We start from the raw sequence: 54,835 nt of genomic DNA, 5'->3' as shown, positions 1-54,835 counted from the left end.
ACAGTGTCCCAGCCTTGGCTGGGACAGGGCCCGCTTTTCGTTCGCAGCACCCTGCGGGGAAGTCACGTGGACGGAACTTGCCGGCCGCCGTCGTCCTGTGAACTCAGGAAACCGGCGGGATCCCGGATGAGGGGTTCGAAGGCCAGCTCCGCCGCGCCGACCAGGATGGAGTCCTCGCCGAGGGGGGCGAGCTCAATCGTCACGCTTTCCCGGGGACCACGGGTGCCGGGAGAGCGCAGGGCGTCGCTGAGTGCGTCCGGTGCAGCCCGCACGAGGATCCGCAGGAACCCGCCCAGGACGATCAGGGAGGGATTTAGCAGGTTAACGATGCTCTTCAGCCCGACGGCCAGCAGCCGGACCTGCCGGTCGATGACCGCCTGCAGTTCCTCGGACGCTGGATCGGCCAGGAGTTTCTCCATGACGGCGTCTTCGAGGCTCTCCGTCTGGCCGGCGGGAAGTCCGACTGCAGCGATCAGTTCCTCGCGGGTGACTTCGGCTTCAAGGCAGCCGGTCGATCCACAGGCGCATTCGGCGCCACCCGTGCGCACGTGCGTATGTCCAAGCTGCCCGGCAAATCCGGTAGCACCGCGAATGAGGCGGCCTCCGCTGATGACCCCTCCGCCGATGCCGCTCGCCCCGCCGTAGAGGTAGACAAGATCCGCAACGTCGCGGCCCGCGCCGAAGGTGGCCTGGGCGCGCGCGCCCGCAACGGCGTCGTTCGCGGCGATCACCGGTAGCTTTAGGGCGTCGCTAAGGAGCGTGGTGAGCGGCTGGTCGCGCCAGCCAAGATGCGGCGCCTCGATGACCGTTCCGTCCAGGGGATCGACCAGCCCAGGGATGGCAAGTCCCACTCCCACGATGCGGTCCCGCGACGGAAGGGACGTCCGCATCCCCGTGTAGATGGCCGTCACGATGTTCACTACTTCCGGCACCGACGGCGGCCGGACTGTGCTGAAGCGGACAGGGTTCACAATTTGGCCGCCAAGGGAGACCAGCGCCACGCTGACAGCATCGATATCCGGGTTGACAGCCAGTGCCAGCGCACCGGGGCTCGGCTCAATCATGATGCTGGGCCGGCCATGCTGCTGTGCCTGGTCGAGATCGCTCTCCACCACAAGGCCCAACTGGGCGAGTTCACCGACGAGGGCGGCGATCGTTGATCTGTTCAGCCCGGTAGCCCGGGTGAGTTGCGCACGGGAGACGCCCGCCATCGAGTGCACCAGGCCCAGCACTGTTGAAAGGTTGTGCTGGCGGGTGGTGTCCCGGTTGTTCCCAAGGTTGGTACCGGCGAGCGTGCGCGCCGCCGACTTGCCTTCCACCCCGGTTCAGGTCCTTCCTGGCAGATCGCCTCGGTGCCGGCTTCGTTTTCTCATGATAGCGGCAGAAGGGGCAGGATCTGTGAAGCGGGGACGGCCGAGGTACTGCTAGCGCGCTTCCATGTCGCAGATGGCGGAGAACAGCATGTGTTTGAGGCTTCTGCGCAGGGCGTCCGGCACGCTGTCGGACGCCAGGTGCGTTACGGCGAGGTGGGCATTCTCGGAGGCAAGATTAATCGCGTAGTCTTTTGCGCCGCAGGACACCAGCACGGACTGCACATAGTGGGCGTCCGCGGCCGTCATGTCCGGGGAACCGATGAGCGGGGCGATCCTGCCCCACTCCGGGCGGGCAGCTGCGTAGGAGAGCAGGGCAGTCCGTTTGCCTTCCCTGAGGTCGCCCCAGCTGGTTTTCCCGGTAAGGCTTTCCTTGCCGAAGGCGCCTCGCACGTCATCGGCGAGCTGATAGGCGATTCCGGCATACCGGCCAAAGGACGTCAGCGCGGTCACCACCGGTTCCGGGGCCGCTGCCAGCACGGCGCCCGCCTGCAGCGGAGCCTCGAATGAGTAGACCGAAGTCTTCTGGTGGGCTGTCTTGGTGATGTCTTCGATTGAAGGCATCACCGCCGTCCGGCTGAACTCAATGTCCAGGACTTCCCCGCCCACCGAGGAGAAGATCGCATCATCGAGGATATCGTTCAAGCGCCTCAGGAGGGCCACCGGCACTTCCATGGATCTCAGCAGCCGGTAAGCGCCGGATAAAGCGAGATCGCCGGCGAGGACCCCAGCCGACACTCCGGCGTGTTCTGCCGCCACCGGAGGCGCGCCGGTGCGCAGGGCCCGGTTGCGGTAGTGACCGGACACATTGGGGATGCCGCGGCGGACAAAATCCCGGTCAACGACGTCGTCGTGAATGAGAAGCGCGCTGTGCAGGAGCTCGTACGAGGCGGCAAGCCCGGCCGCGCTGCAGAAGTCGGTGCCGCCAAGTTGCCGGTACGCCAGCATGACCAACCGCGGGCGGGAGCGTTTGCCGCCCGCGGTTGCCCTTTCAAGTGCTTCCCAGAGGCCGAGATAGGTCGCGTTCACAGAGACAGCGCGCAGCTTCGCTTCATCGAAGAACCTCTGGAGCGCATCCTCTACCAGTTCGAGGTCCGTGTTGCCGTTGAGCGCGTGGTCCACGTCTAGGGTCACGGCACCGCCCTCCGCTTCGTTGTCCTGGCACCCCGGGGCTGCCCGGGGCGGTCTACCTTCCGGCCTCCGGCTTACCTAGCTTTTTCCCCGCCGCGGACCCCGGCCTGCGAAGCGCTGCTGCAGAAGGACTGCGACGACGATGATGAGGCCCTTGGCGAGTGCCTGGACGGAGGTGTCCAGGTTGTTCTGCGTGAACACGTTGGTCAGGGTGCTGAAGATCAGAACGCCCAGGACGGTTCCCATGATCGTTCCGCGTCCGCCGATCAGCAGGGTACCGCCGACAACGACGGCGGCAATCGCGTCGAGTTCATACAGCAGGCCGTGCGTGGAGGTGCCTGCGGTGGTTCGGCCAAGCATCATGACGCCGGCGATGCCTGCTGCCAGGCCGGCAAGGACGTACAGGTAGACGAGGTGGCGCTTCACCTTGATGCCGGCGAGCCGGGATGCTTCCAGGTTTCCGCCGATGGCGATGGTGCGGCGGCCAAAGGTGGTCCGGTTCAGGAGGAACCATCCCGCGATGGCGACGATGATGAAGATCCAGATCAGGAAGGGGATGCCCAGCAGTTCGGAGCGCATGACCCGCAGGAAGTCGCGGTTGGTCACAATCTGGGTGCTGCGTCCGGAGATGAGTTCGGCGAGGCCGCGTGCGCCCACCAGCATGGCGAGCGTGGCCATAAAGGCGACGACGTTGCCGTATGCGATCACCAGGCCGTTGATCAGGCCGGCGGCAAGGCCAACACCGAGCGCCACGACGACGATCAGGAGCCATGATGATTGGTTGGCGGCCAGCTGGACGCTGGTTAGGGTGGCGACGACCGAGGTCAGGCCCATGACCGATCCGACGGAGAGGTCGATGCCGCCCGCCGTGATGACAAAGGTCATGCCAATGCTGATCACGCCGATGATCGAAGCGAGCCGGAGGATGGTGAGCATGTTCTCGACGTTGAGGAACCGGTCCCCACTGGTGACTGCACCCACCACGACGAGCAGCGCGAGCGCGATGACCAGCCCCAGGCTGCGGCCCGCAGGACCCCTCAGGAAGCTCTGGAGGGGATTGGCGCTGGGGGTTTTGTGGCTGGCCGGCTCGGTAATTACCGGCTCTGCCACCTTGGTAGTCTGCTCGCTCACGCGGCACTTCCCTTCATGACGAGGTCGAGCACTCCGTGCTCGTCTATATCGCTTGCTTTCGTTTGGGTGAGGACCTTGCCGTCGTCGATGACGAGTACGTTGTCGGCGAGGCCCAGAACTTCTTCAATTTCGCTGGAAACGACGATGATCGCCGTCCCGGCGGCCGCCAGTTTGCGGATAAGGGCATAAATCTCGGAGCGCGCCCCGACGTCGACACCGCGCGTGGGCTCGTCCAGCAGGAGGACAGAGGTGCCGTGGACCAGCCAGCGGGCGAGGAGGATCTTTTGTTGATTTCCGCCGGAAAGGGTCCTTGCCGGACGGTCCGGATCAGCCGGCCGCAACTCCAGTGCGGCGATCTGCTCCCGGGTGGTCTCCCGTTCAGCCGCTTCGTTCAAGTGGCCGGCCCGGGCAAAGCGCCCGAAGGTCGAGAGGGTGACGTTCTTGAAGATCGGCTCATCCAGGATCAGGCCCTGGCTCTTGCGTTCCTCGGGCGAGAGCCCGATTCCGGCGTTCACGGCGGAGGTGACTGATCCCGGCCGGAGGCCCTTGCCGTTAACCGAGACCCTCCCCGAAGAGGCCTTGCGTGCACCGTAAATGGTTTCGAGGATCTCGGAGCGCTTCGATCCCACCAGTCCGGCGAAACCGAGGATCTCCCCCGCCCGAACGGTAAAACTGACCTTCTCGAAGTGCCCCAGGAGCTCGAGGTTGTCCACCTCGAGCACCACAGGAGCATCGGCCGCCACGGGCTTCCGCTCCGGGAACACGTTCTCGACCTCCCGGCCCGTCATCAGCCGGATCAGCTCCGACTTTGCCGTGTCCGTGACACTGAGACCGTTTGCCGTGCTGCGCCCGTCCTTGATCACTGAGATGCGATCACCGATCTGCCGGATTTCCTCGAGCCGGTGTGAGATATAGACGACGGCGATCCCCTGGGCGGTGAGTTCGCGAACCACGCGGAACAGATTGGACACTTCACCGGAGTCGAGGATGGCGCTGGGCTCATCCATGATGATGAGCTTGGTGTCCCGCGACAGCGCCCGCGCCATGCTCACGATCTGCTTGTTGGCGGCGGAGAGCGTTCCCACTTCCGTCGACGGCGAAAGGTCGCCGTGTCCGAGGCGCTTCAGAAGGCCGCGCGCAATCGCATTCGCTTTATTCACATGCAGAACGCCGCCTGTGGCACGTTCGTGCCCTAGGAAGATGTTCTCGGCAACGGAAAGCCCATCGACGACGTCGAGCTCCTGGTACATGGTGGCAATGCCCAGATCCAGTGCGGCTGTGGGCCCCGGAAGTGTGACCTGCTTGCCCTCCCAGAGAATTTCACCGGTATCCGGTTGGTGGACCCCCGCCAGTGTCTTGATAAGGGTGGATTTGCCGGCTCCGTTCTGTCCCATCACGCAGTGGACTTCTCCGGGAAGCACCTGCAGATCGACGCCTTTGAGCGCCTGGACTCCGGCGAAACGCTTCGTGAGTCCCCGAACTTCGAGCAACGGCCGTGGCTGATCTTCTTCGAACATGCCACGAACCTAACACATTATGTCGGCGCTCGGTATAAGTTCGGCGATTTTCTACATTCTTCTGTTATTGTGATAGCAGTCACGCAGAGTAGCGGGCATGAAATGGCATGCTGCGCCAGGCGAAGACGCACCTAACTCATTGAGGAGATACACATGCTTGCAGTTCGTACGGGCCGGAAAATGCTCGTCACTACCGCTGCCTTTCTTGCTGTTGGCGGCCTTGTTACCGGGTGCACAGGAGGCGCAGACGCCGCCAACACCCAGCCCACCAACGCATCGGTTGAAGGCAACCAGGCCCAGGGTGACAAGGTAGTCATCGGCTTCTCCGGTCCCGCGGCAGACCACGGCTGGCTCGGCGCCATCAACTCGGCAGCAATTGCCGAGGCGAAGAAGTACCAGGACATCGACCTGCGCGTGGCAGAGGGAACAAACGACGCAAACCTTCAGATCAGCCAGGTGGAGCAGTTCATCAACGACCGCGTTGACGCCATCGTCCTGCTGCCCACAGACGGCGCTGCCTTGACCCCGGTCGCCACGCAGGCCATGGAGGCCGGCATCCCCGTCATCAACGTTGACCGTGAATTCTCCAGCTCCTTTGCCGCACGCGCCACCATCCTGGGCGACAACTACGGAATGGGCGTCAGCGCAGGCACCTACATCTGCGAGGAGCTCAAGGACAAGAAGGATGCAGTCGTCGCCGAGATCGCAGGCATCGATTCACTGCCCCTGACGAAGGACCGCAGCAAGGGCTTCGCCGACGCACTGGAATCCTGCGGCCTGAATGTCGACAACCGAGTCGCCGCCGACTTCACCGTCCAGGGCGGGGAAGCGGCAACGTCGCAGCTGCTGTCAGCCGCGCCCAAGATCGACGCCATCTGGAACCACGACGATGATCAGGGCGTCGGCGTCCTGGCCGCCATCGACAACGCAAACCGCAAAGAGTTCTTCATGGTGGGCGGTGCCGGCTCGGCAAACGCCATGCGTGAGATCCAGGCCGGCGACAGCGTCCTCCGCGCTACCGTCATCTACCCCTCCACCCAGGCCGCGGACGGCATCCGCCTGGCCCGCCTGATCTCCCAGAACAAGGCCATGAGCGATCTGGTGGAAGTGGAAGTACCGAAGCGCGTCGTTCTGAACGCGCCGGTTGTCACCGGTGAAAACGTCGAGCAGTACCTGCCGACTGCCTTCGAGTCGTAGGACCGTGGGAGGCCGGGTGCCCTGCCGCCGGCAAGGCACCCGGCTTCCAACCAAAACCTTCCAGCACCGCCCCTTCGGATCGCGTCAGCGAAAGGATCAAAGGTGCCCGTCCCGCCCGGCGAGTCCGCTTCCACGGAGCCCGCGAAACCCTCGAGCCAGCATCGGTGGATGCGTCGGCCGGAGCGCCGGATGCCGACGCCCTGGCCAGTCGAGGCTGCAAACCCTCAGCCTGACCTCCGAAACCCGGAAGCCTCCGGGGACAGCGCGGCTGAACTTCGAGGGTTCTATAGCGCTCTGTCGAATTTTTAGATCAACTGGTTCATGTAGCTCACGGCAGCACCTACTTGAACTTTGAAAGCTCCGTTCTGGCATCTCCTGTCCTCCTGAGGACGGATCCCAGCAGGCAACCTCTCTAGCAAGTGCCCCCTACAGCAAGCAGGAATAATTCATGACCACTACCCCACACATGTCCGGTCCGCCGGGTACCCCGGCAGCCCGTCCGCTCGGCGTGGCCGCCATCGGCTATGCCTTCATGGGGAAGGCGCATTCGAATGCGTGGCGGAATGTGGCCAGCTTCTTCGACGTCCCGGCCTTCGAACAAAAAGTCCTGGTCGGCCGGGACGCCAAAGCCGTGGCCGACGCCGCCGCGAAGTACGGCTGGGCCGAGTCCGCCACCGACTGGCGGACCGTGATCACCAGGGACGATATCGACATCATCGATATCTGCGCCCCCGGCTGGATGCACGCCGAGATCGCCATCGCCGCGCTGGAAGCCGGCAAGCATGTGCTGCTGGAAAAGCCGCTGGCCAATACCCTGGCCGAGGCCGAACTCATGACCGCCGCTGCTGCGAAGGCCCGTGCCCGGGGTGTGCAGTCCATGGTGGGGTTCAACTATCGGCGGGTTCCGGCGCTGGCGCTGGCGCGCGAGCTGATTAAGGAGGGACGGCTTGGCACCGTGCGGCAGGTACGCGCCGCCTACATGCAGGACTGGCTCGCCGACCCGGATTCACCAATGACCTGGCGGCTGAACAAGGAAACCGCGGGCTCCGGGGCCCTTGGTGACATCGCCTCCCACGCCATCGACCAGGTTCTGTTCCTTCTCGCGGATTCCGCCACCGAGGTCTCCGGCCGGCTGCACACCTTTACACCGGTACGGCCGGGCAAGAACGGTCCGGAGGAAGTGACGGTCGACGACGCCGCCTGGGCCACGTTGTCCCTCGCCTCCGGGGCCGTCGCCTCCGTCGAAGTTTCCCGGGTGGCCACCGGCCAGAAGAACTCCCTGAAGCTGGAGATTTACGGTGACAAGGGCTCCATACTCTTCGATCTGGAGAACCTGAACGAGCTTAAGTTCCTGGACGCCACCGTCCCCGTGCGGGAGCAGGGCTTCCGCCGGATCCTGGTCAACGAACCCGCGCACCCGTACATGGACGCGTGGTGGCCGCAGGGCCACATCATCGGTTGGGAACACACCTTTACCCACGAAATCCGTGACTTCCTGGCCGCGGTCGGCAGCGGCGGCTCGCCATCGCCGTCGTTCGAGGAGGGCCTCACCGTGCAGCGCGTGCTGGCCGCCATCGAAGAGTCCGCCAGCGCCAAGTCCTCCGTCATCCAACTCACCAGCACCGGACCAGCAGACACGGCCGGCACCACCGAAGGAGCCTGACATGCCCCGCCCGTACACCCTGTTCACCGGCCAGTGGGCTGACCTGCCCTTCGAGGAAGTCGCCAGGCTCGCTTCCGGGTGGGGCTATGACGGCCTGGAAATCGCCGTCTCCGGCGACCACCTGGACGCCTGGCGCTGGGACGAACCCGGCTACGTCGAGTCCAAGCTCGCCATCCTGGAGAAATACAACCTGAAGGTCTGGGCCATCTCCAACCACCTCAAGGGCCAGGCCGTGTGCGATGACCCGATCGACTTCCGCCACGAAGCCATCGTCGGGTCCAAGGTCTGGGGCAACGGCGACCCCGAAGGCGTCCGCCAGCGCGCCGCCGAGGAAATGAAACACACCGCCCGGCTCGCCAAGGCACTTGGCGTTGACACCGTCGTCGGGTTCACCGGCTCCTCCATCTGGCAGTACGTGGCCATGTTCCCGCCCGTCCCGGAAAAGGTCATCGACGCCGGCTACCAGGACTTCGCCGACCGCTGGAACCCCATCCTGGACGTCTTCGACGAATGCGGCGTCCGCTTCGCCCACGAAGTCCACCCTTCCGAGATCGCCTACGACTACTGGACCACCGTCCGGACCCTCGAAGCGATCGGCCACCGCGAAGCGTTCGGCCTGAACTGGGACCCCTCCCACATGATGTGGCAGGGCATCGACCCCGTCTCCTTCATCTGGGACTTCAAGGACCGGATCTACCACGTGGACTGCAAGGACACGAAGGTCCGCCAGACCGGCCGGAACACCGTCATGGGCTCCCACCTGCCCTGGGGCGATCCCCGCCGCGGCTGGGACTTCGTCTCCGCCGGACGCGGCGACGTGCCCTGGGAATCCTCCTTCCGCGCCCTCACCGCGATCGGCTACACCGGCCCCATCAGCATCGAGTGGGAAGACGCCGGCATGGACCGCCTCCACGGCGCCCCCGAAGCCCTCGCCGCACTCAAGAAGTTCGACTTCCCCGCCTCCCAGACCAGCTTCGACGCCGCCTTCAGCACCAAGGACTGAAGCCCGGAAAGGGGCCCGCCCAGGACTGTTGCCAGGCTCCCCTGGGTGCGCTTGGATGGAGGCGAACCTTGGTCAAAGCGCACACACCTGTTGCTCACCGGCTGCAGACCGGACCCGGAGCTTTGCCACAACCATGTCAGGGGAAAAACATGTCCTACTCGCTCCAGCTGTACACCCTTCGCAACGCGATCCAGGGGGACCTGCCGGGCACCATCCGGAGGGTAGCGGAGATCGGCTTCACCCAGGTGGAGCCCTACAACTTTGTGGCAACCGCAAAGGAGCTCAGCGCGGCGCTGAAGGATAACGGGCTGGCAGCCCCCTCCGGCCACGCCCCGCTGCTCAGCCAGGACCAGGACGAAATCTTCGCTGCGGCGAAGGAACTGGGCATCAGCACCGTCATCGAGCCGTACATCACGGCTGAGCACTGGCAGGACGCGCAGAGCATCCAGACCACCGCCGCCAAACTCAACGCCGCCGCCCGGAAGGGTGCCGAATACGGCATCCGCGTGGGTTACCACAACCACGCCTGGGAGCTTGAGTCCCTCATCGAGGGCCGGACCGCGCTGGAGTACTTCGAAGGACTGCTGGACCCCGAACTGGTCCTTGAAGTGGACACCTTCTGGGTTGCCGTCGGCGGCCAGGACCCGGTGGACATCCTCACCAAACTCGGTGACCGGGTGAAATTCATCCACATCAAGGACGGCCCCCTGACCACCGACACCAAGGCGCAGCAGCCGGCCGGCCAGGGCAAGATCCCGGTTTGGGACGTCATTAGGGCCGCCAAGTCGCTGGAGGTCGGCGTGGTGGAGTTCGATGACTACTCCGGGGATATCTTCGAGGGCATCACCCAGTCACTGAACTTCCTGACCTCCGGTTCCGCCAAGGCCACTGAACGGGCCCAGGCATGAGCGCCCCCGCATCCACGCCGTCTTCCCGCCGGGGTCCGGTCGGCGTCGGCGTCATCGGCGCCGGCAACATCAGCAAGCAGTACCTGGACAACCTGACCGCCTTCCCTGACCTCAAAGTCCACGTCATCGCCGATCTCTTCGAAGACGCCGCCGCGGCGCGTGCCAAGGAGTACGGCATCCCCGAGTGGGGCGGCGTGGACGCCGCCCTGAACCATCCCGACGTCGAAATCATCGTCAACCTGACCGTGCCGGCGGCGCACGTGGAGGTGGCCACGGCCGCCGTCAACGCCGGCAAGCATGTCTGGACCGAGAAGCCGTTCTCCCTGGACCGCGAATCGGGCCTCGGGCTGCTCAAGACGGCCGACGCCGCGGGCATCCGCCTCGGCACCGCGCCTGACACCTTCCTCGGCGCCGGGCTGCAGACGGCCCGCCGGCTCATCGAACGCGGTGACATCGGCACGCCGCTCACCGCCATGACCACGTTCCAGACGCCCGGTCCGGAATCCTGGCACCCGAACCCGGCGTTCCTGTTCCAATACGGTGCCGGTCCCCTGTTCGACATGGGCCCGTACTACCTCACCACGCTCATCCAAACGTTCGGCTCGGTCCGCAAAGTGGCCGCCATCGGTTCCAAGGCCAAGGAAGTCCGCGTCATCGGATCCGGCCCCAAGGCGGGCGAGGAATTCACCGTGGACGTCCCCACCCACGTCTCCGCCATGGCCCAGTTCGAGGGCGGCCAGTCCTCGCACAGCGTCTTCTCGTTCGAGTCTCCCCGCCAGCGGATGGGGTTCGTGGAGATCACCGGTACCGAGGCCACCATCTCGCTCCCGGACCCCAACTATTTCGACGGCGACATCAGGCTCTGGCGCGCCGGCGACGAGGACTGGACCGTCATCCCCGCCGCCGGCCCGGCCAACGGCCGCGGCATGGGCGTGCTGGACATGGCCCGCTCCCTCCGCGCCGGTGTTCCGCACCGCGCCACCGGCAACCTTGCCTACCACGTCCTTGACACGATGGTTTCGATCGCCGAGTCCATCGAGTCGGGAACTTTCGTCGACGTCGCAAGCTCTGCCCCCGCCTCCGCAGCCCTCCCCGAGGACTGGAACCCCACCGCAGCCACTCTCTAGAACACTCACAGGAGTTTTTGTACTGATATCGCGAGTTAAAGGGCCTTTTGCGGCCATTACCTGTACAAAAACTCCGTCCAGGGACCGACCCACCCGCTTCCCCGGAGACGCTCCTACCGGTCAGGTCCGCGGAGAATCTGCCCGTACAGGGCCAGGTGGTCTGCCACCATGCGGGCCGAGCTGAAGCGCTGCTCCGCCGATGCGCGGCAGGCCTCCCGGCTGAGGCCGGCCGCTTCGGCGACGAACCCCGCCAGCTGGTCGACGCCGCCCAGGTAACCCGTGACGCCGTGCTCCACGATTTCCGGGGCAGCACCGGCGGGCGTTCCCACCACCGGTGTTCCCGTGGCCAGTGCCTCGATCATCACGAGGCCAAACGGTTCGGGCCACTGAATCGGATTCAGGAACGCGACGGCGCCGCCCACCAGCTCGTATTTTTCCGCGTCGGACAGCTGTCCCATGAACTCAACGTCCGGCCCCAGCGCCGGCCGGATGACGTCGTCGAAATAGCCCTGCTCCTCGGATCCCTGGATCCGCGCACTGACACGAAGCGGGATCCCTGCCGCACGGGCGATATGGATTGCCTCAAGGATGCCCTTGTCCGGGGACAGCCGGCCCAGGAAACACAGGTAGCCGCCGTCGCCCTTGCCGACAGGCACGGACGCAACGTCCATGCCGTGGTGGATCACCTTCGCCACCGGCAGCTCCGGCAATCGGCTGACCTGGTCGCGGGAGATGGCAATGATGCTGGTGGTCTGCCCGATGGCCCTGTAAAGGTCCGCGGCCTGCCGGGCCAGGCGGATGTGGATTGTGGTCACCACCGGAATGCCTGCCGGCCGGTGCGCATACAGCGGCCCGCTCATGGTGTGGTCGTGGATGATGTCCACGTCCCGCATGCCGTCGTAGGCCCGGATGATGTGGCTGAGTTCAGACAGTGCGAGACCCATGTCCGCCGGTTCCGAGGGGCGCATCCCCGGGGCCAGGGGAACCGGGCAGGAACTGTCGGAAGGGGCGGCCAGCAGGACGTCATGCCCGGCGGCCGCGAATCCGCGCGCAAGGCTGTCCACCACCCGCTCTGTACCGCCGTATCCGGGCGGCGGAACGGGAATCCACGGAGCCGATATGAGTCCAATGCGCACTGGGCCTCCCTCGAAGGTGCGGCGTGCCCGCCGGAAACTAGTCCACACAATATGGCGGGCGCCTGCGCAGGGACAAGGGACCGGGCCAGGATCGGCACCTCGTCAGGAAAACCGGTTCAGCGGGCGGCAGCATCCGGCCGGCGTGACCAAGGCAACTGTCCCGGGCAGGAATGCGGGGTAAGAAAGAGGAGTTGTCGCAAGCATGAAGATTGAGATCTGGTCAGACGTCGCCTGCCCGTGGTGCTACATCGGCAAGCGCCGGTTCGAGACTGCCCTTGCCGAGTTCCCGCACCGGGACCAGGTGGAGGTGCAGTGGCGCAGCTACCAGCTGGACCCCGCTCTCCCCGATCACTATGACGGGACCGAACTCGATTACCTCAGCACGCGCAAGGGGCTGGCCCCGGACCAGGTCTCGCAGATGTTCGACCACGTAGCAGCCCAGGCCAAAGGTGAGGGGCTCAACTACCGGTTTGACGCCGTCGTAGTTGCCAACAGCTTCACGGCCCACCGGCTGATCCATCTGGCAGCGGCCCACGGCAAGCAGGATGCCGCGAAGGAGCGCCTGCTCAGCGACCATTTCGAGCACGGCAAGGACATCGGCAGCCGCGACTACCTGGCGTCGCTCGGCGCGGACCTGGGCCTCGACGCCGGCGAGGTCGCCGAGCTGTTCAGCACCGACAAGTACGCCGAGGACGTCCGCCGCGACTTCGCCGAGGCCCGGGCACTGGGCATCAGCGGCGTTCCGTTCTTCGTGATCGACCGCAAGTATGGGCTGTCCGGCGCCCAGCCCGCGGCCACTTTCAGCGCTGCCCTGGAGCAGGCGTGGCAGGAGGCGCATCCGCTGGTGATGGTCGGCTCCCCCAACTCCGAGGGCGGCGCAGCCGGCGCAGGGGCAGACGGCGCCGAGGCCTGCGGCCCGGACGGCTGCCCCGTCTGAGGCGGTGCCCGACAACTTCCTGAGTTTTTGTCCAGATATCGTCCCCTGCGGGGCCATTAGCGGCCATTATCTGGACAAAAACCCGGAACGGGTTTGGTGACAGATCGCGGTAAAGTGTCCCTATGCCTCGGATTTCGGCCCCCAGTAACGCTGCGCAGCGCGCCGAGACCCAGCGCCGCATCCTGAACGCTTTCGGCGAACTGCTCTTCTCGCACGGGCTGCCCGGGCTCACCATGACCGATGTCGCCCGGCACGCAGGGATCGGCCGCACGGCTGTCTACAACTACTACGCCGACATCGAAGAGCTCCTGATCGCCTACGCCCTCGTGGAGACGGAACGGTTCATGACCGGGCTGCGCGAGTCACTGTCCCGGCTGGACAACCCTGTCGACCGGCTGGCGCTGTACGTGCGGGCCCAGGTGGAGGATCTCAGCCGCCGCCATCTCCCGCCCGGCCCTGCCATGGGTGCGGTCCTTTCTCCGGCCTCGTTCGCCAAGCTGGCAGACCACGTGGGCGGTCTTAGCGACATGCTGCAGGACATTCTCCGCGACGGCATGGACCAGGGTTATTTCCCGGCGGCCGATCCGCTCCAGCAGGCACAGCTGATCCACGGCACCCTCTCCTCCAGCGCCGCACGCGGCGGGGACGCCTCCGAGGACCTGGAGGAAAGGATTTCCCGGACAGTCCGGTTCATCCAGCTGGGTGCCGGGGCAAGGTTCGACGACGGCGGCCGCCCGGTGCTCCTGCACCCGCCGGCCGCTGCGGCCGGCTAGGACCGGCCAGCCGCCGCAAACCTTGGGATCAGGGCTTGGCCCCCTGTGTGGGCATGACCGGCCACTGCGAGTCGTCGGCCACGCGCCGGCTTTCCCGCGGGCAGCTGAGCTGGCCAGGCGTCTGGTCCACAAGCTGCGGCTTGACCAGCCCGCGGTAGTCGCCGGTCAGGATGATGTCCACGCTGGCGTCCTTGCGCCCGTCCTGGAAGTAGTCGGAGCCCGGCACATTCCGCTGGACGGTGAAGGCCGCCGACTGTCCCGCGGCACCCGAGACGATTGCCGCCACGCCGCGGTAACCGGTCTGCGTGTTGGCCACCTTGCCAACAACAAACTTCCGGGCCTTGAACTCATTGGCCGCCGCCTTGGCCAGGCCATTGCGGCTGGTGGCGTTGAGGACGTTCACCTTTACCTTGGCGGGCGGCGTGTAGTCGAACGTGGTGGCCGGGCAGACCGAGGAGTTCTCCTGGGCCTGGATGGCGGACGGGAACTTGATCTGCCCGCTCATCACGCCCATTGCCCCCATGATCCCTGCAACAATCAGGCCCAGCAGCAGCACCAGCACCACGCCGTGGAGGATCCGGCGACGCAGCCGGCCAGGGTTTTCCGCATTCTCGTCATCGTCGACGAGCGTGGCCCGGAGTTCCGGGCCGGTAATCACGCGGTGACCATGCAGGACGGTCAGGTCCTTGGGTTTTCTAGCCATCGATCACGAGCACCCTTGCATGTATGGCGGTGCGCTGGTGGAGTGCCGTCCTCACCGCCCGGTGCAGTCCGTCCTCGAGGTAGAGGGTGCCCTGGTACTGCACCACGTGGGGAAACAGGTCGCCAAAGAATGTGGAGTCCTCGGCAAGGAGCGCTTCAAGGTCCAGGGTCCGCTTGGTGGTCACAAGTTCATCCAGCCGAACGGGACGGGGCGGAAGCGCCGCCCAGTCTTTGGGGCTACTGAAACCATGGTCGGGGTAAGGGCGTCCCTCGCCCACAGCTTTGAATATCACCCTGCAAGCGTATGCAACTGGCCGGTTCAAGGGAATGTGGAATCAGCGCGCCGCGCGAGGTTGTAGCCAAACAGTAACTATGTGTCACATCGGGGCAGCCACCGCCGGACCGGACCGGGATGGCCGGGGCCGGCTGACAGAATGGAACCATGACTGCACCCTCTGCAAACGCTGCGCCGCGCTTCGGCACCCACAGGCCGTCGGAACCCGCCCTGGCCCTTCTCCTGGACGTTGACGGACCGGTTGCCAGCCCGGTGACCAGGGATGTGAAACCGGAGATCATCGCAGACCTGGTTGCGCTCGCGGACGCCGGGGTTCCGGTCATCTTCAACACCGGACGCTCGGACGCGTTCATCCGCGAGCAGGTCATGGAACCCATGATCGCGGCCGGCATGCCCGGCGGAACCCTGATCCACGCCATCTGCGAAAAGGGCGCCGTATGGTTCAGCTACACGGCGGCCGGTCCGGGCCCTGTCCACGTGGACCGCGAGCTCGCCATGCCCGCTGCATTCGGCGATGACGTCCGGCGCATGGTTGCCGAAGACTACTCGTCCCACATGTTTTTCGATGAGACCAAGCGGGCCATGGTGTCCGTGGAGCAGCACATTGGGGTGCCCAACAGTGAATACCTCGCCGAGCAGAAGCTCTTTGATGCCGAGGCCATGGAGCTGATGGAGCGCCACGGCCTGGGGGTGGTGCGGCTGGACCACCATGCCCCGAATTCCGACGACGAGATCGACTACCGCGTGGACCCCACCATCATCTCCACGGACATTGAATCTGTCCGGCTCGGCAAAGACCTGGGCGCGAGCCGCGCGGTGGAAATGCTGGCGGCACAGGGCATCACCCCGCAGGCCTGGCGGACAGTCGGGGACTCCCGCACGGACTACGCCATGGCTGACTGGCTGCACCACAACGACCACGCCGTGAAGCACGTGGACGTCCGCCCGGCGGACGGCGTCCCGGCCAAGCCTTACGATATTCTCACCGCAGCGGACCTGGGCCTGCCGGAGACTGTCATCCACGACGACGCCGGAGCTGCGTTCCTGTCCAGCTGGCGGCAGGCGCTGCTCGGCTAGGCCCGCTGCCGCGGCCTGCCCGGCATGTTTTCCCGGCAGGACTATCATGCAAGTAAGACTTCACCCCCAAAGCATGGGAGAAACACCATTACCGACGTGACGGTTCAGGACGAGATCTATTACGGCGCCGAGGCATCCGAGGACGTGCCCGCACTCGCGGAAGCCACGTCGCCGGCAGCTGTGGCGCGCCTCAAACACCGCCCCGACGTCATTCGCCGATCGGGCCGGTACGCGCTGATCAACGACACCCGCACGCCCTACCAGGCCATGGTGGAGGACCTGCTCTTCCTGCGGAACGTGCTGGACGGGGCCGGGCTGGACTACCTGCTGGTCCGGGGAAACAACGACCGCCCGGTGATCGCCCTCGACTGGAAGGACCGCAAGAAACTGCGGTCCGCCCTCGTGGACGCCTGCCGGAACGAGCCGTTCTACTCCATGACCGTGGATGCGAAGAAGAAAATGTCGGTCCTGATTGCCGACGGCGAACTGTCCGTCAACCGGCAGGCACGCATCTTCCGGCTGTACCGCCCGCGGGTCGAACCCCAGGGAGGCTTCGAATTCGGTGCCTCCGCCGGCGTCCAGGTGGAGCTGTGGAGCTTCCTGGGCAACGAGGTCATCCTGCCCATCGAGAACTCCCTCACCCGCCGCACCATGATGGCCCACGAGGCCGTCCGCGGAACCGTTGAGCGCTACGGGCACACCTGGCCCACCATCGAGAACATGTTCGCCGACCACGCCAGCGACATCAGCTTCGACATCGACATCGTCTTCTCCTGGGTGGACGGCACCTCGCCGGAATACATCGCAGCCCGCAGGGCCCGGCAGGCGGGGGCCGTCCTGGGCGAGGGCGACGACCACGAGGCGCGCTACCGGCAGATCAATGAGCTCAAGTACGCGCTTCGCTCGGTGTACATGTTCGCGCCGTGGATTCGCCGCATCTTCATCGCCACGGACTCCCCCGCCCCGGAATGGCTGAACGACCACCCGTCGGTGACCATCGTCCGCAGCGAGGAGTTCTTCGCCGACCCGTCGGTGCTGCCCACGCACAACTCACAGGCCGTGGAGTGCCAGCTGCACCACATCGAGGGGCTCTCCGAGCATTTCCTCTACTCCAACGATGACATGTTCTTCGGGCGGCCCGTGGGCCCGGACATGTTCTTCACGCCGGGCGGGATCACCAAGTTCATCGAGGCGGAGACCCGGATCGGCCTGGGCGAGAACGACGCCGAACGCAGCGGCTTTGAGAACGCGGCCCGGGTCAACCGGAAGCTGCTCTGGAACCGCTTTGGCCGGATCACCACCCGCCACCTGGAGCACACGGCCGCCCCGCTGCGCCGGAGCCTCGTTGCCCAGATGGAGCAGGAGTTCCCTGCGGAGTTCGCAAGCACTGCCGCCAGTACGTTCCGGGCTGCGGACAACATCTCCGTCACCAATTCCTTCTACCACTACTACGCACTGCTGACCGGCCGGGCCGTGACGCAGACGGCGGCCAAGGTGCGGTACGTGGATACCACGCTCCGGTCCGGCCTGAAGCTTCTGCCCAAGCTGCTGAAGAAGCGGCACATGGACTTCTTCTGCCTCAATGACGGCAGTTTTCCGGAGGTTCCGGCCGAGGAACGCGCCGAAGTGGTCACCCAGTTCCTGGAGCAGTACTACCCCATCAAGGCACCCTGGGAGAAGTAAGCCACGCATCCGTGCAGTGCAAGAACCCCGCCGGTATCAGCGGCGGGGTTCTTTTGCGTAGTGCGCTACTTCCGCGTGAGCATCGGGCGTTTGCGGCCCTCGGGGATCCTGATTCCGGCCGCCGCCAGGCGGCGTTCGGTCTCCTCGGGGCTGACATACTCACCCACGGTAGGCGTGGCACCCAGCGGCACCACCGAATGCACGACCGTGTGCTCGTAGACGTGCACCAGGTTGAAGGCCTGCCCGCCGTCGCGGCCCCGTGTGCCGCCCACCGGAACGTTCAGGTCCTGGGTGTAGCACGTGGCTGAGGCGACGGACACGGGGATGCCGGCGAAGCTCGCCGTCGTCGAGTAATGCAGGTGGCCGGCGAGGATGGTGCGCACATCCGAATTCCGGACCACTGCGGCCAGGGATGCCTGGTCACGGAGTTCCACCAGCACGGACAGGTCCAGGACCGACGGTACCGGCGGATGGTGCAGTGCCAGGATGGTGCCGTCCGGAGCCGGGGTCTCCAGCTGCCCTGCGAGCCAGTCGAGCTGGTTGTCGCTGAGTTCGCCGTGGTGGTAGCCGGGCACGGACGTGTCCATGGTGATGACCCGCAGCCCATTGACGTAATAGCTGTGGTCCACGGGGTCGTCGTTGCCATGCTGGTCGAACAGGCCCGCCCGGAAGTTGGCGCGGTTGTCGTGGTTGCCCATTGCCCAGATGACCTGGGCTCCCAAGTCACGGCAGGCCGGCTCCACGATCGCGCGGAGCTTGGCGTAGGCCTCGGGGTCACCCTTGTCAGCCAGGTCACCGGTGAATATCACGGCTTCCGGGCGCGCTCCGGAGGCCTGAACCTCGTCGAAGAGCTGGATCAGGCGGGCTTCGCTGTCAACTGCGCCGTATAGGGGGTCCGGACCTCCCAACAGGTGGGGGTCACTCAGGTGGAGTAGAAAATGGCGTGGCCGGGGGTGCTCGGCCTCGATGAGCTCCATTGCTGCCTTCGCGGTAGTGAGGAAGCGGGGCGCCTCCTGCTTTCCCTCTCAGTACGCTCCATCCAACCAGATAAAAAGCGAACCAGGGGCAAACGGGAGTTGGCATGTTGAAAAATTACGACACCGCCGCTGCTTCCAGGCTACCTTCCTCGCTTTCGTTTCTTGCTCGGCCTTCCCCCGATGGCCGCTTCCTTGGCTTGCCGCGCGTTGATTGCTACAGGGACCGTTGACGGATCCGGAATCAGGCGCCTGTTCCGGGCGGGAGGCTCTTCCGGAAGGTGCCCGGCCTGGCTTGCCCAGTATTCCGCGGATAAAGCACGACGGCGCGTGGCAGCACCGGGCGGGCCAGCAGCCCGCCGGATCGGGAATAGCCCGTACAGGCCGGGTCGGCGGACGCGTCCGCCCCGGGCACCGTATCGCCGATGAGGCAGCCGGAATCCGGGCGGCTTCCACCGGGAATCGGCGGAATCATTTGGAGGGAAGTCACTTCGAGCTCTCTCGCCGGGTGCATGGCTGTCATCAGTAACAACGGCATCAGGCTCCGTTGCATTCCCCGACCTCCTGACCAAAATTACCTTCACCCGGCAGCCGGGCAGCTCTGCGGCTGCCCCCACCGGCTAGGGCGCCGCCGTGGGCTCCGCCGGAAGAGCTTCTGCTGCGGCCTTCGCCGCGGCAGCATCCTCTGCTGGCGCACTGCCGGGAGCAACAGCTGGCGCAGTCGCGGTTGCCGGTTCCGAAGTGGGAACCGGCGCCGGTGCCGGCGCAGCCGGCGGTGCCGGAACTATCGTTTCTGCCGCCGTCGGCACAGGAACCGGATCCGGCACCGGTGCCGGAGCGGGTTCTGCCGGCGGGACAACTATCGGGGCAGGTTCGGCACTCGTGCTCGGCGCGGACGGGGCAACCGGCTCCGTGGGTGCGGGTGGCACGGGATCGGCCGGGACCGCCGGTTCCGTCGGGGTCGGCTCAACCGGGGCCGGCTCAGCCGGAGCTGGGACCACCGGAGCCGGCTCCGCCGTAACCGGGGGCGGGGTCGTCGGCGTCGGTGTGGGCGGCGTCGGTGTCGGAGTAGGCGTGGGAGTAGGTGTCGGGGTCGGAGTCGGCGTCGTGGTCGATGTGGCAGGCGGCTTCGGCTTGGCCGTTGCCGGGGGCTTGGGTGCCGGAGGCCTGGGGCTTACCGTCACGGTCGACGTTGCCGGCGGCCGCGAGGCCGTCGATCCGGAGGAGCTGGAACCGGACGAGGTGGCCCCGGAGCCGGACGAGCTGGAGACCAGCGTGCCCCCTGCAGAATTCGACTTGCCGCTGCGCGGGTTGGCGACTGCGGCTGCAGTGGCCGGCGTCAGACTGTCATCGGTATTGCCCGGTCCGCTGTTGCCGGGGATGTTCGGGATGGCCCACCCTGACGTTGCGGCCGAACCGTTGTCGAAGCTGGTAAACACCGCCGGCGTCAGCGCATCGGTCTGCCTGATGGGCAGCAGGGTCCACTTCGCCGGGTCCTGGTGCTGGCCGTCCTTGATCACCTCGAAGTGCAGGTGGCAGCCGGTCGAGGATCCCGTGGTTCCCACCTCCGCGATGATCTCGCCCACCCGCACAGCGTCGCCCTTTTCGACGGCGATGCCCTGCAGGTGGTTGTAAGTGGTGATCAGCCCGTTGCCGTGGTCGATCTCCACCCTGTTGCCGCCGCCCCAAGGGTGCCATCCGGCGGCCCGGACCACGCCGGCGTCGGCCGCGTAAACACGGGTCCCGCAGGCGGCGGCGAAATCCTGTCCCCAGTGGAATTCCCCCGCTTCGCCGGTGATCGGGCTGTGCCGCAGACCGAACGGTGAAGTGGGAGTCAGGACTTCCAGGGGTGCCATCAGGAATCCAGCCTTGGGCCGCTTCAACGCGGTGGAGGCCACACCCGGCGACTTGGCGGTGCCCTTCTTGGCTGCCTTGACGGCCGGATTGGAGACGGTGCGTCCGGCAGGGGCCTTGGCCGGGGCAGCGATGCCGGAGCCGCTGATCGGGTACCCGGGCGGGGTGGTGTCGGGATCGAGGAGCTCCGGCCCGACGACACCCGAGGGAGGTTCGACTGGGACGGCAGCGCCCACGGGCTGCTGGATCGAGGCGGCCGGCCCCTGGAACCCGAAGGCAAAGACAGAGAAGCCGACAACCACCGCCGCGGAAAGACTCCGCAAGGCGATCCGGCCAGGGCCGATCACCCTCGGTGTTTGCTTGTGTCCCCCATGATGTGCCACAGAATTCTCCTGGATCAGTACCCGCCAAACTCCTATCTCGACGAGCGTGTCCTCCATTGTGGCCACAGCCCGGAGTACCGCGGTACCCCTAAAACTGGGGGGCCAAGGGGTCCTGTTTCATAGGCTTAACGGGCCGGCGCCGGCGCGCGAAAATGAAATATGCGCACTTTCCTCACAGGTTGGCAGGCGGAACTGAAGCGCACCCTGACGGGCAGCCCGGACGCATTGCCAGGCTGGGCACAAAAGCTTGCCCAGGGCGACGACCCCGGGTATTTCCTCCCGGGCTCAGCCGTCTGGACCGTCCATGCCGGCATGCCGACCATCATCGGCGGCATCCGCGCCCTGCTGATGCAGACGCTCCACCCCGGAGTCCTCGCCGGAGTCCACGACCATTCGAATTTCCGCGAGGACACCCTGGGCAGGCTGGCCCGGACCACGGCATGGATCCACGCCCTCACCTACGGGTCCACAGCTGGTGCCCGCGCGGCAACAGCAAGGGTTGTCCGGCTGCACGGGTCAGTTTCCGGCCAGTACGTCGATGCCAGTGGCACCGCCAGGGCGTACTCGGCGAACGATCCGGAGCTGCTGCGCTGGGTGCACATAACGTTCACCGACTCGTTTCTCCGGACGCATGAGCTGTGGGACGGTCCCATCCCCGGCGGTCCGGATGCGTATGTGCGTGAATGGGCGCAGGCAGGCAGGCTCATGGGCGTGGAGTGTCCGCCGGAGACCAAGGCCGCCCTCGACCGGGAACTGCAGGAATGGCTTGCCGGCGGCATCCTGCGCCGGGACGAACGGGTCGCCGAAACAGTCGCATTCATCCGGGACCCGCCCCTGCATCCGCTCCTCAAGCCGGGCTACCGGGTGCTGTTCGAGGCCGCCGTGCTGAGTCTGCAGCCTGAATTCCGCCGCCTGCTCGGACTCCGCACGGCCCGCCTGGGTCCCCTGCCGCTGCCGGTGAGGCTGCCCGCCCGGGTGACACTCGCCGTCGTCCGTTTTGCCCTGGGCAGGGCCAGCCCCAGCGAGCTGGCCGCCCGCCAGCGGCTCCGGCGGCTGGGACTGGCGTAGCCGCCTGGGCAGCCGGATCAGACCGGTCCGGGGATGGAAACGGAAAACCCGGTCCTGACGAGGTCAGAACCGGGTTTTCCGATGGCGGAGAATGGGGGATTTGAACCCCCGAGGGCGTTAACCCAACACGCGTTCCAGGCGTGCGCCATAGGCCGCTAGGCGAATTCTCCAGTGCTCTTGAACCAAAAGCAGGTACTACGATACCTGAACTTTCCGGCATCTCCCAATCGGCAGGATCGGCCTCCGGGGCAGGCACCCTTTTGGGGCTGTTGCAGCACCGCCATTCAAGGGGCCGGCACGTCCTGGACCTGATGGCAGGATGGTCCCATGGTCCAGTTGCATGCACTCGTGGTTTACGTTCCAGTCTCCCACGCGGAGGCTGTGCGTTCGGCGATTGGCGACGCCGGTGCGGGCCGGCTGGGCGACTATTCGCACTGCTCGTTCACATCGTCGGGAACGGGACGTTTCACCCCCATGCCCGGGGCCCGGCCCTTCATCGGCGCCCCTGGCGAGGCGGAGGAAGTTTCCGAGGTCCGGATCGAGTGCATCGTGGAGGAGAGGGTGCTCGACGCCGTGGTGCAGGCGTTGCGGCAGGCCCACCCTTACGAGGAGCCGGCGTTCATGAGCTGGCCCGTGAACGGGCACCGCTAAGGCGCGGGCGGCGGCCTCAGCGGTGCCCGCTGGGTCGATTCGGGTCACGCCCAAAATTCGGGTAAAGTATCTGACGGCCCCTCATGTGGCGTCATCCTGTTGAACTCCCCCAGGACCGGAAGGTAGCAAGGGTAGATGGGCTCTGGCGGGTGCATGAGGGGTCTCTTATTTAATGTCAGTCCCTATAGGTAGGTTTTCCCTGTGACTGTTACAACTGCCCTTTACCGCAGATACCGCCCGGACTCGTTCGCGGACGTTATCGGGCAGGAACATGTCACGGAGCCGCTGATGACGGCCCTGCGCAAGAACCGCGTCAACCACGCCTACCTTTTCTCCGGCCCCCGCGGCTGTGGCAAGACCACTTCGGCGCGCATCCTTGCCCGCTGCCTAAACTGCGCGAAGGGCCCCACTGACACCCCGTGCGGCGTCTGCCCCAGCTGCGTCGAACTTGCCCGCGGCGGTGCCGGCTCCCTCGACGTCATCGAGATCGACGCCGCAAGCCACGGCGGCGTGGACGACGCCCGCGACCTTCGCGAACGCGCCACGTATGCCCCCGTCCGGGACCGCTACAAGATCTTCATTATTGACGAGGCCCACATGGTCACCTCGGCAGGCTTTAACGCCCTGCTGAAAATCGTCGAAGAGCCGCCGGAACACATCAAGTTCATCTTTGCCACCACCGAGCCGGACAAGGTCATCGGGACCATCCGCTCACGTACGCACCACTACCCGTTCCGGCTCGTGCCGCCGGAGCCGCTGATGGCGTACCTTGAACAGCTGTGCCACCAGGAAAACGTTCCGGTTGCCCCCGGAGTGCTGTCGCTGGTGATCCGCGCAGGTGCGGGCTCGGTCCGCGATTCGCTGTCCGTGCTGGACCAGCTCATGGCCGGGGCGGGGCCCAACGGCCTTGATTATGAGCTCGCCGTGGCACTTCTGGGCTACACGCACGCGTCACTGCTGGACGACGTCGTGGAAGCCATCGCCGCTTCCGACGCCGCCACCGTCTTCCGTGCGGTGGACCGCGTCATCCAGACCGGGCACGATCCCCGCCGCTTCGTGGAGGACCTCCTGGAGCGTTTCCGCGACCTCATCATCGTCCAGGCCATGCCGGAAAGCGCCCAGGCCATCCTGCGCGGCATGCCGGCCGACCAGATCGCCCGGATGCAGAACCAGGCACACAATCTTGGCGCTGCCGAGCTTTCGCGGGCGGCGGACGTCACCAACACCGCACTGACGGAGATGACGGGCGCCACGTCCCCCCGGCTGCACCTGGAACTGCTCTGCGCCCGCATCCTGCTCCCCAGTTCCGAGCAGAGCGAGCGCGGCATCGCTGCCAGGATTGACCGTGTGGAGCGGCGCCTGAACTACGCCGGGTCCGACGCCGGCGCTCCCGCCGCGGCTCCGGTGCCACAGGCCGTGCCGGTGCAGGCTTCTCCGGCCGCTCCCGCCGCTCCCGCCGTTCCCGCCGTTCCCGCGGCAGTTCCGACGGCTGTGCCGGCTCCGGCCGCAACGCCCGCCGCTGCTGCTCCGGCTGTTCCCGCGGCAGGTCCGGCCGCTACCGCGGTTGGTCCGGCCGCTGCCGCGGTTGGCGAAAACCGGCAGCAGGCATCCGGCGCGCCCAACATCCAGGCAACGCCCGCAGCGCAGGGCGGACCGGGCAGGGAATCACTGGCCGCGCCGCGCATCACCACCGGTGACTGGCCCATGGACGACGCTGCCGCACGGGACCGCCGGCCTGCCGCCGACTCGCACGCCGCCGCTGAAAGCCGGGAACCCGCTTCCCAGCGCCCTGCCGCCCCGGCGGCACCGGCGGCACCGGCGGCACCGGAGTCCGACGCGCGGCCAGAACAGGCTCAACGGCCGGACCAGACCCGGCACGCCGAACAGGTTCACCGGCCAGACCCGGCCCGGCGGCCTGAGCAAATCCAACGCCCGGAGCCGGCGCCGGCACAGACTGCCCCGGCGGCACCCGCCCCGGCCCAATCCCCTTCGGGTGCATCACCGGCCGGAGGCCACGCCGACGTGGAAGTACTCCGCCGCGCGTGGCCCGAGGTCCTGCAAACCCTGGCAAAGATCAAGCGGAGCACCTGGGCGCTCGTGGAGCCGAACGCCCAGGTCGGCCAGTTCGACGGCCAGGTCCTGACGCTCGTCTTCACCACCCCGGGCCTGGCCGGCGCCTTCGGCCGGGCGGACCACTCCGAGAATCTGCGCCAGGCCATCCACAAGACAATCGGCATCGACTGCCAGATCACCGCCACGGCAGGCGCCGGAAGCTCAGCGAGCTCTGAACCAAACCCAAAAGCGCCTACTAGCCGGGACGTTCCGGCTACCACCACTGACGCGGATTGGGGCATCACTCCCGCCGCTGGTGGACCCGTACAGCCGGAGGCCGCCACACCCCGCCCCTCGGCAACGGGTCCGGCGCCGGAAACGGCAGACGCCCCCACCGTCCACACGGCCGGGCAAGCTGCCGCCCCGTCACCGGCTACGGGTGGCGCCGCGCCGCAATGGTCCGGACCGGCCATCACGGCTTTCCCGTCTGCGGCCGGTGACCCCGCGGCCGGTAACCCTGCGGGCGGGCGCGCCACTCCTCCTTCACCGGAAACTCCGGAAACCCCGAAGGTTTCCGCGCCGCAGTCGTCCGGACCCAACATCACGTCGTCCCCTTCAGACCGTGCCTCCGTTGCCACGGACCGTACTGCCGGCGCAGCCGCGCCCGCACAGCCCGTAGCGCCGCAGCCTGTTCCACCACAGCCTGTTCCACCGCAGCCGGCTCCCGGTCCGGCGGCCCGGCAGGATGCTGCGCCCGGACCGCAGCCGCAAGCCGGCGACTATTCCTATCCGGACGATGACTGGGGCCCGCCACTGGACGAGGACGCCCCTCCGCTGGAAGAAGAGCCTCCCATGGACTGGGAGCCGTCCCGCCAGTGGCAGGCCAGCCCTGCTTCGTCACCCACACCTGCATCCGCGCCCGCGCCGGCACCGGAAAGAAGTCAGGCGGTGCAGGCCGCACCGTCGGCGCAGCAAATAAGTGCCAATCCTGCTGATTCGGCACCGTCGGTACGCCAGCCTGGCCACGACGCCTCGGCTGATCCGTGGTCCCGTGCAGTGGAACAAACACCGGGCGTGTGGCTTCTCGGGTCCGAAAGCAATGTGGGCAAATACGCGGTCCCGGCCGATGAGCAACGCGATGAGGAACCAACCGGCTCCCCCGCCCCGGTTTACGCACCGGCAGCGGCCCAGCCGCCGCATGGCAGCGGAAACAGGGCCGTGGGAAACCAACCGCCCGCTGCCTGGGGTGAAAGTGGCCCGGGTGAAAGTGTCCGGAGCGAAAGCGGCCACGGTGAAAGGGTCCGGAGCGAAAGCGGCCACGGTGGAAGCGTCCCGGGTGAATGGGCTCCGGCGCAGGCTGCGCCGGCCGAGAGCGCGCCTGCCACCGGCCAGCCAGGTGTCCCTGAGTTCGCTGGTGCCTACGCCATGGCGTCCGCCCCGGCAGCTGCCAGCCATGATTATGGAGCACCCGCTTCTACCCAGGGTGTCCGCGCGCCAGTCGTGGCTGCTGCAACAGAGGCCAGCCAGGTCCGGGTCCCCGTGTTCGCGGCCGGATCCGGGCCCGCCATCCAGGCAGGCCCCGTTCAGGCCGGACCCACGATCCAGACTGGACCAGCGATTCAAACCGGATCAGCTGTTGCCGCCGCACGCACCGCTGCCCCGGCGCAGCCGGCCGAGGCTCCGGCCAAGGGCAAGCTGAGCCTTTATCAGAGGCTTTCCAACAGTCCGGAGGCTGAAGCGGGCCGGGCCAAGGCGCCCGCCCGGAGTACCGAGGAACCGGCGCCGTACGTGCAGGACATTCCCAGCGCGGATGACGAAACGATCGAGGAGTCCGGAGTGTTTGGCCGTGCCGCCGTCGAGCGTATTCTGGGCGGAAAGCTCATTGAGGAACGGTCGTTGGACGGCAGCCCCCTGATGCCCCGGTACTGACCGGCGGCAGCCAAGCAACGAGATTTCAACCAAGCAATCGAGGAAAAAGTGTACGAGGGTGCAGTTCAGGAGCTGATCGACGAGCTCGGACGCCTTCCCGGCGTGGGCCCAAAGTCCGCGCAGCGCCTGGCGTTCCACATTCTGGAGGCGGACCCCCAGGACATGAAGCGGCTGGTGGAGGCCATCACCACAGTCAAGGAACGGGTCAAATTCTGCGCGTCCTGCGGCAACGTCACCGAGCAGGAACTGTGCAATATCTGCCGTGACCCCCGGCGTGACCCCTCAGTCATCTGCGTCGTGGAGGAGTCCAAGGACGTGCTGGCGGTGGAGCGCACACGCTCATTCCGCGGCCGGTATCACGTGCTCGGCGGCGCCATCAATCCGATTGCGGGGGTGGGCCCGGAGCAGCTGCGGATCCGGGAACTCCTCAACCGGCTCAGCGACGGCGCCGTCCAGGAGATCATCATCGCCACGGACCCGAATCTGGAGGGCGAGGCCACGGCCACGTACCTGGCGCGCATGCTTCAGTCCATCGGCGTCGCAGTGACCCGGCTCGCTTCCGGCCTGCCCGTGGGCGGCGACCTCGAATACGCGGACGAAGTCACCCTGGGCAGGGCCTTCGAGGGCCGCCGGAACGCGCTCAGCTGACTGGAACGGTCACAATTCCACAGCGGGCGGACCACAGCGATAAACTGGGTATGCCGCGTGCCGTAAGGCCGTCTGGCCTCCAGAACCCAATTTGATCCAGTGAGGGTGCACGCATGAGTATGCCCAGTACCGATGTGAAAACCGAACCGCGGCCGCAGGAGCTGCCGGCAGACGCTGCTGTCACCAAGCAGCTGATTGTGCAGAAGTTCGGCGGCTCCTCGGTGGCTGACGCTGACGGCATCAAGCGCGTGGCCAAGCGCGTGGTCGACGCCCAGAAGGCCGGCAACGAAGTCGTCGTCGTCGTTTCCGCGATGGGTGACACCACCGACGAGCTTCTCGACCTTGCCGCCCAGGTCACCGACTCCGCCCCCGCCCGCGAGATGGACATGCTCCTTTCCGCCGGTGAACGCATCTCCATGGCCCTGCTGGCCATGGCCATCAACAAGTTCGGCGCCTCGGCGCAGTCCTTCACCGGCTCCCAGGCCGGCATGATCACGGACGGCATCCACGGCAAGGCCCGGATCATCGACGTCGACCCGCACCGCATCCGTACCGCGCTGGACAAGGGGCACGTTGCCATCGTCGCCGGCTTCCAGGGCATGACGCGCGCCACCAACGAGGTCACCACGCTCGGCCGCGGCGGTTCGGACACCACGGCTGTGGCCCTCGCCGCGGCCCTCGAGGCCGACGTTTGCGAGATCTACACGGATGTTGACGGCGTCTACACCGCGGACCCCCGCGTCGTTCCGTCGGCCCAGAAGATCGACCGCATCTCCAGCGAGGAAATGCTGGAACTGGCCGCCTCCGGCGCCAAGATCCTCCACCTCCGGTGCGTGGAATACGCCCGGCGGTTCGGCGTGCCGCTGCATGTCCGTTCCTCATTCAGCCAGAACGAAGGCACCTGGGTCCTGCCCGGCGCCGATGACAAGATCACGACTCAAGAGGGAGTTGCCTTGGAGCAGCCAATCATCTCCGGCGTTGCACACGACCGTTCGGAAGCAAAGGTCACCGTCGTGGGTGTGCCGGACATTCCGGGCAAGGCAGCTGCGATCTTCCAGGTCATCGCGGATGCGCACTCGAACATCGACATGATCGTCCAGAACGTCTCCACGCACGGCACCGGCAGGACCGACATCTCCTTCACCCTGCCCATCGTCGAGGGCGCGGACGCCCTCGCCGCGCTCCGCGCCGCACAGACGGAGATCGGTTTCGAGAGCATCGAGTACAACGAGCAGATCGGCAAGCTGTCGCTGATCGGTGCGGGCATGCGCTCCCACCCGGGCGTTTCGGCCACGTTCTTCAAGGCCCTGTCGGCCGCGGGCATCAACATCAACATGATCTCCACCTCGGAGATCCGCATTTCCGTGGTGACCCATGCCGACCTGCTCGATGACGCTGTGCGCGCCATCCACAAGGCATTCGACCTGGACAGCGAAGCCGTCGCCACCGTTTACGGCGGCACCGGCCGCTAAGGTCCCTGCTGGCCCCGGCCAGCGCAGAAAGAAGCCCGGTCGCGCTCACGCGCACCGGGCTTCTTCGCTTTAAGAAGGACCAGTCACTTCTCCAGGTCGCTCTTGCGGACAGCATAGTGGTGCCCCTCGGAGTCGGTCTCGACCTCGAACTGGGCCAAATCCTCTTCGGAAGCGTGCTCGTAATCGTCATGCAGGTGAACCACCGGCGCAGCGGAGTCGCCTACGGTGGCAGGGCCGAATACGAACCGGAGCCTGTCCGTCAGATTCATGAAGCCAGTGAGCACATGTGCCACAAGTCCCACCCCCTTCCCTGCTTGAAGGTGTCAGAGCGTCTGCCCTTAGACTGCCGGTGCCCTTATTTTACGCCGGGACACCGGAAAAGAACCCGGGCGGGCAGGGTCCAGCCGCCGGTACACGGCCTGGGTGCCCGGGGTTCAGCGGCTGCTAGCGCAGGGACTTGTCGTCTGGATTGCGCGGCACCACGTACGTGCTGCCGTCCGGCCGGCGGACGGTCTCCCACTGCTGCGTCTCGGCCTCGCGCTGGGCGAGCAGGTTGCGGTTCTCCTCGGTCATGTCGTGCACCAGCGAGCTCCTGTTGGCGGGGCCAAACACCGCCCTGAGCTTGCCGGTTGCCCGCATGAACCGCTGTGCGGCGTTCTCTTTTGCCACGGTATCCACTCCATTTCAGGATTACTGCCACCATCAAGGATACACCGATTGTTAGTGCACTAACTGTTGGCCGGATGTCCCCCGCCCCCCGCGGGTCCAGGCAGTTAAAGCGCGACGCCGGAACTCACCGCGCGTGGTGGGTTCCGGCATCGTGCAATCGGGGAAGTGCGGCACTACTGCACGGGCCGCACCGCCACCGGCGAACGCACCGTCTTGTCACCCGAGGTCCAGGTCAGCGACCCGGTGGAATACGCGTTCAGCGGAGCCCCGGCCGTGGTGAAGGTGATGGTGAACGTGGCGCTTTCGCCCTTGGCCAGCGTCACCTCGGCCGGGCTGACCCTCGCGGTGATGCCGGGGATGGTGATGGCCGCCCGGTACGTCCCTGCCGTCACAGCCGTGACCCTGCGGGCAACCGTCTGGCTGCCGGACATGGCACCAAGCGCCACGGAGGGAAGGTTCACGTCCTTGGCCGCGATCGGGGCCACTCCAAGATCGATGCCCTGACCCTGCAGGAAGCCCATCCAGTCGCTGATGCCCGCGTCGTAGACGAGCCCTGGAGAGTCGAATCGGGAGGGATCAACATGGCCCGCACCCTGGGCAAAGACGTTATGCACCTTGGTACCCGCCGCGTTGACCAGGTCATAGGCCGTGGTCATGATGGCGGATTTCACGGACGCCGGGGACCACTTGGGGTGCTTGCCCAGCAGCAGGGCACCCGAGCCGGCAATGTGCGGGGACGCCATCGACGTGCCAGACAGGAAACCGAAATTCTCGCCCTTGAAGCCCACAGGCGAAACGGCGGCCAGCACTGCCACACCGGGAGCCGTAACGTCTGGCTTGAGCAGGTCTCCGTTGGAGGCCAGGCTCGGGCCGCGGGAGGAGAATTCCGCGATCTGGGGAACCGCCGGCGGTGCGGCCCCGGTGGTGTCGGTGGCTTTGAGGCTCGCCGTCATGCCTGGTGTGGCGGCCACCATCTCCTTGATCTTGGGGTTGCCGGAGTGCACTGTGGGCACACTGTGCAGATCGGCGTCGAGCGATCCCGGCGTCAGGTTGACCAGGACCATGCCCACACCGCCCGCACGCTTGACCTCGGCGCTCTTGTCGACGCGCGCAACCACACCGCGGTCGCAGACCACGATCTTGCCGTCAACCTTGGCCGGGTCCAGGGAGTTCGCCGCGCACAGTGCCGCATCTGCGGCCGGGGCCGCGGCTGCCTTCACGTCCACTGCCAGCACGATCGGCTTGGAATCGACTTCGCTGCTCATAACGCTCGCACCGCGGAACTTGCCGCCGTTCGACAGTTCCACAGTCCCAAGCAGTGTGTTGTCGAACGTCGAGGCCGCCACGCTGGTGATCCAGGGTCCGGCATGGTTGACAGTCGAAACCGTGGGACCGGAGTTGCCGGCGGAGGCGGCCACGAAGATCCCTGCGGCCGCCGCGTTGAGGAACGCAAGCGAAACGGCGTCGACGGTGGAGTTGTTGTTTCCCGAGATGGAAAAGTTCAGCACGTCCACGCCGTCAAGGACCGCATCCTGGATGGCGTTGAGAATGTCTGATTCAACACACCCGGTCGCCTCGGGAATGGCGCCCTCCCAGCAGACCTTGTAAACGGCGATCTTGGCGGCCGGCGCAACGCCTGAGCTCACACCGAAGTCACGCCCGCCTGCGGTCTGGGTGACGTCGCTGTTTCCGGCCGCGGTGCTGGCCGTGTGGGATCCGTGGCCGTTGACGTCAAGCGGTGAGAATTTTTCGGCCGGGGACCGGAACTCCGGCGGGACCGCCGCCTTGTAGGCGGCGTCGTAGAACCGCGCACCGATGACTTTGCTGTTGCATTCGGTGCCGTCGAACCCGTCACCCGCCACGCAGTCGCCCACGAACGTTCCGCCGTTGGCCTTGCGCATCGCGATCACGTTGCCCTGCAGGCGGAACGGCTCACCGACGTCCGGTATGCCGGACAGCGGATCCACCGCGTCCCCGGCAAAGAACGGGTTGTCCGGCGTGTAGCCGGTGTCCAGCATGCCCACCACAATGCCTTTGCCGGCCTCATCCTTGCCACCGAACTGCTGGCTCCACACGCCGTTGCCGCCGGGCAGTCCGAGGAAGTCAGTGCTCGAGTAGTCCGGCTTGCGGATGTTGTCCGGAACCACGGCCAGCACATCACCGTCACCGGCGAGCGCCTTCGCTTGCGCCGCGGACAGGACTGCGCTGAAGCCGTTGAGGGCCAGGGTGTAGCTCCGGTTGATGGTCACACCCTTGGACGCAGCCTCCTGCCGCTGCTTGGCCTTCAGATGGGCGTCATACTTTCGTGAGTTCGGGCCGGAAGGGTTCAGCTTCTTGCCCTTGGGTACCGCCGTCCCGGGGATGCCGGGCACGCCCCCGGAGTACGTGGCCAGCGGTTTGTCCTTGAGCATCACGATGTAATGCCCGTCGTCGAGCGGCGAGGAGGCCGGTTGCAGGGCTGCCGGGAGTGCGAGGGCCGGCTGGGGTCCGGCCGGTGCCGGAGCTGCGGCCGGCGCTGCGATACCTTGGCCGATGACCATGGCCAGTGCCGCGGCAAACACAGCGGGCAGCCTTCTGCCATATCCGGGGCGGGTAGTGGATTGCTGAGGGATCATGGGGGATGCCTTCCTTTGTTCAGGACCTGTAGACCTTCGGTCCCACGAACTGGACGCTCTGCCCCCCATGGGCGTCATCACTATATGGTTATGCCGCGCACCCGTTGATGTCAGAAAGATACCGCGGACGCACCCAAGAATCGATACCCTTCCGTTAGCAATTGGCGGGCACCGTTATGCGCCCGTTCCGGACGCCCAGGGGCCCCGACGGTAGAATGGGAAAAACTTGAGGAGACCCGGCATGCGCAAGCAACTGATTTCTGTGCTGCTCGCCCTCGCAGCGACGGGCGGTCTCGCGGCCTGCACCCCTGACACCGGCACCGGCCAGCCGTCGGCCACGCCGGGTACGGCGACAGGCTCGCCCGGTGCCTCATCTCCGGGAACCCAGGCCCCCGGTACGGAGAGTCCAAACACGGAGACCCCCGGCACGGAAACTCCAGGCACGGAAACTCCAAGCACTCCGGTGCCCGGCACAACGCCTCCCGACGCCGAGACAACGGTCCCGGCGCCGGCTCCCCCTTCCGCCGCTCCCCTCAAGTCCGGACCCGGGGCCGGCGACGCCGAACTGTCCATTACGGTCAAGGCCTCGAAGGATGGAAAGGCAGTCAACTACACGCTGGTCTGCAAGGGCGGCGCCCCGATGGCGGAAAGCCAGCACCCCAGCGCCGCAGCCGCCTGCTCGGCGCTGAAGAACAACGCCGCCATCCTGAACCCTGCCGCCCCGCCCAAAGGCATCTCCTGCACGCAGCAGTTCGGCGGTCCGCAGGTGGCCAGTGTGACCGGCGAGGTTAACGGCACCCCGGTGGAGACATCCTTCGCCCTGCGGGACGGCTGCCAGATCGGAGCCTGGAATGCCGCCAAGGATATCCTCGGCGCTGCGGGCGGAGCACTCTAGAACAGTGGCAGGAACAGCTTTGACCATCCCCGCTGCCCACGTCCTCTCCCCGGCTGACTGGCGGGAACGGGAAGCGGCACATGTGCACCGCGTGCGCCGGTACGCCGACCCCTACCTCGCCCGTCGCTCTGCCGGCCGGAAGCATCCCGTGGAGGACTTCCTCTTCACGTACTACACGCAAAAGCCCGGTCAGCTGCTGCGCTGGCATCCCGGAGACGGCGTGGTCCTCTCCGGAACGGAGGCGGCGGCCCGCAAGGACTGGAAATACTACAAAACGCTCGACGGCGGCGCGCTGGGCCGTGCCGGCCTGGCACCCGGATGCGTGGCGGTGACGTTCGACCGGGAGGCATTCCTGGCCGAACGGCGCGAGGCACTCCTGTTTGCCCGGATCATCCTCACCGGGACGGCCGCCCGGCCGGCACAGTTCGGGTGCTTCGGCCTGCACGAGTGGGCCATGGTCTACCGGCAGGAAAAGTTCGAACTGCGCCACGAGTACCTCAAACTGAGACTTGGCGGCGCCGGTACCGACAAGGTGGTGGAGGACAACCGGATCCGCTGCTCGCACTTCGATGCCTTCCGCTTCTACACACCTGATGCCGTGCCCCTCAACGAGCTGCGCCCCAGCCGGGAGAACCAGCGGAGCATGGAACAGCCCGGCTGCCTCCACGCCAACATGGATCTCTACAAATGGGCTTACAAGCTCTCCCCCGCCCTGCCCAGCGAACTGGTGATGGACTGCTTTGAGCTGTCCTGGCGGGTGCGTGCCATGGACATGAAGGCCTCCCCCTATGACCTGAGCGACTGGGGCTACCCGGCCATTCCGATCGAGACCGCCGAAGGCAAGGCGGCGTATGTGGAGCAGCAGCGGGCGTTCTCCGCCGAGGCCCAGGCGCTCCGCAGCCGGCTGATGGCTGCCCTGGCGCCGCTCCTCGCTGAGCTGGATCCGGAGGCGAAACGGTGAGCGATACCCCTGCGTCCCCGTCGGCAGACGCGACCCCGGAACTCGATCTGGACCTGACAGTCGCGCTCACGCACGCACCGGGCGGACCGGAAAACACCTTCATCCTCGTGAGCCGTTCCGGCGAGTTGATCGAATCATCGCTGCCGGATCCGGCAGCGGCGATGGCCGCCGTCGGCCGCTTCGGCGAACGGATCTTTTTCCCGGAACCGGGCCCGCCCAAGCTGTGCACGCAGCAGTATGGCGGACCCCAGGTGGCCGTGGTGACCGGCACCTTCAACGGCCGCGACGTGAACTGCCGGTTCTCCCTGACAGACGGCTGTGAGATCGCCCGCTGGCGGGCGCTGTCCCCGCTGCTGGGCGGTGTGGCCGGATCCACCGGCGCTATCTGAACCCGGCTCTCCCCACCCTCGGCGAGGAGTTTTTGTCCACCTATCACGACTTCCGGGCCGTCCAGCGGCCATTATCTGTACAAAAACTCCTGGCACGTGGCACGGCGAAGGCCGGCGGGACTTGGCTTTTTGAGCCTGCCCGCCGGCCTTCGCTGTGGGGCCCTTTCGGGATTCCCGGTTCCGGGACCTTCCTAGATGGAGTTATCCGGTGACCGCTTCAGGTCCTCGTTCTGGACCTTCCCCTGCTCCTTCTTTTTCTTCGGGTCTTCCGAAGCCGGTGCAACCGCGACGGCGCCACCCTCCGCCACCACGACGTTCACGAACGTCGGGGAGCTGGCTCCGTCGTACGTGATCCGCCCGATGTACGAGCCCGGAACCAGGTTCTTCCAGGTGAGGGCGAGCCGTCCGGTCTTGCCGTTGGTGAGCCTGATGGGATCGGGAGTCACCGTGGCGTTGCCCTCGTTTGCACCCAGGACCGCGGCATCCACGGAAGCTTTCGTGGGCTGGCGGTTAGGGCTGTCGTACAGGTTCACGAACATCCGGTACGTTCCGGCGGCCGGGGTCGGGATGGAGACGGACTCGCTCGCCGCGGCGGTGGCGGCCACAATGCCCTGGCCGTCAGGGGTGATGACCACCATGTCGAAGTCGGCGTTCTCGTTCCCCGATATCACGGACAGCTTGGCCAGCGGCGCGCCGGCCGGGACCTCGACCGTTTTGACGAAGTTCGACGCGTCCGCCGCATACCGGAAGGGCCCGGGAACAAGCTCAACGGCCGACGAATCCGCCTTGGACAGGCCGTCCAGCGTTACGTTGGTGGGCGAGCTTGAACCGGAGACGACGCTGATGTTTCCTGAGCCGTTGCCACCTTGCGACGTGAAGGCTATGTTCTTCGGCGCCACCACGGACTGCGGCCGGACGGAGATTGGCGATGTCACGGTCTTGTTGGCGCCCTGCCAGGTGAGGGAGCCCATAGCGAACTGCGCCAGCTTTGCGCTCTGGTTTTCGAACGCCACCTTGAACGTGCGCTTTTCGCCGGCCGCACCGAAGGTCAGGACGGACGGGGTCACGGTGACCTTCACCCCCCGGACGCTGGCCTTGGCCCTGTAGGTGCCCGGCGTCAGTGCTGTGACCGTACGCGTGACCTCGACCTTTCCGGCCAGGTTGCCGAGCGAGAAGGACGGTACGTTCATGTCGCGTGGCCGGGTGCTGCCGAGGCCGGGCATGCCCAGGTTCACGCCGGTTCCCTGGATGAAGCGCAGGTAATCGTCGGTACTGGCGTCGTACACGAGCCCGGGATCCAGCACGCGGGCAGGGTTGACCTGTCCCGCGCCGGTGGCGAGGACGTCGGTGTTCCTGCTGCCATCCGCGAGCTTGACGTCGCTGGCGGTGGTCATCATGGCCGACTTCACGGCGGCCGGGGACCACGTGGGGTTCTTGCCCAGGATAAGCGCGCCGAAGCCGGCAACGTGCGGCGACGCCATGGAGGTACCGGACATGAATCCGAACTGGTCTCCGCCCGCGCCGATCGGGGAAACTCCGGCCAGGACAGCCACACCGGGCGCGGCAACGTCTGGCTTGAGCAGGTCGGAGTCCGTGGCCAGCAGCGGTCCGCGGGAGGAGAACCCGGCAATCTGGGGCTGCGCCTCAAGGGGCAGTCCCGTGGTGTCCTTGTTGACCAGGGAGACCGTGATGGCCGGGTTCGCTGCCACCTTGGTCTTGATGGCCTCCGTGGCCGGCGGATTCACGTGCACGGTGGGGACGGAGTGCTTGTCGGCGTCGAGCGAAGATGCGGCCAGGTTGACGAGGATCATGCCGACGCCGCCGCCCCGGGCCACCTCGGCGCTCTTGGCCACCCGGTCATAGACGCCGCGGTCGCAGACCACTACCTTGCCGGCGATTTTGGCGGGATCAAGTGAATTGGGGGCGCACAGTGCCGGGTCGGCAGCCTGTCCGGATGCAGCATTGGCGGCGAGCACAACCCCGGCGCCGGTGACTTCGCGGTTCATGATGCTGGCGCCGCGGAACTTGCTGCCGTCGGAGAACTCCACGGTGCCCTGAAGTTCCTGCGAGAAGCTACTGGCTGCAACGGTGGTGACCCACGGTTCGCCATGGTTCACGGTGCTGGCTTCCGGACCCGAGTTGCCCGCGGAGGTGGCCACGAAAATTCCGGCCGAGGCAGCGGAAAGGAATGCCATGGACACGGGGTCCGTGGTGGTCGAGGTGGTGCCGGAGATGGAGTAGTTCAGGACGTCGACGCCGTCGAGTACCGCCTGGTTGATGGCATCGACTGCGGACGAGGTGTAGCAGCCGCCGGTGTTGGGATCTGTGTCCTCCCAGCAGATCTTGTAGATGGAGAGCTTCGCGGCCGGCGCGACGCCCCCTGTCAGGCCGAAGCTGCGGCCATCGACGAAGGTTTCCACGTCCGCGTTGCCGGCTGCGGTGCTTGCCGTGTGCGTTCCGTGGCTTCCGACGTCGACCGGGGAGATCAGTTCCTCCGCCGCCCGGTCCGCCTTGGGCACGGTTTCTTCGAAGGCGTCGGAGAAGTACCTGGCACTAAGGACCTTGGAGTTGCAGGCCTTTCCGTCGAAGTCCTCACCCGTCTGGCATTCGCCCTCAAACGTGCTGCCGTCGGACTTCAGCATTGCGATCTTGCCGTCAGGGGTGCGGTAGGGCACGCCCACCCGAGGGTCGCCCTCGAGCGGGGCGACGTCCTCGCCGGCAAAGAACTGGCTGCCCGGCGTGTAGCCGGAGTCAATGACCCCCACCACCACGCCCTTGCCGGCGCCTGCCTTACCGCCGAACTGGGTGTTCCAGGTGCCGTTGGCGCCGCTGAGCTTGAGGAAATCCGTGGTGGAGTAGTCCGGTGCCTGCTGCGTATCGGGTGCCACGGCGAGGACTGCCGGGTTCTTCGCGAGATTCACGGCCTGGTCGGCGGTGAGCGTGGCGCTGAAACCGTTGAGCGCGGCCGTGTACGAACGCCGGATCTGCACCTTTTCCTGTTCGGCCAGCACGGTCTGCTTCGCCTCGAGGTGGGCCTGGTACTTACGGACCTCCGCCCGGTCGGCGTCGAGCTTGCGGCCGGACCGGGGCTTCGTGGCCTGCAGGCCGGGCGTGCCGCCCTCGTAGGTGGCGGCGGGCTTTTCGGCAAGGACCACGATGTAGCGTCCGGCCGAGTAGCCGTTGGGGTCGACGTTCTTTTGCTGTGCGGCCTGAGCCGCGTTAGGCGACGGCGCCGCTGTTGCCGGCAATGCGCCGGCTGACGAAAGGAGCAAAGGCAAGCCGACAACCAGTGCCGCTGCTTTCCGGGCCCCCCGGCTTCGGAAGAAGCTTTTTCCTGCTGATTTCACGAGTGGTTTGAACCTTTCATAAGGAACAGCCCCGGCTACGTTGCCGGGCGCAGGCGGCAACGACACGTGAAGATGACAGGTCCTGTCGATCCCAGCAATCGCGACCGATCCCCACAGTACCTACTGAGAGCCGGATATGACATAGGGCACAAACCACGAATTTACTTTTTTGTCACAGTCCTCGACACAGGCATCAAAAGGCGGCGGGCACCCGAAAAGGCACCCGCCGCCGGAGAGTGAAAGTCAGTTCTGCCGGCCGGCAGGAAGAGCTACTGCCGGGGCGTGCGCACCACTTCGCTGATCCACTGGCGCGTCTTCTCGTCCACCGGCCCCGCCACCCGGTCTTTCCCGGCACCGCCGCGGATACTGCCGCTCCGCCGGGCGCCGCCACGGCGGTTCTGAGCAGCAGTGCCTCGCACCCCGTTCTGGCGCGCTGCACGGTCGCTCTTGATCTTCTGGATCACCATTCTTCCGAGGCCGGCGAACACCGCCACGGCCATCACCGGCAGGAGGACGGATTTCGGTTTCTCAGCCATTCCGCAATCCTACTGAGCGTGCCCGCAGCGGGCCAGTGCCGGCGTCGTTCTTCCCCCGCATTGGCGTCCGCTGCGCCGAATACAGAGTAGGGCGCCGGGGCCGGTAGAATAGGCATGCAAGCTCGCGGAGCGCCCGTCCACACCGTGCCCAATGAATGTCAGGCCAATTGAAATGCCGTGCCATTTGAACCGGCCAGGCAACTTGAGGAATGGCGTGAGACGGCACCACTCCGCTGCGCCCTTACCCAATGCACATGCACAGGAGTTACCGGATGCCCCGGATCGTTGTCGACGTCATGCCCAAGCCCGAGATTCTCGACCCGCAGGGAAAGGCCATCGTGGGTGCACTCCCCCGGCTGGGCTTCACCAGCTTTAGCTCAGTCCGCCAAGGCAAGCGTTTCGAACTGACCGTTGACGGCGAGGTGACCGAGGACATCCTGGCCCAGGCCCGCGATGCCGCCGAAACCCTGCTGTCCAACCCGGTGATCGAAGACGTCGTCAACGTCGAGGTCGTCGAGGCCTGAAATGACTGAACTTCCCCTGATCGGCGAGGCAGTCGCCGTAGCCGCCGAGCCGCGCCTGGCAGGCGCGAAGATCGGCGTCGTCACTTTCCCCGGAACCCTCGATGACCGGGACGCCGCCCGCGCGGTCCGCCTGGCAGGCGGCACCCCCGTGCCGCTCTGGCACGCGGACACTGAGCTGGGCGACGTGGACGCCGTCATCCTCCCCGGCGGATTCTCCTACGGCGACTACCTCCGCGCAGGCGCCATTTCGCGTTTCGCCCCGCTGATGTCCAAGATCATCGACGCCGCCAACTCCGACGCCAAGCTGCCAGTGCTCGGCATCTGCAACGGCTTCCAGATCCTGACCGAGTCGCATCTGCTGCCTGGTTCCATGATCAAGAACGACCACCTGAAATTCCTGTGCCGTGACCAGGTGCTGCGCGTGGAAAACAGCAACACCGCCTGGACCGTGGATTATCAGGCGGGCCAGGAGATCACCATCCCGCTGAAGAACCAGGACGGCCAGTACATCGCCGACGAAAAGACCTTGGACGCGCTTGAGGCCGAAGGCCGTGTGGTGTTCCGCTACGTGGGCTTCAACCCCAACGGCTCCCGCCGCGACATCGCCGGCATTTCCAACGCCGCCGGCAACGTCGTGGGCCTCATGCCGCACCCGGAGCACGCCGTGGAAATCGGCTTCGGCCCTGAATCCCTGGACGGCATCGGCGGGACGGACACCGACGGCCTGGGCTTCTTCACCTCCGTGCTGAACAAGATTGTGGGAGCGAACAAATGACCGAGACTTCAACCAGCTCGATCACCGAGACCAAGAAGTTCAACATCGACACCGTCGAGAACGCCGCCAAGACGCCCGACACTGAACTGCCCTGGGCCGAACTGGGCCTGAAGCAAAACGAGTTCGACGAGATCGTCAAGGTCCTGGGCCGCCGCCCCACCGGCGCGGAACTGGCCATGTACTCCGTGATGTGGAGCGAGCACTGCTCCTACAAGTCCTCGAAGAACCACCTGCGCCAGTTCGGCGAAAAGGTGACGGACGAGATGAAGAAGGACATGCTCGTGGGCATCGGCGAAAACGCCGGCGTCACCAACCTGGGGGACGGCTGGGCCGTGACCTTCAAGATCGAGTCCCACAACTCGCCGTCGTTCGTTGAGCCGTACCAGGGTGCCGCCACCGGCATCGGCGGCATCGTCCGCGACATCATCTCCATGGGCGCCCGCCCGGTCGCCGTCATGGACCCGCTGCGCTTCGGCGCCATCGACCACCCGGACACCGCCCGCGTGATGCACGGTGCTGTCGCAGGTATCGGCGGCTACGGCAATTCCCTCGGCCTGCCGAACATCGGCGGCGAGATGGTCTTCGACTCTGTCTACCAGGGCAACCCGCTGGTCAACGCCCTCGCCGTGGGCGTCATGCGCCACGAGGACATCCGCCTGGCCAACGCCTCCGGCAAGGGCAACAAAGTGGTCCTGTTCGGTGCCCGCACCGGCGGCGACGGCATCGGCGGCGCCTCCGTGCTGGCCTCCGAATCCTTCGACGACACCAAACCGTCCAAGCGTCCGGCCGTCCAGGTGGGCGACCCGTTCGCCGAAAAGGTCCTCATTGAGTGCTGCCTTGAACTGTTCAAGGGTTCGCTGGTTGAGGGTATCCAGGACCTCGGCGCGGCAGGCATCTCCTGCGCCACGTCCGAGCTGGCCTCCAACGGCGACGGCGGCATGCAGGTTGAGCTGACCTCCGTGCTGCTGCGCGACCCCACGCTGACCCCGGGCGAGATCCTGATGTCCGAGTCGCAGGAACGCATGATGGCCGTGGTCACCCCGGAGAACGTGGAAGCGTTCGAGGCCGTCATGGACAAGTGGGCCGTCGAGTACGCCTGGCTGGGCGAGGTGACGGACACCGGCCGGCTCATCATCACGTGGGACGGCGAAGTGATTGTCGACGTCGATCCCCGCACCGTGGCGCACGACGGCCCGGTCTACGACCGCCCGTATGCCCGCCCGGAGTGGCAGGACGCCGTCCAGGCGGACAAGTTCACCGGTTCCGTGCAGGACGCCGCGCGCCCCTCGGCCCCGGCGGAACTGGCCGCAGCCGTGACCGAACTGGTCGCCTCGCCGAACATGTGCGACAAGTCCTGGATCACCAACCAGTACGACCGGTACGTCGGCGGCAACACCGCCATGGCGTTCCCGGACGACGCCGGTGTGGTCCGCGTGGACGAGGAATCCGGCCTGGGCGTGGCCCTGGCCACCGACGCCAACGGCCGCTACACCTACCTTGACCCGTACCACGGCGCCCAGCTGGCGCTGGCAGAGGCTTACCGCAACGTCGCCACCTCCGGCGCCGTGCCGATGGCCGTCAGCGACTGCCTGAACTTCGGTTCCCCTGAGGACCCGGACGTCATGTGGCAGCTGGCCGAGGCCATCCGTGGCCTGTCCGACGCCTGCATGGTGCTGGGCATCCCGGTCACCGGCGGCAACGTCTCGCTGTACAACCAGACCGGCACCACACCGATCCACCCCTCCCCGGTGGTGGCAGTGCTGGGCAAGCTCGACGACGTCGCCCGCCGCACGCCGTCGGGCTGGCGGGAAGACGGCGCAGCCATCTACCTGCTGGGTACCACGGCAGCCGAGCTGGACGGTTCGGAATGGTCCAACCTGCGCGGCCACCTCGGCGGCCTGCCTCCCAAGGTTGACCTGGAGAAGGAACGCGCCCTCGGTGAGATCCTGATCAACGCCTCCCGCGACGGCATGGTGGACTCCGCCCACGACCTCTCCGAGGGCGGCCTTGCCGCGGCCCTCGTGGAGTCGTCGCTGCGCTACGGCGTCGGCGCCCGGATCGCCCTGCAGGACGTCCTGGACCGCGACGGCGTCGACCTCTTCACCGCGCTGTTCTCCGAGTCCCAGGGCCGCGCCGTCGTCTCGGTGCCGCGCTCGGAGGAAGTCCGGTTCAAGGACATGTGCACCGCCCGCGGCTTCGAGCACCTGCGCATCGGCGTGGTGGACGCAGCCAGCGGGCAGCTGGAGATCAACGGCGTGGACACCCTCGCGCTGGACTCCCTGCGTGAAGCCCACGAGGCCACCCTGCCGAAGTACTTCGGCTAGTCCCCACCGCCGCCCTAGCCTCGCAAGCTCGGCAAGGGAACCCGGGCGGCGTGGGCCCAGCCCAGCCATCGGTTGCTCCGTACCTGCCCTTTTGACCCGTCATTAGGGCAGGTACTGGGCCCACGCCGGCGAGGGACCCGGCCTGAGCTTGCGAAGGCCGGGAGCCGGCGGGGAGCACTCGTTGCTTAACGGCCCGGCCGCCAGCCGGCCTGGACCAGCGCACTCCGGACCTTGGCAACGGCGGCCTTGCCGTCATTGAGCAGGTGACGCTTGGAGATCCGGACTTCCGTCCAGCCCAGGGCCGCATAGTGTTCTGAGCGGGCGATGTCGCGTTCAATCTGCAGCTCGTCACCGTGGTGCTCCCCTTCGTACTCGATGCCTATCCGATACTGCTTGTAGGACAGATCCGGCTCATGATGACGCACGCCATCATCGGACAGGATCGGCACATTCAGTTCCGGTTCCGGCAGGCCCGCGCGGACAATCGCGAGCCGAAGCATAGTCTCCTGCGGTGAGTCTGCTCCCACCCGGATGAGCCTGATGGCCTCCTTGGCCTTGCGCAGACCGCGCTTGCCCTTGTGCCTGTCGATCATGCGCTGGAAGTCCGCCAGCGTACACAACGGCTGGTCCCGGTCTTCGAACTCGGGGCGGGGAATACGCACACAGCTGTCGCCCGCCACCACAAGCTCGTCCACACTCAGCATTTCGGCGAGATCGAGCCACGTCCGTTCCGGTGTGGTGACGGGGATGCCGTCAACGGTGGTGACTTCATCGTCGTAGAGCTTCATCCGGTGGACGATGACGTGCGGCCGGTTTAGATGGGCCGCACCCTCAGGCCTGATGATGTCGAACATATCCGAACGCCCTTTCCGTCGTCGTCGCGGCAGGTTCAGAAGCTCGGCCGCGGTGAAGTGCGATGCGGCGCATCGCTCGTTGACTTCGATGAAGGGCCGCACCCTGACGCTCAAGGCAAGCTCCGCCGTCGGGCTTTCCGCACGGATCCCTCTGCCCAGCGACGTGAGCGAGCGGTGCCGCAGCCGCTTGGACGTGATGCCGGCGCGGCCGGCCTCGCCAACGGTGAACGGTCTGTCCTGGAATTTGTTCGGCAACGGGCGTGCGGTCTTCATGGCTACATGAGAGCAGAAAGAACGCCTCTGCTGCTGAAGTTATCCACAGCCCCTATCGATTGCTCCGTAACCGCCGTTTTCAGGGCTCAAAAGGGCGGCTACGGAACAGTCGATGGGTTTAATCCTCGCTGTGGATCTCCCGCTGTCGGGCGCTCAGCAGCTCCACTTCGGGGCGGTAGGCCACAAAGCGTTCGACGGCGGTAAGCACCTCCACGAGGTGCGCCCGGTCGGCGGCGACGAGGCCGGCGCCGATCCGGGTGCGGCGGTACTGGTCGTGGTCCCCCACCTCCGCCACGGAGACCTCGTAGCGCCGCTTGACCTCGGCCAGCAGCGGCCGCACGACGGACCGTTTTTCCTTGAGGCTGTGCACGTCGCCAAGGAGGATGTCGAACTCAATCCAGCCGATCCACATGCCGTTAATGCTAGCGAGTGCTCCGTAACTGCCCTTTTGAGGGTTCAAAATGGCAGTTACGGAGCACTCGACGGGGCTCAGATGGTGAGTTCGCCCATCGTGTCCCAGCCTTCGCCGTCGAGCTGGCGGCTGATGATCCGCGGCGTCTCGGCGAGGGCCTGCGGCATGTCCGCCATGGCCTTCTTGAAGTGGGCGCTGTTGACGTGGTCGCCGGCGGCATCGTCCTGGAACGCCTCGACAAGGACGAACTCGTTGGGATCGTCCACGCTGCGGGACCAGTCGAACCACAGGTTGCCGGGTTCCTGGCGGGTTGCCTCCGTGAAGTCGGCCACGAGGCCGAGCCACTTCTCGGACCAGTCCGGCTTGACCTTGAATTTGACGACAATGAAGATCACGGGGTTATGCCTTTCGTTGGTTTACAGGTCTGGTTGAAGGGTCTGGTTGCAGTGTCAGTGGGCGGCGAGCGCCTGCTCGCACTCTTCGATGGCCTCGCGCGCATACTTCTGCTGCGCCGGGGTTCCGACCCGCTCGGCCCACTGCTCGGCCAGCTGGAATTCCACCAGCGCCTCGGTGAGCCGGCCCGCGGCGTGCAGCGTCCAGCCAAGATTGTTGTGCAGCGCCACCATCCAGCGTTTGGTGCGCTCGTCGTGGACCGTGGAGGCATACTCAAGCGCGCTGCGGGTCCACAGTTCCGTGTGGGCGGCGTCGGCGATGGCCAGCATGTGGAGGGCGTCGACGGCCAGGTACTCCTCGCCCAGATGGTCCCCCAGTTCGGCCGCCTGCTCGAACAGGGGCACCGCCATCGCCGCGTGGCCGCTCGAGTTCAGGACACGGCCGCGCTCCAGCAGGATACGGACACCGACCGTCGGTTCGTCCCCGTCAATGGAGTCGAGGAGGGCGTCGGCCTCCTCGTAGCGTCCCTGCAGCCCGATGGCGCGGCCCAGCTGGGTGGTGAGCTCGGCACGTTCGTCGGCGTCATACCGCGGGTCGGCCAGCGCCTCCCGGAAGCGTTGCTCGGACAGTTTGGGATCCTCGAAGTTCCACAGCAGGTCAAGGGTCTTTTGGTCCAGCATGGTTCTCTCCTGATCAGCTTTCACCGGCGGCGAGTTGGCGTGCACCTTCAATGTATCGGGAAGTCATGAGGCGCTGCGCACGGCGGGCCAGCGCGCCCCCGGCTGCGTAAAACCAGTTGGACGGCCGGCTGAACGCCGTAACGCTGACGAATACCCGGCCCTGGGCGTCGATCTCTGCCACAAACGACTCCTCGCCGCGCACCGGGTGGCCCGGCAGCGACCCGTAGCCGAATCCGGCGGACTGCGGTCCGCCGCCGGGTACGGGACGGTGCACCCACACCACCTCGCAGGGTGCGTTGAGGCGGAAAGGCCCGACGCCGAAACCGCTCACCACGCGCGCGCCGGGAACAACGGCGTCGGACTCGGTCCGGACGCGCAGGCCGGACCGCCGCTGCAGCTCCCACGCCAGGATTCCTTCGGCCACCCGGTGGTAGGCGGCTGCCCCTTCTCCGAGATAGGTCCGGGACGCCACATGGCGGTAGCCCGCCGGCCGTGCGCCACGCTCGGTGGCGCCGACCTCCGGGTAGGTCAGCTCGCCGCGGGCCAGGCGGCGCTCAGTCACTGGACCGGCTCCGTACGGTGCCGGCACTGTCCTGCTCCCGGCCCTGCGCCCCGGCAAGCCGTGCCCAGCCGAGCTGCTCGTGCTGCTTGCGGCTCAGGGAAGCAACCACCAGGTCGTAGGAGTCCTCCACCATGTCCCGGATCATCCCGTCCGGCAGGGCTCCGTCCAGGCGGACCCCGTTCCAGTGCGTCTTGTTCATGTGCCATGCCCCGGTGATCTCCGGATGCACGGCCCGCAGCTGTTCGGCGAGCGCAGGCTCGCACTTGAGGCTGACCGACCAGTCATCAGGATCCATGGCGGACAACGCGAACATCTTGGCTTCCTGCCGCGCCCCGCCGGACACGGCGGCCTTGACCTTAAACACGGACGTATCTGGGCCGAACGGGAAGTCCTCGAAGGCACCCGGGAAGGACAGGCAAATTTCTCGTAGTCCGGCTTGATCCATGCAGCGAGCCTACAAACCCTTTCCGGGCGGTGCTAGTCTGCGAGCATGGCAGCTGCCCAGGAGACCATACCTGTGCTGGACCTCGGCTCCGCCCGCCGGGCAGACGGGTCATTCAGCCCCGCATTCATCGACCAGCTCCGCGACGCCACGCACCGGGTGGGGTTCTTCCAGGTCGTCGGCTACGGAGGCGCCCCGGGCCAGGCGAAGGAACTGCTGGCAACCATCAGGCGGTTCTTCGACCTCCCCCTCGAGGAGCGGATGAAACTCGACAACCGCCTGTCTCCGCATTTCCGCGGGTACACACGGATGGGCACGGAGGTCACCCAGGGAAAAGCGGATGCGCGCGAGCAAATCGACTACTCCCCCGACCGCGAACCGGTGAAGGACTATCCCGCCGACCAGCCGTACTGGCTCCTTCAGGGCCCCAACCTGTGGCCGGATGAGGCCATGCCTGAGCTGGAGCCGGCGGCCATGGCCTGGGCGGAGCTCATGTCCGGCGTGGGAGCGGAACTGATGCGCGCCATCGCAGTGTCCCTCCGGCTGCCCGAGGACTATTTCGATGAACCTTTCGGGGACGCGCCCGCGTGGATGGGCAAACTGGTCCACTACGTTGGCGGGGTTGTGGAAGCCGCGGGTGACCAGGGCGTCGGCTCGCACGCAGACTACGGCTTCGTCACCCTCCTGCTGCAGGATGATGTGGGCGGACTGGAAGTGCTGCCGCCGGGGACCAGCGACTGGATACCCGTGGAACCCATTTCCGAAGCGCTGGTGGTAAACCTTGGCGAAATGCTGGAAGTTGCCACCGAGGGCTATCTTGCGGCCACGATCCACCGCGTGCAGGCCCCGCCGCCCGGGGTGGACCGCTACTCCGTCCCGTTCTTCTGGTCCCCGCGCCTTGATGCGGTCATTGAACCGGTGCCCCTGCCGGCGGCCCTCAAGGCGGAGGCCAGGGGCATCTCCGACGACCCGTCCAACCCGATGCTCGCCTCGTTCGGACTGAACATGCTCAAGGGCCGGATGCGGGCCCATCCGGACGTGACGGAGCGCCACTATCCAGGGCTGATGAAGCGCTGAGGGCTAGATGCCCACCCGCCACCCTTCCCGGGCAGGGCAGGAGTTCACCACCACGTCCAGTCCAGCGGCCTTTGCCCGCTCCACCGCAGCGTCGTCGAACACGCCCAGCTGCAGCCATACCGCCTTGGCCCCGACGGCGATGGCCTGGTCGATGACGGCCCCCACCTTCTGTGAATTGACGAAACAGTCCACGACGTCGATCGGGTGCTTTTCCGCCGGAATCTCCGCGAGGGTACGGTAGCCCTTTTCCCCGTGGACGTCGTCGCCAGGCAGGTTGACCGGGATGATCTCCATGCCCATGCGGTCACGGACAAACAGTGAAACATCGTAGGCCGAGCGCCACTCGTTGCGGGTCAGACCGACAATCGCCCAGGTACCCTTCGTTCGCATGAGGCGGTCGATGACGGCCTGATCGTTTTGGTGAGCCATGTACCAACTCTACTCCTGCATGATTTTCGCCTGGGTGTCCGAATATTTGAATGAGGCATAGGGTGCCGCGGCGGGATGAACGAATATTACAGTTCGAACTGACCGGATTTTGCGAAATCCTGCATCTCGGCTTGAGTAGGTTATGACCATCCCGAGCGGCCGAGAGACCTGGATCGATGAAGCCGCAGCAACCCCAGTGACGTGAGACGACCATTCCCACGCCACTGTTCTTCCGTACCGCCGGAGGAACAAGGGGTGCTACTGCCAGGACCGATGGAGTGCTGCAATGACCCCAGAGAATACTTCTGCCCTGCCCACCCTTGCCCGGATTCCGTCCGAGGCAACCCCACATACCACTTCGGACGCGACGGCGGTCGAAGCAGGGCTGCGTGACGCGCCCGGCTCCTCTTCCGGCTCTTCGGGATGGTCCTCGACCGAGCCACCGGACGGCGCAGTGCACGGCGTCCCCACCGACGGGCCGGCGCGTCACAGCAGTACCACTTCCCTTGTCGACCCCGGCAACGTGGCCTTCTGGGAGGAACAGGCCCTCCGCCTGGACTGGGCTGGGCTGCCCGGCAGCCGAAAACCCTGGCACACCGCCCACAGCTGGGTACCCGCCGACGTCGAGGCCGGCCGCGGGCCCGAGATCAAGTGGTTCGACGGCGGCAAACTCAACGTCGCGTACAACTGCGTGGACCGGCACGTCGAAGCCGGCCGCGGGGACAAGGTGGCGCTGTTTTTCGAGGGCGAACCCGGCGATCGCCGCACCATCACCTACGCCGAACTTCAGCGTGAAGTATCCAAGGCCGCCAACGCGCTGCTGGCCCTCGGCATCACCAAGGGCGACCGCGTGGTCATCTACCTGCCCGTGATCCCCGAGACCGTCATCATTACCCTCGCCGTGGCCCGGATCGGCGCCGTCCACTCCCTGGTGTTCGGCGGGTTCTCCGCCGAGGCCCTGCGGTTCCGGGTTGAGGACACAAATGCCAAGCTGCTGGTAACCACCGACGGCCAGTTCCGCCGCGGCGCCGCGGTCCCGGTCAAGGACAACGCCGATGCCGCCGTCGCCGGGGACAACGCCGTCGAGCATGTCCTCGTCATCAACCGGACCACCGCACCAGAGGACCTTGCCACGGTCCCCATGACCGCGGGCCGCGACGTGTGGTGGCACGACGTCGTCGGGCCTGCCTCCGACGTCCACGAAGCGGAGGCGTTCGACGCCGAAACTCCCCTGTTCATCATGTACACCTCCGGCACCACGGGTAAGCCCAAAGGGCTGGTGCACACCTCCGGCGGTTACCTGACCCAGGCGTCATGGAGTTTCGAGCACCTGTTCAGCAACCCCGACCCCGCGCTGCGGGACCGGGATGTCCACTGGTGCACGGCCGACCTCGCCTGGGTCACGGCGCACACCTACGAGATTTACGGCCCGCTCTCCAACGGCGTCACGCAGGTGATCTTCGAGGGCACGCCCAACACCCCGCACCCGGGCCGGCACTTCGAGATCATCGAGCGCTACAGTGTCACGCAGTACTACACAGCGCCCACGCTGGTCCGTTCGCTCATGGGCTGGTTCCCCGACGGCGTGCCGGACAGCTACGACTTCTCGTCCATCCGGCTCCTGGGGACCGTGGGAGAGGCCGTCAACCCGGAAGCGTGGCGCTGGCTCCGCGACAACCTCGGCGCAGGCACCGCCCCAATGGTGGATACCTGGTGGCAGTCCGAGACCGGGGCCACCATCATGTCCCCCGCGCCCACTGACACCGGGTTCAAGCCCGGCTGCGCGGCCCGCCCGCTTCCGGGCGTCAGCACCCGCGTGGTGGACGAGGCCGGAAACCGCACAGCCCCGGGCGTGCAGGGGTTCATCGTCGTCGACCAGCCCGGCCCCGCCATCGCCCGTACCGTCTGGGGCAACCCGCGCCGCTACTTCGATTCCTACTGGAGCCAGTACGCGGAGCAGGGCTGGTTCCTCGCCGGTGACGGCGCCAAGTACGACGACGACGGCGACATCTGGATCCTGGGGCGGGTGGACGACACCCTCAATGTCTCCGGGCACCTGCTCTCCACGATCGAGATCGAGTCGGCCCTGGTCACGCACCCCGACGTGGTGGAAGCAGGCGTCTGTCCGGTGGCCGACCCCAAGACCGGTCACGCCGTCGTCGCTTTTGTCGTGCTAAAGGGTGGGGACCCCGCCAGCTTAACGACAGAAGAACTGCGCAACCACGTCGCGAAGGAGATCGGCCCGATTGCCAAGCCGCGCGACGTCGTCGTTGTCCCTGACGTACCCAAGACCCGCAGCGGCAAGATCATGCGCCGCCTGCTGACCCAGCTGTTTGAGGGGAGCGCGCTGGGCGACACCACCTCACTCCAGAACGAACCGGCCATTGCCGGCATCCAGGATGCGCTGCGCCGCCGCGCTGCCGCCGTCCCTGGAACCCCCAACTCCGGATTCCCCAACACGGTGCACCCCAACACCGGGCAGAAGTAAAGGAACAATCATGAATGACATTAGCAACGTAGCCCGTCTTTCCGAGCCGCTGAAGTTTGCCTACTGGGTGCCGAATGTCTCCGGCGGCCTGGTGGTCTCCACCATTGAGCAGCGCACCGGCTGGGACTTCGACTACAACAAGAAGCTGGCCCGCATCGCCGAGGAATCCGGCTTTGAGTACGCCCTGACCCAGACGCGCTACGCGGCGTCCTACGGGGCCGACAAGCAGCACGAGGCCGCGTCCTTCAGCCTCGCCCTGCTCGCCGCCACCGAACGCCTCAAGGTGATCGCCGCCGTCCACCCCGGCATGTGGCACCCCGGTGTGCTGGCCAAGTACGTCATCACCGCCGACCACATCTCCAACGGCCGCGCCGCCGTGAACATCGTCTCCGGCTGGCTCAAGAACGAGTTCACCAATTTTGGCCTCGACTGGCTGGAGCACGACGAGCGCTACGTCCGCACCGAGGAATTCATCAGGGTGCTCCGGGGCCTGTGGACCGAGAAGGAGTACAGCCAGGCCGGCAAGTACTACAACATCACCGACTTCACCCTGAACCCGGCCCCCGTGGACGTTCCCGGCCGCGCACACCCCGAGATCTTCTTCGGCGGAAACTCGACGGCGGCCCAGGCCACCGCGGGCCGTGTCGCCGACTGGTACTTCTCCAACGGCAAGGACCTCGACGGCTTCAAGGAAAACATCGCCGGAGTTGTGGCTGCGGCCGGCGAAACGAAGCGCGGCACCGAAGGTCAGCTCGCCGCACCCCGCTTCGGCCTCAACGGCTTCGTCATCGCCCGCGACTCCGAGAAGGAAGCCCGCGACACGCTGCGTGAGATCGTGGAGAAGGCACACAAGCCGGCCGTCCAGGGCTTCCGCGACGCCGTGCAGGAAGCCGGCCCGTCCACCAAGGACGGCAAGGGCATGTGGGCGGACTCCACGTTCGAGGACCTGGTCCAGTACAACGACGGCTTCAAGACCCAGCTGATCGGCACCCCGGAGCAGATCGCGGAGCGGATTGTCGAGTACAAGAAGATCGGCGTGAACCTCTTCCTGACCGGCTACCTGCACTTCCAGGAGGAAATCGCCGCGTTCGGCCGCGACGTCCTGCCGATCGTCCGCGAGCTCGAGGCGGACCTCGCCCGGAAGAACGGCACAGAGCTTGATCTTTCCGGGGTTCCGGCAACCGCCGAGGCGGTGGCAGTCTGATGGCTGACCGCAAATTCGGGTTCCGCACCCGCGCCCTGCACGCCGGCGGCACGCCCGACGCCGAGCACGGCGCCCGGGCGGTGCCCATCTACCAGTCAACGTCGTTCGTCTTCAAGGACACCCAGGACGCCGCCAACCTGTTCGCCCTGCAGAAGTACGGCAACATTTACTCCCGCATCGGCAACCCCACCGTGGCCGCGTTCGAGGAGCGCATCGCCTCGCTGGAGGGCGGCATCGGGGCCGTTGCGACGTCCTCGGGCATGGCCGCCGAGTTCATCACTTTCGCCGCCCTGACCCAGGCCGGCGACCACATCGTCGCGGCGTCCCAGCTCTACGGCGGCACCGTCACCCAGCTCGACGTGACCCTGCGCCGCTTCGGGGTGGACACCACCTTCGTCCCCGGGACGGACCCCGCTGACTACGCGGCGGCCCTCCGGGAAAACACCAAGGCGATTTTCGTCGAGGTGGTGGCCAACCCGTCGTCGGAGGTCCAGGATCTTGCGGCCCTGGCCAAGGTGGCGCACGACGCCGGCATCCCCCTGGTCGTCGACGCCACCTTGAGCACGCCGTACCTCGTGCGGCCGATCGAGCACGGGGCGGACATCGTGATCCACTCCGCCACGAAGTTCATCGGCGGCCACGGCACCACGCTCGGCGGCGTCATCGTCGAGAGCGGACGGTTCAACTGGGGCAACGGCAAGTTCCCCACCATGACCGAGCCGGTGGCCTCGTACGGCAACGTCTCGTGGTGGGGCAACTTTGGCGAGTACGGGTTCCTCACCAAGCTCCGCTGCGAGCAGCTGCGTGACATCGGTCCGGCGCTGACCCCGCTGGCCGCATTCCAGCTGCTGCAGGGCGTGGAAACCCTCCCCCAGCGCCTCGACGAGCACCTGAAGAACGCACAGGCCGTGGCCGAATGGCTCGAAGCGGACCCGCGCGTGGCCTACGTGAACTACTCCGGACTGCCCTCGCACCCCCACTTCGAGCGGGCACGGAAGTACCTGCCGCTCGGGCCGGGCTCCGTGTTCTCCTTCGGCGTGAAGGGCGGCCGGGCGGCCGGCCAGAAGTTCATCGAGTCCCTGCAGCTGGCCTCGCACCTCGCCAACGTGGGCGACGCCCGCACCCTGGTGATCCACCCCGGGTCCACGACGCACCAGCAGCTCAGCGATGAGCAGCTGGCGTCCGCCGGCGTGCCGGAGGACCTGGTCCGCATCTCGGTTGGCCTGGAGGACCTCGAGGACATCCTGTGGGACCTGGACCAGGCGCTTACCGAGGCGCAGAACGCGACGGCGGATGACGCCGTCGTAGTCGAGGAACCTGCAGACGCCTGCACGATTGGAGCACGGGCATGAGCGCCGTAGAGAGAAACTGGACCGGACCTTCAGCTCCGGAGCGCCTGGACCTGCTCCGGCAGGCCAAGTCGATCGCGATTGTGGGGGCTTCGGACAAGCCGTCGCGCGCGAGCTATTTCGTGGCCACGTACCTGCAGTCCTCGACGCGGTACAAGGTGTACTTCGTGAATCCGGTGGTCAAGGAGATCCTCGGCCAGCCGACGTACGCGTCGCTGGCCGACCTGCCGGAGAGCCCGGACATCGTGGACGTCTTCCGCAAGCACGATGACCTGCCGGGCGTGCTGGACGAGGCCGTCGCCGCGGGCGCCAAGACGCTGTGGCTGCAGCTCGGCTCATGGCACGAGGGCGTGGCGGCGGATGCCGAAGCCGCGGGGCTGAACGTTGTGATGGACCGCTGCGTCAAGATCGAGCACGCGCGCTTCCACGGCGGGCTCCACCTGGCCGGCTTTGATACGGGAGTGATCTCCTCGAAGCGGCAGGTCCTGGCTTAACAGGACAAGTGGCCTGACAGCGGGCCCAACGGACCGGGGGGCATGAAAAATGCCGGGCTGGATATTGATGGGGGACAACTTCCAGCCCGGCACTCTCACTCTGGTAATCGACGGGGAACCCCAAGGGGTTACGCGGATTCCAAAACATTTTCAAAAAACTTTTTTGGCCGGGCTCTGCCTGGGAGTTTTTGTCCAGATGTCCCGACTTCAGGGGCCGTTTGGGGCCCATAAGTGTACAAACTCGGGGGCTGCTCCCTTGGGGCGCGCCCCTGGCCTACGGGGGGCCCGGACCTAGGGGGTGCCGGGGACGGGTGTGGCCGGGATCGTCGGCACGCCGCCCGGCAGCGTGGGCACTGCCGGCAGCGGCTTGGCCGGAAGCTTGGGCGCCAGTCCCGTCCCGGGCACGGTCGGCAGCTGGCTGGGACGGGCCGGCGCCGGCGTTTGTCTCTTCGCCGACCCATGCGCCGACGCTGACCCCTTCGACGCCGGTGCACTCGAACCGCCCGAACCCGCGGCATCGGTTTGGGCCGGCGTCACGGGTGCCGACGACGAAGCGGCGGTTCCGGTAACAGAAGGCTTGGGCGCGGCGTCCGTTGGTGCGGCAGGCACTGCGGGAATGTCGGCGGGCGACGTGGGCACCGGGGCCGGTGCGGTTGTCCCGCTGGTTGGCTGGAAGATTTGAACCACGGTGTTGCCCACGCTGTTGCGGAAGTCCTCGCTGGAGGCTGCGACGGCGCCGGCTCCAAGTCCCATGGCGCCGACCACTGCAGCGCCAACCACCATGCCCATCCGCCGCTGCCGGTTACGGCGGTGCAGTTCGAGGCTGGCGACGTCCGGCGTGGAGGCACGGCGCATCGCCTGGGTGGGCGTGGCCTGGGTGGGCGCGGCCGCTGGAGGAGCCCCGTGGGCGAGCAGAGCCGCGAGATCGGCACGCGGCGGGGGCGGGGCGTCCTGGCCGAACCTGTGCAGCTCTTCGAGGGACCTGCGGAGATCGGCGTCGTCTTCGAGCCCGGAATCGAGGAGGATCGCCTGGATCTCTCCTTCTTCGCGGCCTGCCGGCGTGACACTCATGATGCTGCGTGGTCCTTTTCCTTGACGAGTTCGCGCAGGGCGATGAGCCCGCGGCGCTGGAGCTGTTTGATGGCCCCGGGTGTCTTGTTCATGATGCCGGCCACCTGCTCGACCGAAAGGTCCGCGACAATGCGCAGGACCAGGACTTCCCGCTGGTCGTCGTTGAGCAGAGCAAGTGAAGAAGAGATTCCGCCGAGCGAGCCGAGCACCTCGTCCTCGGCGGAGTTCGACCGCCGCTCATCCAGGAGCGGGTCGAATTCGGTGAGCTGCGGCGTCCTCGCGGAGCGGCGGTGGTGGTCCACCAGCCGGGCGTGGGCCACCGAGAAGATGAAGGTCCGCAGCCCGGAGTGGCCGCCCCTGACATTGCTGAGCTTGGGCAGGACATCCACGAAGACGTCCTGCGTCAGGGCTTCGGCGTCATCCACGCCCCGGGCCCGGAAGTAGCCCAGGACGGCCGGGGAAATTGTGCTGTAGACAGCGCTGAAGCCTGAGGGGTCGCCGGAAAGGGCTGCTGACAATTCGTCATCGGTCAGCTGAGCTGCCAAGGAGCTGTCCTTCCCTTACTGCAGGTGTGCGACGGTAGTAAGCCTAGCCGCCGCACACCCCACGCCCCTATTCGGGGAACGCCCTGTTTCGCGTGCTGGTACTACTTGCCGGCGGGCAGGTCGGCAGCAGCGTCAGCCTTGACGTCAACGGTGGCGGACGGCGCAGCCGGCTTGGCCACCTGGTCGGCTACGTCCGGCACCTCAGGGCTGGCGGGAACGGCCGGCACAGCGGGGACGGCCGGAACACCGGCGCCGCCGGGAACAGCGGGAACGGCGGGGACTGCTGCGGTCACGTCGGCACCGGCAGCCTTGTCCCCGGCGGAGACGTTGGCGCTGACGGCTGCGTTGTCCTTGTCAGCTTCCACGGCGGCGTCGGCTGCGTCTGCGGCTTCGCCGGCTGCCTTGGCCTTGGCGGAGGCAACGTCCGGAACCTCCGGGGTTTCCGGCGTCGCCGGGACGGCGGGCACAGCCGGAACAGCCGGGGTGGCGGGAACGGAGGGGGTGGCGGGCGTAGCGGGGGTCACCTCTGCGTGCTGCGAGCTGGAAACCTGTGCGGCGTTGGCCAGCCCGATGCTGGAGAATCCTCCAACGGCGACGATGGCGGCTGCGACAGCAATCTTGGTGGTCTTGCTAACACTCTTCATCAGAAAAAAGTCCTTTGGTTGATTGAAGGCCGGGCCGGAGGCCGATGGGGGACAACCCCCGGCCGGCGCTTACATAGGGGTAATCGCCGCGGCGGCCCGGCAGGTTACGCGCTTCCGGAAACTTTTCTGGCGGAGTGTTCTTCCCCGGAATCCCGGGGAAGAACATTGGCAAGCACGACGGCGGCGGGCCACCCTAAGGCTG

49 protein-coding genes, 1 tRNA gene and 1 other RNA gene are annotated in these 54,835 nt (G+C 66.5%); 26 read left to right on the top strand and 25 right to left on the bottom strand.

The window, feature by feature from the left end:
• Nucleotides 1-62: 62 nt before the first annotated feature.
• From ACFUTU_RS14390 to ACFUTU_RS14375, 4 genes are all read right to left on the bottom strand, one after another.
• Nucleotides 63-1,319: an ROK family protein gene (locus ACFUTU_RS14390; protein ID WP_377965374.1), complete on the bottom strand. Its 1,257-nt coding sequence runs from the start codon at nucleotides 1,317-1,319 to the stop codon at nucleotides 63-65.
• 105 nt (nucleotides 1,320-1,424) lie between these two features.
• Nucleotides 1,425-2,504: a polyprenyl synthetase family protein gene (locus ACFUTU_RS14385; protein ID WP_377965372.1), complete on the bottom strand. Its 1,080-nt coding sequence runs from the start codon at nucleotides 2,502-2,504 to the stop codon at nucleotides 1,425-1,427.
• Nucleotides 2,505-2,579: 75 nt separating this feature from the next.
• Nucleotides 2,580-3,632 carry an ABC transporter permease gene (locus ACFUTU_RS14380; RefSeq protein ID WP_377965370.1) on the bottom strand — a complete coding sequence of 351 codons (1,053 nt, stop codon included), beginning with the start codon at nucleotides 3,630-3,632 and terminating at the stop codon, nucleotides 2,580-2,582.
• Nucleotides 3,629-5,149, bottom strand: coding sequence for a sugar ABC transporter ATP-binding protein (locus tag ACFUTU_RS14375; RefSeq protein ID WP_377965368.1), 1,521 nt, complete (start codon nucleotides 5,147-5,149; stop codon nucleotides 3,629-3,631). Before ACFUTU_RS14375 ends, ACFUTU_RS14380 begins: the two co-directional genes overlap by 4 nt.
• A gap of 153 nt (nucleotides 5,150-5,302) precedes the next feature.
• On the opposite strand from ACFUTU_RS14375, the gene ACFUTU_RS14370 reads away from it, so the two are divergent.
• The 5 genes from ACFUTU_RS14370 (at nucleotide 5,303) to ACFUTU_RS14350 (ending at nucleotide 11,047) form a co-directional block, all read left to right on the top strand.
• On the top strand, nucleotides 5,303-6,346 hold the full coding sequence (locus ACFUTU_RS14370; RefSeq protein ID WP_377965366.1) for a substrate-binding domain-containing protein: 1,044 nt from the start codon (nucleotides 5,303-5,305) through the stop codon (nucleotides 6,344-6,346).
• A gap of 448 nt (nucleotides 6,347-6,794) precedes the next feature.
• Nucleotides 6,795-8,009 (top strand): Gfo/Idh/MocA family protein, encoded by a 1,215-nt coding sequence (locus tag ACFUTU_RS14365; protein WP_377965364.1) that lies wholly within the window; start codon nucleotides 6,795-6,797, stop codon nucleotides 8,007-8,009.
• 1 nt (nucleotide 8,010) lies between these two features.
• Nucleotides 8,011-9,012 carry a sugar phosphate isomerase/epimerase family protein gene (locus ACFUTU_RS14360; protein WP_377965362.1) on the top strand — a complete coding sequence of 334 codons (1,002 nt, stop codon included), beginning with the start codon at nucleotides 8,011-8,013 and terminating at the stop codon, nucleotides 9,010-9,012.
• A 149-nt stretch (nucleotides 9,013-9,161) separates the two neighbouring features.
• Nucleotides 9,162-9,920 (top strand): sugar phosphate isomerase/epimerase family protein, encoded by a 759-nt coding sequence (locus ACFUTU_RS14355; protein WP_377965360.1) that lies wholly within the window; start codon nucleotides 9,162-9,164, stop codon nucleotides 9,918-9,920.
• The gene (locus ACFUTU_RS14350) at nucleotides 9,917-11,047 is read left to right on the top strand and encodes a Gfo/Idh/MocA family protein (RefSeq protein WP_377965358.1); all 1,131 of its coding nucleotides are present in this window, start codon (nucleotides 9,917-9,919) and stop codon (nucleotides 11,045-11,047) included. Before ACFUTU_RS14355 ends, ACFUTU_RS14350 begins: the two co-directional genes overlap by 4 nt.
• Nucleotides 11,048-11,160: 113 nt before the next feature.
• Here ACFUTU_RS14350 and ACFUTU_RS14345 read toward each other — a convergent pair whose 3' ends face one another.
• A complete protein-coding gene (locus tag ACFUTU_RS14345) occupies nucleotides 11,161-12,183 on the bottom strand; it encodes a glycosyltransferase family 4 protein (RefSeq protein ID WP_377965356.1) in 1,023 nt (340 codons plus the stop codon).
• Between the two features lie 202 nt (nucleotides 12,184-12,385).
• Here ACFUTU_RS14345 and ACFUTU_RS14340 point away from each other — a divergent pair, with 202 nt between their 5' ends.
• Both ACFUTU_RS14340 and ACFUTU_RS14335 read left to right on the top strand, forming a co-directional pair.
• Nucleotides 12,386-13,120, top strand: coding sequence for a DsbA family oxidoreductase (locus ACFUTU_RS14340; protein WP_377965354.1), 735 nt, complete (start codon nucleotides 12,386-12,388; stop codon nucleotides 13,118-13,120).
• A gap of 122 nt (nucleotides 13,121-13,242) precedes the next feature.
• Nucleotides 13,243-13,893, top strand: coding sequence for a TetR/AcrR family transcriptional regulator (locus ACFUTU_RS14335; protein WP_377965352.1), 651 nt, complete (start codon nucleotides 13,243-13,245; stop codon nucleotides 13,891-13,893).
• Between the two features lie 28 nt (nucleotides 13,894-13,921).
• Here ACFUTU_RS14335 and ACFUTU_RS14330 read toward each other — a convergent pair whose 3' ends face one another.
• Together ACFUTU_RS14330 and ACFUTU_RS14325 are read right to left on the bottom strand one after the other, a co-directional pair.
• Nucleotides 13,922-14,596 (bottom strand): LytR C-terminal domain-containing protein, encoded by a 675-nt coding sequence (locus tag ACFUTU_RS14330; RefSeq protein WP_377965350.1) that lies wholly within the window; start codon nucleotides 14,594-14,596, stop codon nucleotides 13,922-13,924.
• Nucleotides 14,589-14,888, bottom strand: coding sequence for a type II toxin-antitoxin system VapB family antitoxin (locus tag ACFUTU_RS14325; RefSeq protein WP_377965349.1), 300 nt, complete (start codon nucleotides 14,886-14,888; stop codon nucleotides 14,589-14,591). The genes ACFUTU_RS14330 and ACFUTU_RS14325 overlap by 8 nt, the downstream gene beginning before the upstream one ends.
• 149 nt (nucleotides 14,889-15,037) lie before the next feature.
• Here ACFUTU_RS14325 and ACFUTU_RS14320 point away from each other — a divergent pair, with 149 nt between their 5' ends.
• Both ACFUTU_RS14320 and ACFUTU_RS14315 read left to right on the top strand, forming a co-directional pair.
• Entirely contained in the window at nucleotides 15,038-15,967 is a 930-nt protein-coding gene (locus ACFUTU_RS14320) for a hypothetical protein (RefSeq protein WP_377965347.1), read from the top strand.
• Nucleotides 15,968-15,991: 24 nt separating this feature from the next.
• Nucleotides 15,992-17,650 carry a stealth conserved region 3 domain-containing protein gene (locus tag ACFUTU_RS14315; RefSeq protein ID WP_377965345.1) on the top strand — a complete coding sequence of 553 codons (1,659 nt, stop codon included), beginning with the start codon at nucleotides 15,992-15,994 and terminating at the stop codon, nucleotides 17,648-17,650.
• 65 nt (nucleotides 17,651-17,715) lie between these two features.
• Here the strand turns inward: ACFUTU_RS14315 and ACFUTU_RS14310 are convergent, their stop codons facing one another.
• Nucleotides 17,716-18,627, bottom strand: a complete 912-nt coding sequence (locus tag ACFUTU_RS14310) for a phosphodiesterase (RefSeq protein WP_377965343.1) — start codon at nucleotides 18,625-18,627, stop codon at nucleotides 17,716-17,718.
• Between the two features lie 617 nt (nucleotides 18,628-19,244).
• Nucleotides 19,245-20,861, bottom strand: a complete 1,617-nt coding sequence (locus ACFUTU_RS14305; RefSeq protein ID WP_377965341.1) for a M23 family metallopeptidase — start codon at nucleotides 20,859-20,861, stop codon at nucleotides 19,245-19,247.
• Nucleotides 20,862-21,020: 159 nt separating this feature from the next.
• On the opposite strand from ACFUTU_RS14305, the gene ACFUTU_RS14300 reads away from it, so the two are divergent.
• On the top strand, nucleotides 21,021-21,929 hold the full coding sequence (locus tag ACFUTU_RS14300; RefSeq protein ID WP_377965339.1) for an oxygenase MpaB family protein: 909 nt from the start codon (nucleotides 21,021-21,023) through the stop codon (nucleotides 21,927-21,929).
• 82 nt (nucleotides 21,930-22,011) lie between these two features.
• Here ACFUTU_RS14300 and ACFUTU_RS14295 read toward each other — a convergent pair.
• Nucleotides 22,012-22,099, bottom strand: a tRNA-Ser gene (locus ACFUTU_RS14295).
• A gap of 157 nt (nucleotides 22,100-22,256) precedes the next feature.
• Here ACFUTU_RS14295 and ACFUTU_RS14290 point away from each other — a divergent pair.
• The 5 genes from ACFUTU_RS14290 (at nucleotide 22,257) to ACFUTU_RS14270 (ending at nucleotide 28,681) form a co-directional block, all read left to right on the top strand.
• Nucleotides 22,257-22,580: a hypothetical protein gene (locus ACFUTU_RS14290; RefSeq protein WP_377965337.1), complete on the top strand. Its 324-nt coding sequence runs from the start codon at nucleotides 22,257-22,259 to the stop codon at nucleotides 22,578-22,580.
• A 72-nt stretch (nucleotides 22,581-22,652) separates the two neighbouring features.
• Nucleotides 22,653-22,749, top strand: an RNA gene (gene ffs / locus ACFUTU_RS14285) — signal recognition particle sRNA small type.
• Between the two features lie 32 nt (nucleotides 22,750-22,781).
• The gene (locus tag ACFUTU_RS14280) at nucleotides 22,782-26,561 is read left to right on the top strand and encodes a DNA polymerase III subunit gamma and tau (RefSeq protein ID WP_377965335.1); all 3,780 of its coding nucleotides are present in this window, start codon (nucleotides 22,782-22,784) and stop codon (nucleotides 26,559-26,561) included.
• Between the two features lie 48 nt (nucleotides 26,562-26,609).
• Nucleotides 26,610-27,209, top strand: a complete 600-nt coding sequence (gene recR / locus ACFUTU_RS14275) for a recombination mediator RecR (protein WP_076798965.1) — start codon at nucleotides 26,610-26,612, stop codon at nucleotides 27,207-27,209.
• A 113-nt stretch (nucleotides 27,210-27,322) separates the two neighbouring features.
• Nucleotides 27,323-28,681 carry an aspartate kinase gene (locus ACFUTU_RS14270; RefSeq protein WP_377965333.1) on the top strand — a complete coding sequence of 453 codons (1,359 nt, stop codon included), beginning with the start codon at nucleotides 27,323-27,325 and terminating at the stop codon, nucleotides 28,679-28,681.
• Nucleotides 28,682-28,764: 83 nt separating this feature from the next.
• Here ACFUTU_RS14270 and ACFUTU_RS14265 read toward each other — a convergent pair whose 3' ends face one another.
• The 3 genes from ACFUTU_RS14265 to ACFUTU_RS14255 all read right to left on the bottom strand — a co-directional run bounded on the left by ACFUTU_RS14265 (nucleotide 28,765) and on the right by ACFUTU_RS14255 (nucleotide 31,965).
• Nucleotides 28,765-28,974 (bottom strand): hypothetical protein, encoded by a 210-nt coding sequence (locus tag ACFUTU_RS14265; RefSeq protein ID WP_377965380.1) that lies wholly within the window; start codon nucleotides 28,972-28,974, stop codon nucleotides 28,765-28,767.
• A 151-nt stretch (nucleotides 28,975-29,125) separates the two neighbouring features.
• Entirely contained in the window at nucleotides 29,126-29,320 is a 195-nt protein-coding gene (locus ACFUTU_RS14260; protein WP_377965378.1) for a hypothetical protein, read from the bottom strand.
• 203 nt (nucleotides 29,321-29,523) lie between these two features.
• Nucleotides 29,524-31,965: a S8 family peptidase gene (locus tag ACFUTU_RS14255; RefSeq protein WP_377965331.1), complete on the bottom strand. Its 2,442-nt coding sequence runs from the start codon at nucleotides 31,963-31,965 to the stop codon at nucleotides 29,524-29,526.
• A 241-nt stretch (nucleotides 31,966-32,206) separates the two neighbouring features.
• On the opposite strand from ACFUTU_RS14255, the gene ACFUTU_RS14250 reads away from it, so the two are divergent.
• From ACFUTU_RS14250 to ACFUTU_RS14240, 3 genes are read left to right on the top strand one after another with little or no spacing between them, the layout of a single operon-like run.
• On the top strand, nucleotides 32,207-32,860 hold the full coding sequence (locus ACFUTU_RS14250) for a serine protease inhibitor (RefSeq protein ID WP_377965329.1): 654 nt from the start codon (nucleotides 32,207-32,209) through the stop codon (nucleotides 32,858-32,860).
• A complete protein-coding gene (locus ACFUTU_RS14245) occupies nucleotides 32,817-33,821 on the top strand; it encodes a 3-methyladenine DNA glycosylase (protein ID WP_377965327.1) in 1,005 nt (334 codons plus the stop codon). The genes ACFUTU_RS14250 and ACFUTU_RS14245 overlap by 44 nt, the downstream gene beginning before the upstream one ends.
• Nucleotides 33,818-34,210 carry a serine protease inhibitor gene (locus tag ACFUTU_RS14240; RefSeq protein WP_377965325.1) on the top strand — a complete coding sequence of 131 codons (393 nt, stop codon included), beginning with the start codon at nucleotides 33,818-33,820 and terminating at the stop codon, nucleotides 34,208-34,210. The genes ACFUTU_RS14245 and ACFUTU_RS14240 overlap by 4 nt, the downstream gene beginning before the upstream one ends.
• A 191-nt stretch (nucleotides 34,211-34,401) precedes the next feature.
• Here ACFUTU_RS14240 and ACFUTU_RS14235 read toward each other — a convergent pair whose 3' ends face one another.
• A complete protein-coding gene (locus tag ACFUTU_RS14235) occupies nucleotides 34,402-37,482 on the bottom strand; it encodes a S8 family serine peptidase (protein WP_377965376.1) in 3,081 nt (1,026 codons plus the stop codon).
• 344 nt (nucleotides 37,483-37,826) lie between these two features.
• On the bottom strand, nucleotides 37,827-38,093 hold the full coding sequence (locus ACFUTU_RS14230) for a hypothetical protein (protein WP_377965323.1): 267 nt from the start codon (nucleotides 38,091-38,093) through the stop codon (nucleotides 37,827-37,829).
• Nucleotides 38,094-38,365: 272 nt separating this feature from the next.
• Here ACFUTU_RS14230 and purS point away from each other — a divergent pair, with 272 nt between their 5' ends.
• From purS to purL, 3 genes are read left to right on the top strand one after another with little or no spacing between them, the layout of a single operon-like run.
• The gene (gene purS, locus ACFUTU_RS14225; protein WP_003798434.1) at nucleotides 38,366-38,617 is read left to right on the top strand and encodes a phosphoribosylformylglycinamidine synthase subunit PurS; all 252 of its coding nucleotides are present in this window, start codon (nucleotides 38,366-38,368) and stop codon (nucleotides 38,615-38,617) included.
• 1 nt (nucleotide 38,618) lies between these two features.
• A complete protein-coding gene (gene purQ, locus ACFUTU_RS14220; protein WP_377965321.1) occupies nucleotides 38,619-39,392 on the top strand; it encodes a phosphoribosylformylglycinamidine synthase subunit PurQ in 774 nt (257 codons plus the stop codon).
• The gene (purL, locus tag ACFUTU_RS14215) at nucleotides 39,389-41,716 is read left to right on the top strand and encodes a phosphoribosylformylglycinamidine synthase subunit PurL (protein WP_377965319.1); all 2,328 of its coding nucleotides are present in this window, start codon (nucleotides 39,389-39,391) and stop codon (nucleotides 41,714-41,716) included. The genes purQ and purL overlap by 4 nt, the downstream gene beginning before the upstream one ends.
• Nucleotides 41,717-41,901: 185 nt before the next feature.
• Here purL and ACFUTU_RS14210 read toward each other — a convergent pair whose 3' ends face one another.
• The 6 genes from ACFUTU_RS14210 to ACFUTU_RS14185 all read right to left on the bottom strand — a co-directional run bounded on the left by ACFUTU_RS14210 (nucleotide 41,902) and on the right by ACFUTU_RS14185 (nucleotide 45,335).
• Nucleotides 41,902-42,843 carry a hypothetical protein gene (locus ACFUTU_RS14210; RefSeq protein WP_377965317.1) on the bottom strand — a complete coding sequence of 314 codons (942 nt, stop codon included), beginning with the start codon at nucleotides 42,841-42,843 and terminating at the stop codon, nucleotides 41,902-41,904.
• Between the two features lie 118 nt (nucleotides 42,844-42,961).
• Nucleotides 42,962-43,255, bottom strand: a complete 294-nt coding sequence (locus tag ACFUTU_RS14205; protein WP_377965315.1) for a DUF503 domain-containing protein — start codon at nucleotides 43,253-43,255, stop codon at nucleotides 42,962-42,964.
• A 77-nt stretch (nucleotides 43,256-43,332) separates the two neighbouring features.
• Nucleotides 43,333-43,650, bottom strand: coding sequence for a putative quinol monooxygenase (locus ACFUTU_RS14200; RefSeq protein ID WP_377965313.1), 318 nt, complete (start codon nucleotides 43,648-43,650; stop codon nucleotides 43,333-43,335).
• A gap of 54 nt (nucleotides 43,651-43,704) precedes the next feature.
• On the bottom strand, nucleotides 43,705-44,328 hold the full coding sequence (locus ACFUTU_RS14195; protein ID WP_377965311.1) for a hypothetical protein: 624 nt from the start codon (nucleotides 44,326-44,328) through the stop codon (nucleotides 43,705-43,707).
• A 13-nt stretch (nucleotides 44,329-44,341) separates the two neighbouring features.
• The gene (locus tag ACFUTU_RS14190; RefSeq protein ID WP_377965309.1) at nucleotides 44,342-44,890 is read right to left on the bottom strand and encodes a DUF1990 family protein; all 549 of its coding nucleotides are present in this window, start codon (nucleotides 44,888-44,890) and stop codon (nucleotides 44,342-44,344) included.
• On the bottom strand, nucleotides 44,883-45,335 hold the full coding sequence (locus ACFUTU_RS14185) for an MmcQ/YjbR family DNA-binding protein (RefSeq protein ID WP_377965307.1): 453 nt from the start codon (nucleotides 45,333-45,335) through the stop codon (nucleotides 44,883-44,885). The genes ACFUTU_RS14190 and ACFUTU_RS14185 overlap by 8 nt, the downstream gene beginning before the upstream one ends.
• Nucleotides 45,336-45,380: 45 nt before the next feature.
• Between ACFUTU_RS14185 and ACFUTU_RS14180 the strand changes: the two genes are divergently transcribed.
• Entirely contained in the window at nucleotides 45,381-46,409 is a 1,029-nt protein-coding gene (locus ACFUTU_RS14180; protein ID WP_377965305.1) for an isopenicillin N synthase family dioxygenase, read from the top strand.
• A 3-nt stretch (nucleotides 46,410-46,412) separates the two neighbouring features.
• On the opposite strand, the gene ACFUTU_RS14175 is transcribed toward ACFUTU_RS14180, so the two are convergent.
• Nucleotides 46,413-46,838, bottom strand: a complete 426-nt coding sequence (locus tag ACFUTU_RS14175) for a CoA-binding protein (RefSeq protein ID WP_377965303.1) — start codon at nucleotides 46,836-46,838, stop codon at nucleotides 46,413-46,415.
• Nucleotides 46,839-47,124: 286 nt separating this feature from the next.
• Here ACFUTU_RS14175 and acs point away from each other — a divergent pair, with 286 nt between their 5' ends.
• Genes acs through ACFUTU_RS14155 form a run of 4 tightly spaced genes read left to right on the top strand, consistent with a single transcriptional unit; the run spans nucleotide 47,125 to nucleotide 52,373 of the window.
• Complete coding sequence (gene acs, locus ACFUTU_RS14170) at nucleotides 47,125-49,326, top strand: acetate--CoA ligase (RefSeq protein ID WP_377965301.1); 2,202 nt, start codon at nucleotides 47,125-47,127, stop codon at nucleotides 49,324-49,326.
• 10 nt (nucleotides 49,327-49,336) lie between these two features.
• Nucleotides 49,337-50,530, top strand: a complete 1,194-nt coding sequence (sfnG, locus tag ACFUTU_RS14165) for a dimethylsulfone monooxygenase SfnG (RefSeq protein ID WP_377965299.1) — start codon at nucleotides 49,337-49,339, stop codon at nucleotides 50,528-50,530.
• Entirely contained in the window at nucleotides 50,530-51,882 is a 1,353-nt protein-coding gene (locus tag ACFUTU_RS14160) for an O-acetylhomoserine aminocarboxypropyltransferase/cysteine synthase family protein (protein ID WP_377965297.1), read from the top strand. Before sfnG ends, ACFUTU_RS14160 begins: the two co-directional genes overlap by 1 nt.
• Entirely contained in the window at nucleotides 51,879-52,373 is a 495-nt protein-coding gene (locus ACFUTU_RS14155; RefSeq protein WP_377965295.1) for a CoA-binding protein, read from the top strand. The genes ACFUTU_RS14160 and ACFUTU_RS14155 overlap by 4 nt, the downstream gene beginning before the upstream one ends.
• Nucleotides 52,374-52,664: 291 nt before the next feature.
• On the opposite strand, the gene ACFUTU_RS14150 is transcribed toward ACFUTU_RS14155, so the two are convergent.
• The 3 genes from ACFUTU_RS14150 to ACFUTU_RS14140 all read right to left on the bottom strand — a co-directional run bounded on the left by ACFUTU_RS14150 (nucleotide 52,665) and on the right by ACFUTU_RS14140 (nucleotide 54,633).
• The gene (locus ACFUTU_RS14150) at nucleotides 52,665-53,444 is read right to left on the bottom strand and encodes a hypothetical protein (protein WP_377965293.1); all 780 of its coding nucleotides are present in this window, start codon (nucleotides 53,442-53,444) and stop codon (nucleotides 52,665-52,667) included.
• A complete protein-coding gene (locus tag ACFUTU_RS14145) occupies nucleotides 53,441-53,989 on the bottom strand; it encodes an RNA polymerase sigma factor (RefSeq protein ID WP_377965291.1) in 549 nt (182 codons plus the stop codon). The genes ACFUTU_RS14150 and ACFUTU_RS14145 overlap by 4 nt, the downstream gene beginning before the upstream one ends.
• Before the next feature lie 101 nt (nucleotides 53,990-54,090).
• The gene (locus ACFUTU_RS14140; RefSeq protein WP_377965289.1) at nucleotides 54,091-54,633 is read right to left on the bottom strand and encodes a hypothetical protein; all 543 of its coding nucleotides are present in this window, start codon (nucleotides 54,631-54,633) and stop codon (nucleotides 54,091-54,093) included.
• Nucleotides 54,634-54,835: the final 202 nt, after the last annotated feature.

The organism is Arthrobacter sp. NPDC057388 (assembly GCF_042668165.1).
In the GTDB taxonomy this organism is placed as follows: Bacteria; Actinomycetota; Actinomycetes; order Actinomycetales; family Micrococcaceae; genus Arthrobacter.
The sequence above is the reverse complement of the archived record's forward strand: the minus strand, read 5'-3'. Positions and strand labels throughout refer to the sequence as shown.

Bases quoted from the DNA above. Each gene is read 5' to 3' on its own strand.
- ACFUTU_RS14375 (WP_377965368.1), bottom strand. From the start codon at position 5,149: ATGTTCGAAGAAGATCAGCCACGGCCGTTGCTCGAAGTTCGGGGACTC.
- ACFUTU_RS14370 (WP_377965366.1), top strand. From the start codon at position 5,303: ATGCTTGCAGTTCGTACGGGCCGGAAAATGCTCGTCACTACCGCTGCC.
- ACFUTU_RS14365 (WP_377965364.1), top strand. From the start codon at position 6,795: ATGACCACTACCCCACACATGTCCGGTCCGCCGGGTACCCCGGCAGCC.
- ACFUTU_RS14360 (WP_377965362.1), top strand. From the start codon at position 8,011: ATGCCCCGCCCGTACACCCTGTTCACCGGCCAGTGGGCTGACCTGCCC.
- ACFUTU_RS14355 (WP_377965360.1), top strand. From the start codon at position 9,162: ATGTCCTACTCGCTCCAGCTGTACACCCTTCGCAACGCGATCCAGGGG.
- ACFUTU_RS14350 (WP_377965358.1), top strand. From the start codon at position 9,917: ATGAGCGCCCCCGCATCCACGCCGTCTTCCCGCCGGGGTCCGGTCGGC.
- ACFUTU_RS14340 (WP_377965354.1), top strand. From the start codon at position 12,386: ATGAAGATTGAGATCTGGTCAGACGTCGCCTGCCCGTGGTGCTACATC.
- ACFUTU_RS14335 (WP_377965352.1), top strand. From the start codon at position 13,243: ATGCCTCGGATTTCGGCCCCCAGTAACGCTGCGCAGCGCGCCGAGACC.
- ACFUTU_RS14330 (WP_377965350.1), bottom strand. From the start codon at position 14,596: ATGGCTAGAAAACCCAAGGACCTGACCGTCCTGCATGGTCACCGCGTG.
- ACFUTU_RS14320 (WP_377965347.1), top strand. From the start codon at position 15,038: ATGACTGCACCCTCTGCAAACGCTGCGCCGCGCTTCGGCACCCACAGG.
- ACFUTU_RS14315 (WP_377965345.1), top strand. From the start codon at position 15,992: ATGTTTTCCCGGCAGGACTATCATGCAAGTAAGACTTCACCCCCAAAG.
- ACFUTU_RS14310 (WP_377965343.1), bottom strand. From the start codon at position 18,627: ATGGAGCTCATCGAGGCCGAGCACCCCCGGCCACGCCATTTTCTACTC.
- ACFUTU_RS14300 (WP_377965339.1), top strand. From the start codon at position 21,021: ATGCGCACTTTCCTCACAGGTTGGCAGGCGGAACTGAAGCGCACCCTG.
- ACFUTU_RS14290 (WP_377965337.1), top strand. From the start codon at position 22,257: ATGGTCCAGTTGCATGCACTCGTGGTTTACGTTCCAGTCTCCCACGCG.
- ACFUTU_RS14270 (WP_377965333.1), top strand. From the start codon at position 27,323: ATGAGTATGCCCAGTACCGATGTGAAAACCGAACCGCGGCCGCAGGAG.
- ACFUTU_RS14260 (WP_377965378.1), bottom strand. From the start codon at position 29,320: ATGCGGGCAACCGGCAAGCTCAGGGCGGTGTTTGGCCCCGCCAACAGG.
- ACFUTU_RS14255 (WP_377965331.1), bottom strand. From the start codon at position 31,965: ATGATCCCTCAGCAATCCACTACCCGCCCCGGATATGGCAGAAGGCTG.
- ACFUTU_RS14250 (WP_377965329.1), top strand. From the start codon at position 32,207: ATGCGCAAGCAACTGATTTCTGTGCTGCTCGCCCTCGCAGCGACGGGC.
- ACFUTU_RS14245 (WP_377965327.1), top strand. From the start codon at position 32,817: ATGCCGCCAAGGATATCCTCGGCGCTGCGGGCGGAGCACTCTAGAACA.
- ACFUTU_RS14230 (WP_377965323.1), bottom strand. From the start codon at position 38,093: ATGGCTGAGAAACCGAAATCCGTCCTCCTGCCGGTGATGGCCGTGGCG.
- purS (WP_003798434.1), top strand. From the start codon at position 38,366: ATGCCCCGGATCGTTGTCGACGTCATGCCCAAGCCCGAGATTCTCGAC.
- purQ (WP_377965321.1), top strand. From the start codon at position 38,619: ATGACTGAACTTCCCCTGATCGGCGAGGCAGTCGCCGTAGCCGCCGAG.
- purL (WP_377965319.1), top strand. From the start codon at position 39,389: ATGACCGAGACTTCAACCAGCTCGATCACCGAGACCAAGAAGTTCAAC.
- ACFUTU_RS14210 (WP_377965317.1), bottom strand. From the start codon at position 42,843: ATGAAGACCGCACGCCCGTTGCCGAACAAATTCCAGGACAGACCGTTC.
- ACFUTU_RS14205 (WP_377965315.1), bottom strand. From the start codon at position 43,255: ATGTGGATCGGCTGGATTGAGTTCGACATCCTCCTTGGCGACGTGCAC.
- ACFUTU_RS14195 (WP_377965311.1), bottom strand. From the start codon at position 44,328: ATGCTGGACCAAAAGACCCTTGACCTGCTGTGGAACTTCGAGGATCCC.
- ACFUTU_RS14185 (WP_377965307.1), bottom strand. From the start codon at position 45,335: ATGGATCAAGCCGGACTACGAGAAATTTGCCTGTCCTTCCCGGGTGCC.
- ACFUTU_RS14180 (WP_377965305.1), top strand. From the start codon at position 45,381: ATGGCAGCTGCCCAGGAGACCATACCTGTGCTGGACCTCGGCTCCGCC.
- ACFUTU_RS14175 (WP_377965303.1), bottom strand. From the start codon at position 46,838: ATGGCTCACCAAAACGATCAGGCCGTCATCGACCGCCTCATGCGAACG.
- acs (WP_377965301.1), top strand. From the start codon at position 47,125: ATGACCCCAGAGAATACTTCTGCCCTGCCCACCCTTGCCCGGATTCCG.
- sfnG (WP_377965299.1), top strand. From the start codon at position 49,337: ATGAATGACATTAGCAACGTAGCCCGTCTTTCCGAGCCGCTGAAGTTT.
- ACFUTU_RS14160 (WP_377965297.1), top strand. From the start codon at position 50,530: ATGGCTGACCGCAAATTCGGGTTCCGCACCCGCGCCCTGCACGCCGGC.
- ACFUTU_RS14155 (WP_377965295.1), top strand. From the start codon at position 51,879: ATGAGCGCCGTAGAGAGAAACTGGACCGGACCTTCAGCTCCGGAGCGC.
- ACFUTU_RS14150 (WP_377965293.1), bottom strand. From the start codon at position 53,444: ATGAGTGTCACGCCGGCAGGCCGCGAAGAAGGAGAGATCCAGGCGATC.
- ACFUTU_RS14140 (WP_377965289.1), bottom strand. From the start codon at position 54,633: ATGAAGAGTGTTAGCAAGACCACCAAGATTGCTGTCGCAGCCGCCATC.